The organism is Streptomyces sp. NPDC023157, from assembly GCF_055560575.1.
Genome location: NZ_JBVHIL010000003.1, coordinates 1 through 57,671, shown reverse-complemented (window position 1 = coordinate 57,671; position 57,671 = coordinate 1). Strand labels below are relative to the sequence as shown.

General features: G+C 72.9%; 44 protein-coding genes (1 of these 44 running past the window's edge). 13 read left to right on the top strand and 31 right to left on the bottom strand.

Annotated elements, in window-relative coordinates; genetic code table 11:
- From ACZ3ZE_RS11555 to ACZ3ZE_RS11545, 3 genes are all read right to left on the bottom strand, one after another.
- Positions 1 to 105, bottom strand: partial view of a carbohydrate ABC transporter permease gene (locus tag ACZ3ZE_RS11555; RefSeq protein WP_361167516.1) — the 5' end (the start) only. Its footprint begins 753 nt before the window's first position; 105 of the gene's 858 nt are visible here — the first part of the coding sequence; the start codon lies at positions 103 to 105; the stop codon falls past the left edge of the window.
- A gap of 3 nt (positions 106 to 108) precedes the next feature.
- Positions 109 to 1,113, bottom strand: a complete 1,005-nt coding sequence (locus ACZ3ZE_RS11550; RefSeq protein ID WP_361167519.1) for a carbohydrate ABC transporter permease — start codon at positions 1,111 to 1,113, stop codon at positions 109 to 111.
- Positions 1,114 to 1,193: 80 nt separating this feature from the next.
- Positions 1,194 to 2,537 (bottom strand): ABC transporter substrate-binding protein, encoded by a 1,344-nt coding sequence (locus ACZ3ZE_RS11545; protein WP_361167522.1) that lies wholly within the window; start codon positions 2,535 to 2,537, stop codon positions 1,194 to 1,196.
- Positions 2,538 to 2,919: 382 nt separating this feature from the next.
- Between ACZ3ZE_RS11545 and ACZ3ZE_RS11540 the strand changes: the two genes are divergently transcribed.
- Entirely contained in the window at positions 2,920 to 3,948 is a 1,029-nt protein-coding gene (locus tag ACZ3ZE_RS11540) for a LacI family DNA-binding transcriptional regulator (protein ID WP_361167525.1), read from the top strand.
- 141 nt (positions 3,949 to 4,089) lie between these two features.
- Positions 4,090 to 4,569, top strand: coding sequence for a hypothetical protein (locus ACZ3ZE_RS11535; protein WP_467258655.1), 480 nt, complete (start codon positions 4,090 to 4,092; stop codon positions 4,567 to 4,569).
- A 66-nt stretch (positions 4,570 to 4,635) separates the two neighbouring features.
- Here ACZ3ZE_RS11535 and ACZ3ZE_RS11530 read toward each other — a convergent pair whose 3' ends face one another.
- A complete protein-coding gene (locus tag ACZ3ZE_RS11530; RefSeq protein ID WP_442304972.1) occupies positions 4,636 to 6,396 on the bottom strand; it encodes a glycoside hydrolase family 6 protein in 1,761 nt (586 codons plus the stop codon).
- A 14-nt stretch (positions 6,397 to 6,410) separates the two neighbouring features.
- Positions 6,411 to 7,976, bottom strand: coding sequence for a cellulase family glycosylhydrolase (locus ACZ3ZE_RS11525; protein ID WP_467258652.1), 1,566 nt, complete (start codon positions 7,974 to 7,976; stop codon positions 6,411 to 6,413).
- A gap of 267 nt (positions 7,977 to 8,243) precedes the next feature.
- Here ACZ3ZE_RS11525 and ACZ3ZE_RS11520 point away from each other — a divergent pair, with 267 nt between their 5' ends.
- The gene (locus ACZ3ZE_RS11520; RefSeq protein WP_467258649.1) at positions 8,244 to 11,195 is read left to right on the top strand and encodes a glycoside hydrolase family 48 protein; all 2,952 of its coding nucleotides are present in this window, start codon (positions 8,244 to 8,246) and stop codon (positions 11,193 to 11,195) included.
- An 80-nt stretch (positions 11,196 to 11,275) separates the two neighbouring features.
- Here the strand turns inward: ACZ3ZE_RS11520 and ACZ3ZE_RS11515 are convergent, their stop codons facing one another.
- The 4 genes from ACZ3ZE_RS11515 to xylA all read right to left on the bottom strand — a co-directional run bounded on the left by ACZ3ZE_RS11515 (position 11,276) and on the right by xylA (position 15,173).
- Complete coding sequence (locus tag ACZ3ZE_RS11515) at positions 11,276 to 12,190, bottom strand: poly-gamma-glutamate hydrolase family protein (RefSeq protein WP_361625880.1); 915 nt, start codon at positions 12,188 to 12,190, stop codon at positions 11,276 to 11,278.
- Positions 12,191 to 12,266: 76 nt separating this feature from the next.
- Positions 12,267 to 13,331: a hypothetical protein gene (locus ACZ3ZE_RS11510; protein ID WP_467258646.1), complete on the bottom strand. Its 1,065-nt coding sequence runs from the start codon at positions 13,329 to 13,331 to the stop codon at positions 12,267 to 12,269.
- Positions 13,328 to 13,909: a hypothetical protein gene (locus tag ACZ3ZE_RS11505; protein ID WP_467258643.1), complete on the bottom strand. Its 582-nt coding sequence runs from the start codon at positions 13,907 to 13,909 to the stop codon at positions 13,328 to 13,330. The genes ACZ3ZE_RS11510 and ACZ3ZE_RS11505 overlap by 4 nt, the downstream gene beginning before the upstream one ends.
- A 94-nt stretch (positions 13,910 to 14,003) precedes the next feature.
- Complete coding sequence (gene xylA / locus ACZ3ZE_RS11500; protein ID WP_361167550.1) at positions 14,004 to 15,173, bottom strand: xylose isomerase; 1,170 nt, start codon at positions 15,171 to 15,173, stop codon at positions 14,004 to 14,006.
- A gap of 128 nt (positions 15,174 to 15,301) precedes the next feature.
- On the opposite strand from xylA, the gene xylB reads away from it, so the two are divergent.
- Positions 15,302 to 16,789, top strand: a complete 1,488-nt coding sequence (gene xylB, locus ACZ3ZE_RS11495) for a xylulokinase (protein ID WP_467258640.1) — start codon at positions 15,302 to 15,304, stop codon at positions 16,787 to 16,789.
- A 30-nt stretch (positions 16,790 to 16,819) separates the two neighbouring features.
- Here the strand turns inward: xylB and ACZ3ZE_RS11490 are convergent, their stop codons facing one another.
- From ACZ3ZE_RS11490 to ACZ3ZE_RS11460, 7 genes are all read right to left on the bottom strand, one after another.
- On the bottom strand, positions 16,820 to 17,908 hold the full coding sequence (locus ACZ3ZE_RS11490; RefSeq protein WP_361625889.1) for a sensor histidine kinase: 1,089 nt from the start codon (positions 17,906 to 17,908) through the stop codon (positions 16,820 to 16,822).
- On the bottom strand, positions 17,901 to 18,644 hold the full coding sequence (locus ACZ3ZE_RS11485) for a response regulator transcription factor (RefSeq protein ID WP_361625892.1): 744 nt from the start codon (positions 18,642 to 18,644) through the stop codon (positions 17,901 to 17,903). Before ACZ3ZE_RS11485 ends, ACZ3ZE_RS11490 begins: the two co-directional genes overlap by 8 nt.
- 82 nt (positions 18,645 to 18,726) lie before the next feature.
- Positions 18,727 to 19,455, bottom strand: a complete 729-nt coding sequence (locus tag ACZ3ZE_RS11480) for a VanZ family protein (protein ID WP_467258637.1) — start codon at positions 19,453 to 19,455, stop codon at positions 18,727 to 18,729.
- 157 nt (positions 19,456 to 19,612) lie between these two features.
- Entirely contained in the window at positions 19,613 to 21,265 is a 1,653-nt protein-coding gene (locus ACZ3ZE_RS11475; RefSeq protein ID WP_467258635.1) for an IclR family transcriptional regulator domain-containing protein, read from the bottom strand.
- A 127-nt stretch (positions 21,266 to 21,392) separates the two neighbouring features.
- Positions 21,393 to 25,964, bottom strand: a complete 4,572-nt coding sequence (locus tag ACZ3ZE_RS11470; RefSeq protein ID WP_467258632.1) for a caspase family protein — start codon at positions 25,962 to 25,964, stop codon at positions 21,393 to 21,395.
- 14 nt (positions 25,965 to 25,978) lie between these two features.
- On the bottom strand, positions 25,979 to 26,386 hold the full coding sequence (locus ACZ3ZE_RS11465) for a Pepco domain-containing protein (RefSeq protein WP_361167571.1): 408 nt from the start codon (positions 26,384 to 26,386) through the stop codon (positions 25,979 to 25,981).
- Positions 26,387 to 26,507: 121 nt separating this feature from the next.
- Positions 26,508 to 26,963 carry a MarR family winged helix-turn-helix transcriptional regulator gene (locus ACZ3ZE_RS11460; protein WP_361167744.1) on the bottom strand — a complete coding sequence of 152 codons (456 nt, stop codon included), beginning with the start codon at positions 26,961 to 26,963 and terminating at the stop codon, positions 26,508 to 26,510.
- A 149-nt stretch (positions 26,964 to 27,112) separates the two neighbouring features.
- Between ACZ3ZE_RS11460 and ACZ3ZE_RS11455 the strand changes: the two genes are divergently transcribed.
- Complete coding sequence (locus ACZ3ZE_RS11455) at positions 27,113 to 28,567, top strand: MFS transporter (protein ID WP_361167574.1); 1,455 nt, start codon at positions 27,113 to 27,115, stop codon at positions 28,565 to 28,567.
- 35 nt (positions 28,568 to 28,602) lie between these two features.
- The gene (locus tag ACZ3ZE_RS11450; RefSeq protein ID WP_361625904.1) at positions 28,603 to 29,403 is read left to right on the top strand and encodes an SDR family NAD(P)-dependent oxidoreductase; all 801 of its coding nucleotides are present in this window, start codon (positions 28,603 to 28,605) and stop codon (positions 29,401 to 29,403) included.
- 18 nt (positions 29,404 to 29,421) lie between these two features.
- Here ACZ3ZE_RS11450 and ACZ3ZE_RS11445 read toward each other — a convergent pair whose 3' ends face one another.
- Complete coding sequence (locus ACZ3ZE_RS11445; protein WP_467258629.1) at positions 29,422 to 30,252, bottom strand: LysR family substrate-binding domain-containing protein; 831 nt, start codon at positions 30,250 to 30,252, stop codon at positions 29,422 to 29,424.
- Positions 30,253 to 30,310: 58 nt separating this feature from the next.
- Between ACZ3ZE_RS11445 and ACZ3ZE_RS11440 the strand changes: the two genes are divergently transcribed.
- Positions 30,311 to 30,709, top strand: coding sequence for a DUF5997 family protein (locus tag ACZ3ZE_RS11440; RefSeq protein ID WP_361167583.1), 399 nt, complete (start codon positions 30,311 to 30,313; stop codon positions 30,707 to 30,709).
- A gap of 102 nt (positions 30,710 to 30,811) precedes the next feature.
- On the opposite strand, the gene ACZ3ZE_RS11435 is transcribed toward ACZ3ZE_RS11440, so the two are convergent.
- From ACZ3ZE_RS11435 to ACZ3ZE_RS11420, 4 genes are all read right to left on the bottom strand, one after another.
- Positions 30,812 to 31,888 carry a ferritin-like domain-containing protein gene (locus ACZ3ZE_RS11435; RefSeq protein ID WP_361167586.1) on the bottom strand — a complete coding sequence of 359 codons (1,077 nt, stop codon included), beginning with the start codon at positions 31,886 to 31,888 and terminating at the stop codon, positions 30,812 to 30,814.
- Between the two features lie 174 nt (positions 31,889 to 32,062).
- Entirely contained in the window at positions 32,063 to 34,783 is a 2,721-nt protein-coding gene (gene mgtA / locus ACZ3ZE_RS11430) for a magnesium-translocating P-type ATPase (RefSeq protein ID WP_467258626.1), read from the bottom strand.
- A gap of 661 nt (positions 34,784 to 35,444) precedes the next feature.
- Positions 35,445 to 37,322: an acyl-CoA dehydrogenase family protein gene (locus ACZ3ZE_RS11425; protein WP_467258623.1), complete on the bottom strand. Its 1,878-nt coding sequence runs from the start codon at positions 37,320 to 37,322 to the stop codon at positions 35,445 to 35,447.
- Positions 37,323 to 37,383: 61 nt separating this feature from the next.
- The gene (locus tag ACZ3ZE_RS11420) at positions 37,384 to 38,385 is read right to left on the bottom strand and encodes a LysR family transcriptional regulator (RefSeq protein ID WP_467258620.1); all 1,002 of its coding nucleotides are present in this window, start codon (positions 38,383 to 38,385) and stop codon (positions 37,384 to 37,386) included.
- A 72-nt stretch (positions 38,386 to 38,457) separates the two neighbouring features.
- Here ACZ3ZE_RS11420 and ACZ3ZE_RS11415 point away from each other — a divergent pair, with 72 nt between their 5' ends.
- Positions 38,458 to 39,411, top strand: a complete 954-nt coding sequence (locus tag ACZ3ZE_RS11415) for a dihydrodipicolinate synthase family protein (RefSeq protein WP_442304960.1) — start codon at positions 38,458 to 38,460, stop codon at positions 39,409 to 39,411.
- Positions 39,412 to 39,538: 127 nt separating this feature from the next.
- Here ACZ3ZE_RS11415 and ACZ3ZE_RS11410 read toward each other — a convergent pair whose 3' ends face one another.
- Entirely contained in the window at positions 39,539 to 39,904 is a 366-nt protein-coding gene (locus tag ACZ3ZE_RS11410; RefSeq protein ID WP_442304959.1) for a YrdB family protein, read from the bottom strand.
- 205 nt (positions 39,905 to 40,109) lie between these two features.
- Here ACZ3ZE_RS11410 and ACZ3ZE_RS11405 point away from each other — a divergent pair, with 205 nt between their 5' ends.
- Complete coding sequence (locus ACZ3ZE_RS11405) at positions 40,110 to 41,939, top strand: S8 family serine peptidase (RefSeq protein ID WP_467258617.1); 1,830 nt, start codon at positions 40,110 to 40,112, stop codon at positions 41,937 to 41,939.
- Between the two features lie 97 nt (positions 41,940 to 42,036).
- Here ACZ3ZE_RS11405 and ACZ3ZE_RS11400 read toward each other — a convergent pair whose 3' ends face one another.
- The 8 genes from ACZ3ZE_RS11400 to ACZ3ZE_RS11365 form a co-directional block, all read right to left on the bottom strand.
- Entirely contained in the window at positions 42,037 to 43,239 is a 1,203-nt protein-coding gene (locus ACZ3ZE_RS11400; protein WP_467259273.1) for a glycoside hydrolase family 64 protein, read from the bottom strand.
- A gap of 194 nt (positions 43,240 to 43,433) precedes the next feature.
- Entirely contained in the window at positions 43,434 to 45,503 is a 2,070-nt protein-coding gene (locus ACZ3ZE_RS11395) for a protein kinase domain-containing protein (protein WP_467258614.1), read from the bottom strand.
- A 50-nt stretch (positions 45,504 to 45,553) separates the two neighbouring features.
- Positions 45,554 to 45,880 carry a hypothetical protein gene (locus ACZ3ZE_RS11390; protein ID WP_361167613.1) on the bottom strand — a complete coding sequence of 109 codons (327 nt, stop codon included), beginning with the start codon at positions 45,878 to 45,880 and terminating at the stop codon, positions 45,554 to 45,556.
- A gap of 128 nt (positions 45,881 to 46,008) precedes the next feature.
- A complete protein-coding gene (locus ACZ3ZE_RS11385; RefSeq protein ID WP_361167616.1) occupies positions 46,009 to 46,260 on the bottom strand; it encodes a DUF6296 family protein in 252 nt (83 codons plus the stop codon).
- 43 nt (positions 46,261 to 46,303) lie between these two features.
- Positions 46,304 to 47,140: an N-formylglutamate amidohydrolase gene (locus tag ACZ3ZE_RS11380; RefSeq protein WP_467258611.1), complete on the bottom strand. Its 837-nt coding sequence runs from the start codon at positions 47,138 to 47,140 to the stop codon at positions 46,304 to 46,306.
- Positions 47,141 to 47,232: 92 nt separating this feature from the next.
- A complete protein-coding gene (locus tag ACZ3ZE_RS11375; RefSeq protein WP_467258608.1) occupies positions 47,233 to 48,192 on the bottom strand; it encodes an aldo/keto reductase in 960 nt (319 codons plus the stop codon).
- 90 nt (positions 48,193 to 48,282) lie between these two features.
- Positions 48,283 to 50,562: an MMPL family transporter gene (locus ACZ3ZE_RS11370; protein ID WP_361625937.1), complete on the bottom strand. Its 2,280-nt coding sequence runs from the start codon at positions 50,560 to 50,562 to the stop codon at positions 48,283 to 48,285.
- A 173-nt stretch (positions 50,563 to 50,735) separates the two neighbouring features.
- Entirely contained in the window at positions 50,736 to 51,182 is a 447-nt protein-coding gene (locus ACZ3ZE_RS11365) for an Lrp/AsnC family transcriptional regulator (RefSeq protein ID WP_361167628.1), read from the bottom strand.
- Positions 51,183 to 51,275: 93 nt separating this feature from the next.
- Between ACZ3ZE_RS11365 and ACZ3ZE_RS11360 the strand changes: the two genes are divergently transcribed.
- The 3 genes from ACZ3ZE_RS11360 to fusA all read left to right on the top strand — a co-directional run bounded on the left by ACZ3ZE_RS11360 (position 51,276) and on the right by fusA (position 54,880).
- A complete protein-coding gene (locus tag ACZ3ZE_RS11360) occupies positions 51,276 to 52,073 on the top strand; it encodes an LLM class flavin-dependent oxidoreductase (protein ID WP_363291711.1) in 798 nt (265 codons plus the stop codon).
- Positions 52,070 to 52,510: a nucleoside deaminase gene (locus tag ACZ3ZE_RS11355; protein ID WP_467258605.1), complete on the top strand. Its 441-nt coding sequence runs from the start codon at positions 52,070 to 52,072 to the stop codon at positions 52,508 to 52,510. Before ACZ3ZE_RS11360 ends, ACZ3ZE_RS11355 begins: the two co-directional genes overlap by 4 nt.
- Positions 52,511 to 52,840: 330 nt before the next feature.
- On the top strand, positions 52,841 to 54,880 hold the full coding sequence (gene fusA, locus ACZ3ZE_RS11350) for an elongation factor G (protein WP_467258602.1): 2,040 nt from the start codon (positions 52,841 to 52,843) through the stop codon (positions 54,878 to 54,880).
- Between the two features lie 73 nt (positions 54,881 to 54,953).
- Here fusA and argG read toward each other — a convergent pair whose 3' ends face one another.
- Positions 54,954 to 56,408, bottom strand: a complete 1,455-nt coding sequence (gene argG / locus ACZ3ZE_RS11345; RefSeq protein ID WP_361167639.1) for an argininosuccinate synthase — start codon at positions 56,406 to 56,408, stop codon at positions 54,954 to 54,956.
- Between the two features lie 218 nt (positions 56,409 to 56,626).
- On the opposite strand from argG, the gene yddG reads away from it, so the two are divergent.
- On the top strand, positions 56,627 to 57,580 hold the full coding sequence (gene yddG, locus ACZ3ZE_RS11340; protein ID WP_442304953.1) for an aromatic amino acid exporter YddG: 954 nt from the start codon (positions 56,627 to 56,629) through the stop codon (positions 57,578 to 57,580).
- The last annotated feature ends 91 nt before the right edge of the window (positions 57,581 to 57,671 follow it).

Sequence of the window (57,671 nt, the reverse complement as noted above, 5' to 3'; positions counted from 1 at the left end):
GAGGGGGAAGAGCGAGAACAGCGCGGCGACGCCGAGCAGGACGTAGGTCAGCGGACCCGCGTGGTGCTGCCGGCCGGCCGACTGCCGGAGGAGAGTACGGGCCATGGGTCAGCTCCCCGGGTTCTTGCGGTGCGAACGGGCGACGAGCGACTGGACGCCGCCGACGAGCAGTAGGAGCAGCAGCATCACCCAGGCGATGGCGGAGGCCTGCCCGAGGGCGCCGGTGACCCAGCCCTTCTCGTACATGAGCAGGCTGAGCGTCTGGAACTGGTTGCCGCTGCCGCCCGAGATGCCGACGCTGCCGCCGTAGAGCATCGGCTCGCCGAAGAGCTGGGTGGCGCCGATGGTGGAGACGATGACGGTGAAGAGGATGGTGGGGCGGATCGACGGGATCGTCACGCTGAGGAACTGGCGCCAGCGCGAGGCCCCGTCGAGGGCCGCCGCCTCGTACAGGTCCTGCGGGACGGCCTGCATGGCGGCCAGGTAGATCAGCGCGTTGTAGCCGGTCCAGCGCCAGATCACGATCGTCGAGATGGCGATCTGCGCGGGCCACTTCGACGCCTCCCAGTCGACCGGGTCGAAGCCCGCCCAGCCGAGTGCCGAGTTGATCAGCCCGTAGTCGGTGTTGAAGAGCTGGGCGAAGACCAGGGTGGCCGCCGCGATCGAGGTGGCGTACGGGGCGAGGACGGCGACCCGGAAGAAACCGCGTCCGCGCAGGCGGTAGTTGAGCAGGTGGGCGAGTCCGAGGGCCATGAGCAGCTGGGGGACGGTCGAGATCAGCCCGATGGTGAAGGTGTTGGCCAGCGCGTTCCAGAAGAACTCGCTGGTGGCCAGGTCGGTGTAGTTCTCCAGGCCCTTCCACCGGGGGTCGCCGCCGAGTTCGACCCGGTTGAGCGAGAGCCAGCCCGTGTAGAGCAGCGGGAAGAGGCCGAAGGCGGCGAAGGTCAGGAAGAAGGGGGCGAGGAAGAGGTACGGGGTCGCCTTCAGGTCCCAGCGGTAGAGCCGGGCACGGCGGGCGGAGCGGGAGCGGGCGGCGCCCGGGTCCGGGGCGGGGGAGGGCGGTGCGTCGGGCGACGGTGAGCCGCCGTTCCTCGCCCGTACGGAGGTGGCCACGAGGGCGTCCTTCCAGGTCGGAGCGGACGGGTGGGGCGGACGGGGACGGCCCGCGGAGGCAGGCCGTCGCGCGCCTCCCGCTACTGGTCGATCTTGTCCTCGGCCAGCTTCCTGACGTTCTCCCAGGCCTTCGCCGGGTCCGTGCCGCGCTGCTCGATGTCGAGGATGCCGTTGTCGGTGAGGAAGGTCTTCATCTGCCCGTCCCAGCGGCTGATCGGAGCCGGGCGGATCTTCGCCGCGGCGGCGGCGAAGATCTCACCGACCGGGGTGTCGCCGAAGTAGGGCAGCTTGGCGCCCACCACCGCGGCCGAGGACAGGGTGTCCTTGGTCGACGGGATGTTGCCGTTCACCGCGAAGACCTTGGCGTGCTGGGCCGGGGCGGTGAGCCAGGCGGCCAGCTCCGCGGCCTCCTTGGCGTGCTTGCCCGACTTGGGGACGGCGAGGAAGGAGCCGCCCCAGTTGCCGGCCACGGGCGGTGCGGCGATGTCCCACTTGCCCTGGTTGCCGGCGCCCGCCTGGTCCTTGATGATGCCGGTCATCCAGCTGGGGCAGGCGACCGTGGCGAACTTCGAGTTCTTGAAGGCGGCGTTCCAGGTGCCCTTCTCGTCGAACTGGCGCAGCTTGGCGGTGAGTCCGCCGCTCGCCGCCGCGACGGCGGTGTCCCAGGCCTTCTTCACCCCGGGGCTGTCCTCCCAGGCGAGCTGTCCGCTCGCGTTCGCGTACTGCTCCGGCTCACTGGAGATGACGGCGTTGAACAGGCCGCTCGCGGAGTCGTGGAAGGAGGTCCCGGCGGGGGCGTGCTTCTGGTACGTCCGGCCGGTCTCCAGGAACTTCGACCAGTCGCCGGCCCAGAGCCTGCCGACCTCGGTGCGCTCGGTGGGCAGCTTGGCCTTGGCGAAGAGCTCCTTGTTGTAGCAGATGGCCATGGGGCCGATGTCGGTGCCGAGGCCGATGACCTTGCCGTCGGCGGTGGTGGCCTGCTTGACCTTCCAGTCGAGGAAGGCGCCCAGGTCCGCGCCGCCGGTCTTGGACAGGTCCACCCACTTGTCCGCCATGGAGGAGCCGGTGGCCTCGGCTATGTAGCCGACCTCGACGGCCTGGATGTCGGCGAGGCCGCTGTTGCGGGACAGGCGCAGCTTCAGGGTGTCCCAGTACTTCTGGCCGTCGGCCACGTTCGACTCGACGATCTTGATGCCGGGGTGCGCCTTCTCGTACTCGGCGTACAGCTTGGCGCCCGTCTTGTCGTCGTAGCCGAACGAACCGAAGGTGCCGATCCGCAGCGTGATGGTCCCGTCGTCGGCGGCGTCCGCACCGTCGCCGCCGCAACCGGTGAGCAGGGCCGTGCCGGCCGTCAGGGCGGTGACGGCCGCGAGCACGGTACGGCGTGTGCGGCCGGGCGTCCGTCTGCTGCTGGAAGTGCGCATTCCACTCTCCTCGTCCAAAGGTGGTGCTCGTTGTGCGCCAGGGGGTCCGGACGGCTTTCGCGGCTCGGCTCGAGCGGTCGGGACCGGAACACGACGCCGGTGCGGGCCGGACAGGCAGGCTCCGCGCTCCTGGGGTGGGAGCGCTCCCACGTCGTCGTTGCCGGAAGGTTCCTGCCTGCCGGGTACCGGTGTCAAGACATGAACGCGGATTCGTCGCGAGGCGGGGCGCGACGGGGCCCGTGCCGGGAATCCGCTAATGTGGGAGCGCTCCCACCGTTCGGGTGCTGAACGGCGCCGGATTCTGACGGGAACGCCGATCGTGGCCTATCTTGACCAGATCGGCGCATGGGGCCGAGGCCCGCACGAGGGGAGTACGAAGGTCGTGAACGTACGGCAGAGTGGCAGGCCCACGCTGGAGGAGGTCGCCGCCAGGGCCGGGGTCGGCCGGGGCACCGTCTCCCGGGTGATCAACGGCTCGCCGCGGGTCAGCGAACAGGCCCGCCAGGCCGTCCACCGGGCCATCGAGGAACTCGGCTACGTGCCCAACCAGGCCGCCCGCGCCCTCGCCGGCAGCCGCACCGACGCCATCGCCCTCGTCATCCCCGAGACCGAGGCCCGGCTCTTCGCCGAGCCCTACTTCCTCGACATCATCCGCGGGGTCAGCGCCGAACTCGGCGAGGCCGACAAACAGTTGCTGCTCACCCTGGTCCGCACCGAGCGGGAGCGGCAGCGCTTCGAGCAGTACCTCGCCGCCCAGCGCGTGGACGGCGTCCTGCTCACCTCCGTGCACGCCGACGACCCGCTGCCCGACCTCGTCCGCGAACTCGGCCTCCCGGTCGTCCTGGGCGGCCGGCGCACCGCCGACGAGTCCGCCGCCTACGTCGACTCCGACAACACGGGCGCCGGCCGGGCCGCCGTCGCCCACCTCGCCGCGCGCGGACGCCGCCGGATCGCCACCATCACCGGCCCCCTCGACATGTACGCGGCCCGCGCCCGACTCGACGGCTACCGCGAGGGCATCGCCGCCGCCGGCCTCGAACCCGACGAACTCCTCGTCGCCACCGGCGACTTCACCGAGGAAGGCGGCCGCAGGGCGATGCGCGAACTCCTCGCCCGCAGCCCCGGCCTGGACGCCGTCTTCGCCGCCTCCGACGTCATGGCGGCCGGCGCGCGCGGCGTCCTGCGCGAGGCGGGCCGCCGGGTCCCCGAGGACGTCGCCCTGGTCGGCGTGGACGACTCGGCCGTCGCCCGCCTCATGGACCCGCCGCTGACCAGCGTGCGCCAGCCCATCGAGGAGATGGGCCGGACCATGGCCCGCATGGTCCTCGACCGGATCGCCGACCCGGCGCAGGCGGCGGCGCCGCAACGGCGCGTGCTGCCGACGAAGCTGGTGCTGCGCGACTCGTCCTGAGCGGACTCCGGTGGCCGTCGCCCGGGCACGGGTCCGCCCTCGCGCGGGCCCGGGGAGCGGCGCGTCACCGTGACGCCTCGGTGAGGTTGCGGTTCGGCCAAGAGCACGGTCCGGCGCGGGCCGCGGGGAGAGGCTCCGCACATGGGGACCAGACCAGATGCGACAGCGCGGACCGGGCGGGGCGCCGCGCTCGGCTGCCTGGGGCGCGGATGCCTGTCCGTCCTCTTCACCCTCCTCGTCCTCGTCGTCGGCTGCTGGATCTGGCTCGCCACCCAGCCGGGCCGCGACGAAGCCGCGGCCAGGGAGAACCTGAACGCGTCGGTGGAGCGGCATCGACGGGCGCTGGCCGCGACCGCGGCCGACGGGACCCTGGGCGACGCCGAGATCACCTCGGCGTTCCCCCCGGCGAAACCGGCCCGGGGCCTGGTCCGGATCACGCGTCAGGGCGGCACGACCAGCGTCCTCGCCGGCCTGCTCGGGATAGGCCCGGCGAGAACCTTCATCTTCGTGAACGAGACCTACGCCGTCGGCTGCTTCGCCTTCGACGTCACCGACCCCACCGGCCGGGCCGCCCGGGTGACGAGCCGGGAGCTCCCCGCCGAGAGCTGCGCCCGGGGATGAGAGAACGGAGGGCGGGCCGGGGCCAAGGAGGCCCCGGCCCGCCCGGCGGACCCGGTCAGCCGCGCGTCACAGCGCCGGGTACGCGTTCTTCAGGAGCTCCTGGAACTGGGCCGAGAACCACTGGCCGGCCAGCGGCGCGTCCGGCAGCGCCCCGGACATGCTGTTGCCGTTGCGGACGTTGCCCGTGTACGTCGGGTCGCACATCCGGTCGAAGCCCTTGCCCTCGTTGTTGGGGATCTCCTTGCTCGCCCCGTCGGACTCGCCCGGGGGCTTCATCCAGACGTACGCGTCGATGCCGGCCGCCGGAGCCGCCTGGGGGCGTTCGCCGAGGCCCGCGCCGGACTGGTTGCACCAGTTGCCGAGGTGGATGCGCCGGTCGTAGCGACCGCCGTTCACATACGTGTCGACGTTCGTGGTGGCGCCCGCCGCGGTGGGCCGGGCGGTGCCGCCCCAGCCGTTGCGGGAGGTGTCGATCAGCATGCCGAGCTTCGGGTCGAAGCCGAGCGAGACCAGCTTGTCCCGCATGGCCTGGGCGTACGACTGCTCGTCGGTGTAGCGGTTCCAGTCGACCCACTTCGACTGGCGCACCGAGACCCCGTTCACGGAGTCGTCGATCGTGAAGTGGTCCTCCTTCAGGGCGCTGTAGTTGGCGGTGTTCACGATGAAGCCGTGCACGTTGGCGACGGTCGAACCCTCGGCCGTCGCGGCGGTCTTGAACAGCTCGGCGGAGCCGTTGAAGTTGTCGTCCCAGCCGAGCCACCCGTGGTGCCCCGCGTCCACGTAGTTGTAGACGTTGGGGATCGAGCCCAGCTTGTTCAGGGCGTAGCCGACGCCCTTGATGTAGTTGCCGTTGGCCTTCATCACGTCGCAGTTCGGGGTCGCGGTCGGGCGGCCGGAGACGTTGGTGACGAGATTGGGCAGCGAGTCGATCTCGACCGCCGTCACGATCCGCAGACCCGCGTACTTGGCGTCGCCGAGGATCGCCGCGATCGGATCGATGAACTGGGTCTTGTACTTGTCGATCTCCGTCGGCCCGAGCTCGCCGTTGGAGGCGAGGGCCGAGCAGTCGCGGCCGGGCAGGTTGTAGATCACCAGCTGGACGACGAGCTCGCCGGAGCCCTTCTGCTTCAGCGCCTCGTCGAGGTGGGCGCGCAGGCCCATCGAGCTCGCGGAGCCGTTGACGGCGGCGATCCGGTCCAGCCAGACACCCGTGGGCTGGTTCGACACCTTGGTGCCGCCCGGTTCGGCCGCCGCCTTGGCGGACCACTCGGGGTTCACGTACACCTTGGCGCCGGCGTAGGGGTTGTCGGCCTTCGTCCCGGCGGGCGGGGTCGTCGGGGGTGTGGTCGGAGGGGTGGTGGGGGGTGTGGTCGGCGGGGTCGTCGGGGGTGTGGTGGGCGGCGTCGCGCCGTTGCAGACGACACCGTTCAGCGTGAAGACCGCCGGCAGGGTGTTGGTCCCGCTGTAGGAGCCGTTGAAGCCGAAGGAGGTCGACCCTCCCGTGGCCAGGGTGCCGTTGTAGGAGACGTTCTTCGCGGTGACGGCGGCGCCGGACTGGGTCAGCGCGGCGTTCCAGCCCTGGGTGACCTTCTGGTCGCCGCCGAAGGACCACTCCAGGGTCCAGGCGGAGACCGGGTCCCCGGTGTTGGTGACGGTCACGTTGGCGCCGAAGCCGGTGTTCCACTGGCTGGAGATCTGGTAGTCGACCCGGCAGCCCGGGGTGGCGGCCCCGGCGGTGGCGGTGCCGATCACGGTGGCGGTGGCACCGGTCGCCGTGATCAGGCCGAGGGCCGCGAGCAGGGCGGTACGGCTGGTTGAGCGGCTCATGGAGGGAAGGCCTTTCAGTTTCCGTTCAGGGTGCGCAGGTGGTCGCGCAGCCCGATGCCGAATGCGGTGGGGGTGCCGTCGTACGAGGTGATCAGGGCCGGCCCGGAGCCGCAGTCCCAGGTGTTCCAGGTCCAGCCGAGATACGACAGGGCGCGGTCGTCGAACCACTTCATGACGCGGTCGACGAACGCGTGCCCGCAGGTGTTCTCACCGATCTCGCCCGCCACCAGGGGGACCCGGGCGGCGACCGGGGCGAGGGTGTCGTTCCAGCACGTCTCGGTGGAGCAGGTGTTGAAGTTGTAGACGTGCCAGGCGGCGGCCAGGCGGCCCGCCGGGTCCTGAGGGGCGTACGCGAGCCACTGGCTCAGGTCGTTGGAGTACGCGAGGCCGGGCACCAGGAGCAGGTTGCGCGCTCCGGTCGCGCGGACCGCGTCCACCAGGTCCTGCATGCCGGCGACCTCGTAGCCGATGCCGGGGCAGCTGCCGCCGTCGCGCCAGCACGCCCAGGCCTGGGCGGCCGTGGCGGTCGCCCGGTCGGGGTAGGGCTCGTTGAACAGGTCGAAGACCACCCGCCGGTCGTTCTTGAAGGTGTCGGCCACCGAGGTCCAGAACGCCGGGGTGTACCGGGCGTCGGGCATCGGCTTCTGGCAGGTCGCGTGGACGTCGGCGCAGCCCGAGGAGTCGCCGGTGTACTGGCCGTGCGTCCAGTGCAGTTCGACGACCGGCGTCATGCCGTGGGCGAGCACCAGGTTCACGAGGTCCTTGACGGCGCCGATGTAGGCGCTGCCCCGGTACTCGGGCTTGACGTTGTCCAGTCCGAGCCAGCACTCCTCGTTGAGCGGGATGCGGACGGTGTTCGCCTTCCAGTCGGCGATGGCCCGGACGGCGGCGTCGTCGACGGGCCCGTCGAAGACGCCGTAGCCCTGCACGCACATGAACTCGCCGCCGGAGCGGTTCACGCCGAGCAGGCGGCGGGTGGCGCCGTTCTGGTCGACGAGCCGGTTGCCGCTGACGCTGAGCTCGGGCGCGCCGGGGGCGGGGGTGGGGGTGGGATCGGGAGTGGTGGGTGTGGGGGTCGGGGTGGGCGTTGTCGAGGTGGGTGTGGGTGTTGGAGTGGCTGTCTGTGTCGGTGTGGGTGTGGGTGTCGGGTTCGGTCCCGGCCCCTGGTCGCAGGCCGTGCCGTTGAGCGTGAAGGTGCCGGGCGTGGGGTTGCCGCCTGACCAGGAGGCGAGGAAGCCGGTGGTCGCGCTCGCGCCGGTCGCGAGCGAACCGTTCCAGCTCTCGTTCACGGCCGTGACGCTCGGGCCCGACTGGGACCACTGGGCGCCCCAGCCCTGACGCACCACCTGGCCGGCCGGGAAGTCGAAGGCGAGTTTCCAGGAGGTCAGCGCGGGACCGGCGTTGGTGACGGTCACCGCGCCCTGGAAGCCGCCGGCCCAGGAGCCGGCGACGGAGTAGCTGACGGTGCAGAGCGGTGCGGCCGCGGCTCCTTGGGCCGTACCGGCCACGGTGAGAGCAGTGCTCGCCATGGTGAGCACTGCTCCGGCGAGCAGTGCGGACAGACGCGGGGGGTGTCGCATGAGCGAGTCCTTCAGCGAGGGCGCGGCCTGGGCGGCGCGCCGACGGAATGGAATCGCTCCCACTGGTGGGGCCAGACCGTAGCGCCAACTGACGCCAAGGAAAAGAGGAGTTGGCGAAATTCCCCGGCCGGGTGCCTTCGACTCTTCGCGCGTCTTGACGCGGTCTTCTCGGCTCTGCACAGTGGGAGCGCTCCCACTGGTTCAGAGCTTGACCGTGCCCCACCCCGGCGCCGCCCCCACCTCCCGAGCCGCGAGGAGATCCTCCGCATGCCACCACGACCGCCGAGCCCACGCCCGAGCCGCCACCAGAGCCTCCCCCCGAGCCGCCGTCGAAGCCCCCACCGGCCGCTCCTCGCCCTGGCCGCCCTCCTCGCCCTCCCCGCCGGGATGCTGGCCGCCGGGCCGCCCGCCCAGGCGGCGGCCGTGCAGTGCGGCGTCGACTACCGGACCAACGACTGGGGTTCCGGCTTCACCGCCGAGCTCACCCTCACCAACCGCGGCACCGCGCCGCTCGACGGCTGGACCCTCGGCTTCACGTACGCGGGCGACCAGAAGCTGAGCAACGGCTGGAACGGCACCTGGACCCAGTCCGGCAAGGCCGTCACCGTCACCAACGCCGCCTGGAACGGCACCGTCGCCGCGGGCGCCGCCGTCACCACCGGCGCCCAGTTCTCTTACAGCGGCACCAACACGGCACCGGTCTCCTTCACCGTCAACGGCACCCCCTGCGCGGGCGCCCACCAGCCGCCCGTCACGGTCCTCACCAGCCCGGCGCCCGGCGCGGTCTACTCCGAGGGCGACGCCGTCCCGCTCGCCGCCACCGCGGCGGCCGCCGACGGGGCCACCATCACGAAGGTCGAGTTCTACAGCGACACGACCCTGGTCGGCACCGACACCACCGCCCCCTACACCCTCGGCGCCACCTCCCTGCCCGCCGGCGCCCACTCCCTCTACGCCAAGGCGTCCGACTCCCTCGGCGCGACCGGCGAGTCGGCGCCCGTCGGCATCACCGTCGCCGCGGGACCGGCCCTGGTCGCCACCCCCGCACAGCTCTCCGTACGCCAGGGCACGACCGGCACCTTCGGCCTCCGGCTCTCCACCCCGCCGGCCGCGAACGTCACGGTGACCGTGGCCCGCACCTCCGGCGTCACCGGCCTCACCGCGAGCCCGGCCGCCCTGACCTTCACCCCGGCGAACTGGAACACGGCCCAGCAGGTGACCGTCACCGCCGCGCCGACCGGCACCGGCACCGCCGTCTTCACCGCGACCGCCCCCGGCCACACCAGGACCGAGGTCACCGTCGCCCAGCTCGCCGCCGACTCCACGTACGACGCCCGATTCCTCGACCTCTACGGGAAGATCACCAACCCGGCCAACGGCTACTTCTCACCCGAGGGCATCCCGTACCACTCCGTCGAGACCCTGATCGTCGAAGCCCCCGACCAGGGCCACGAGACGACCTCGGAGGCGTACAGCTACCTCGTCTGGCTGCAGGCGATGTACGGGAAGATCACCGGCGACTGGTCCAAGTTCAACGGCGCGTGGGACACCCTGGAGAGGTACATGATCCCCACCCATGCCGACCAGGCCACCAACTCCTCCTACAACGCCGCCAAGCCGGCCACCTACGCTCCCGAGTGGGACCTGCCCTCGCAGTACCCGGCCGCGCTCGACACCACCGTCACGGCCGGGGCCGACCCGCTCGCCGCCGAGCTGAAGAGCGCGTACGGCACCGACGACATCTACGGCATGCACTGGATCCAGGACGTCGACAACGTCTACGGCTTCGGCAACGAACCCGGCACCTGCTCCACCGGTCCGGCCGCCACCGGACCCTCGTACATCAACACCTTCCAGCGCGGCCCCCAGGAGTCCGTCTGGGAGACCGTCCCGCACCCCACCTGCGACCGGTTCGCCTACGGCGGCAGGAACGGCTATCTCGACCTGTTCACCGGCGACAGCTCCTACGCCCGGCAGTGGAAGTTCACGAACGCCCCCGACGCCGACGCCCGCGCCGTCCAGGCCGCCTACTGGGCCGACGTCTGGGCCAAGGAGCAGGGCCGGGGCGCCCAGGTCGCGACGACCGTCGGCAAGGCCGCCAAGATGGGCGACTACCTGCGCTACGCCATGTTCGACAAGTACTTCAAGAAGGTCGGCGACTGCGTCGGACCGACCGCCTGCCCGGCCGGCACCGGCAAGAACAGCTCCCACTACCTCATGTCCTGGTACTACGCCTGGGGCGGCGGCGCCGACACCGGCGCCGGCTGGGCCTGGCGCATCGGCTCCAGCCACGCCCACGGCGGCTACCAGAACCCCCTCGCCGCCTACGCCCTCAGCGCGTACGCCCCGCTGAAGCCCAAGTCGGCGACCGGCGCGGCGGACTGGGCCACCAGCCTCGGCCGGCAACTGGAGTTCTACCGCTGGCTCCAGTCCAGCGAGGGCGCCATCGCGGGCGGCGCCACCAACAGCTGGCAGGGCCGCTACGCCACCCCGCCGGCCGGCACCCCCACCTTCCACGGCATGTACTACGACGAGAAGCCCGTCTACCACGACCCGCCGTCCAACCAGTGGTTCGGCTTCCAGGCCTGGTCGATGGAGCGGGTGGCCGAGTACTACCAGCAGACCGGCGACACCAAGGCCGGGACCGTGCTCGACAAGTGGGTCGCCTGGGCCCTCTCCCGGACCACGATCAACCCCGACGGCACCTACCGCGTCCCGTCCACCCTCCAGTGGTCCGGCGCGCCCGACACCTGGAACGCGGCGAACCCCGGCGGCAACGCGGGACTGCACGTCACCGTCGCCGACTACACCGACGACGTCGGCGTGACCGCCGCCTTCGCCAAGACCCTCACCTACTACGCGGCCAAGTCCGGCCACGCCGAGGCCAAACGGGTCGCCAAGGCCCTCCTCGACGGCATGTGGGCCCACCACCGGGACGCGCTCGGCCTCGGCGTCCCGGAGACCCGCACCGACTACAGCCGCTTCGACGACCCGGTGTACGTCCCCGGCGGCTGGACCGGCACCATGCCGAACGGCGACACCGTGAACTCCGCGTCGACCTTCGCCTCGCTCCGTTCCTTCTACGAGAAGGACCCGGCCTGGCCGAAGATCGAGGCCTACCTGGCGGGCGGCGCCGCACCCGTCTTCACCTACCACCGGTTCTGGGCCCAGGCGGACATCGCCCTGGCCATGGGCTCGTACGCGGAGCTGCTCGAATAACCGCCGCCCCGCGAAGGCGAGCGCGCTGCGCGTACGACGAGACCGGGCGGACCCGCGGGAGGGTCCGCCCGGTCCGGGGCTCAGGAGGCGAGGAAGCGGGCGTCGAGACCGAGCTCGTGGTTCCTGACGGCCTCCCGCACGCCCTTGACGAAGCCGTTCCAGAAGTAGTCGGCGTAGGGGCTGTCCGGGCTGGGGACCCCGGCGGTGTTCCGGCGGTTGTCCGCCCCCGAGAAGGTGCCGAACATGGCCTCCCGCAGCGCCGTCGAGATCTCCAGCTGGGCGCCGGCGCCGGAACGGGTGCGGTTGACGATGTTGGCCGGGTCGTCGCCGTTGATCGGGTCGTCGGCACCCGCGATGACGACGTTCACGTTCCAGTTGATGCTGGTGGTGGGGGAGGTGATCCCGTACTTCGCGAGGGAGGCCAGCAGATTGCGCTTGAGGCGCTCGTCCCGGCCGCCGATGATGATCTTCCGCTCGGCCGAGTCGAAGCCGTGGAGGGAGACGGCGTACAGGTTGTTCGCACACACGGCGAGTGCGGCCGGGTCGTCGCAGTTGGTCGAAGTGACGTGCTGCGGCGCCGAGTTCTTCAGCGTCTCGAACATCCAGAAGTCGCGCTGCGGCTCACCGGGCGCCGTCGAGGCCGCCGGATCGGTGTCGTACGCGAACGGCTTGTAACCTGCCACGGCCATGCACAGCTCACTGGTACCCGCCTCCAGCCCGCCGCCGTGCGGGGCGATGACGGCGGTGCTGCCGAGGGGGAGGCTGGAGGCCTTGGTGTTGTCCGTGACCACGGCCGGAGCGCCGATACGGAAACGGCGCATCCAGTCGATGCCCTCCAGGGCCGCGTTCTTGCTGTACAGCTCGGTGTTGGAGCCGTACGTGTCGGCCGCGGCGGCCGGCGTGGCACCGGTGCCGGCGATGGCGTTGAGCGTGGGCAGGGCCGCCGCCGCGGCGACGGCGGAGGCGAGGACGGAGCGTCGGCTGGTCTGATTCATGGGGCGATCCTGCACGACGCCTCCGCAGCCCCGACCACGGGGTCCCACCGGACATGACAAACCGCCTGCCGCTCGCTCAGCAGCCCGGCACCGGCGCCCCGCCACGGCCGGTCCCCGGCGGCGGCCCGAACTCCAGCCGCACGCTGTCGTTGCGCGGGAGGACGAGCGCGACCCCGTCCTCCGGCGTCCACCGGGTGGGCACCAGGACGTACTGGTTCCCGGACTGGAGGATGAGCACGAGCCCGTCGTAGCGGTAGCCGTACGCGGGCTCGGTGTCCGCGCCGGCCGCGCAGCGCGTCTCACGGACCCCGGGTCCCCCGAGGGCGAGGCTGTGCGCGCTGTACACCACCGTGGACGGGTAGTCGGCGAGCCCGGCCGCGAACCGCTTCGCCCGGACCGTACCGACGGAGGCGGCGTAGTCGTTGGTCGCCCACACGATGCCCAGCATGACGAGAGCGAAGACCACCGACCACTCGACGAGGGTGGCCCATTCGGGGCGGGGGGAGGGGGCCGGGGGCGGGTCGGGGGTGGTGTCGGGAGGCGTGGGCGTGGGCGAGGGGGATCCGGGTTCGGGTGCGGGCTCCCGTGATGGGGCCGGCGCCGGAACGGGTACGGGGGCCGGAACCCGTATCGGTACCGGCACGGGCACGGACACGGGCACCGGCTCCGTCGCCGTCCGGCGTACGAGGTGACGGGCGTACGCCAACAGTGTCACCCCGACGGACAGGCTCAGCGGGGCCAGGGTGAGCACATCGCTGAGGAACGTCACCCTGAACGTCGACCACAGGCCCCCCAGCGTCAGCAGGAGCCCGGCGACCGCGAGGGCCGCCGTCGCCCGGCGTCGCGCCACCGGCCCCAGGCGCGCGGCGAGTCCGCGCCGCACCAGGTCGTACCCCCAGAAGGCGCCCACGCCGAGGGTCGCGAGCACCGTCAGCGGCACCCACATGACGTCCAGGCTGCGCATCAGGTAGTCCGCCGTGCTGAAGCCGAGGACGGTGGAGTTCACCCTGAAGTACGCGAAGAACCAGTACGCGTGGTAGTAGCCGAAGTAGTAGAGCAGCGCGGTGACCAGGCTCGTCGGCGCGGCGACGGCGCCGACGAGCGTGCCGAGGCGGCTGAGGCCGCCCGCGCCTTCGTTCACGCGGGCGGGGCGCTGTCGGCGGACGTGGAGGCCCCGTCGGTGGCTTCGGCCGGGTCGGTCGGCCCGCCGGTGTCCGTCGAACCGTCCGTCGGCTCGTCCGTCGGTCCCTCCGTCGGCCCCTCCGTCTCCGGGCCGCACACGCCCACGACGGACACGGTCCCGCCCCGCTCGACCGAGGACTCGGCCGCGGGCTCCATGTGGTCGTAGCCGCAGGGCCCGTCGGTCAGCGTGCCGCCCTCCGTGCGGTAGACGCGCTCCAGGGTCACGCAGAGGGTGCCGTCCCCGCAGGCGTCCTCGAACATCTTCTTGATGTCGGCCCAGTTGGCGCGTCCGCTGGCGGTGCCGGCGTCGAACAGGAAGCCGTTCCTGCCCCACTCGGGGATCTTGAGCGGCCCCGGGACGCCGCCGTCGCCGCCCCCGCTCCCGCCGCTGCTCCCGCCTTTGCCGGGCGCCGGCTGCCCGCCGCCGTCGGCGCTGCCGCGGGGGCCGCCGGCTCCGTCTCCCGTGTCCCCGCAGGCGACCGCGGCCGGCAGACACAGGAGAAGGACAACGGCCAGACGGGCAGCGCTCGTTGACATCCACATGACGCACCACCGATCCCCCGACGACGGAGTGGTGCTCGGAGGATGGCACACGCGGTCACCGTGCGTACAGGGCTCGCGTACGGTCGGGTCAGCGCACCCCGAGCAGATGCTCGAGAGCCAGCTGGTCGAGCCGCTCGAAGGCCATCGAGCGCTCGGCGGCGGCGACCGCGTCGAAGGTCTCGTACGCGGTGGGGTCGGCGAGCAGGCCCGCGAGGCCGTCGGCGGCGGTGGGCACGGCCAGTTCGTCGAGCCGGGAGGCGTCGAGGGCGGCCCGGACCTCCGGGTCGGCGCGGAAGGCGGCGGCACGCTCCTTGAGGATCAGGTAGTTGCGCATGCAGTTCTTCGCGGACTCCCACACGCCGTCGAAGCCGTCGGTGCGCACGGGCTTGAAGTCGAAGTGGCGCGGACCCGGGTAGCCGGCCGTCTCCAGGAGGTCGACCAGCCAGAACGCCTGGCGCAGATCGCCCGCGCCGAAGCGCAGGTCCTGGTCGTACTTGATGCCGGACTGGCCGTTGAGGTCGATGTGGAACAGCTTGCCGGCCCACAGCGCCTGCGCGATGCCGTGCGGGAAGTTGAGCCCGGCCATCTGCTCGTGGCCCGTCTCCGGGTTGACGCCCACGAGTTCGGGCCGCTCCAGGCGCTCGATGAAGGCGAGGGCGTGGCCGATCGTCGGCAGCAGGATGTCCCCGCGCGGTTCGTTCGGCTTGGGCTCGACGGCGAAGCGGAGCTCGTAGCCCTGCTCGGTGACGTACTGCCCGAGCAGGTCGAAGGCCTCCTTCATCCGGTCGAGCGCCACGCGCACGTCCTTGGCGGCGCCCGACTCGGCACCCTCCCGGCCGCCCCAGGCCACGTACACCGAGGCGCCGAGTTCCACGGCGAGGTCGATGTTGCGGATCGTCTTGCGCAGGGCGAAGCGGCGCACGTCCCGGTCGTTGGCGGTGAAGGCGCCGTCCTTGAAGACGGGGTGCGTGAAGAGGTTGGTGGTGGCCATGGGCACCTTGAGGCCCGTGCGGTCGAGCGCGGCACGGAAGCGCTTCACGGCCGTCGCCCGCTCGGTTTCTTCCGCTCCGAACGGAATGAGGTCGTCGTCGTGGAAGGTGACGCCGTACGCGCCGAGGGCGGCGAGCCGTTCCACCGACTCGACGGGGTCCAGGGCGGGGCGGGTCGCGTCCCCGAACGGATCGCGGCCCTGCCAGCCGACGGTCCACAGGCCGAAGGTGAAGCGGTCGTCGGGCGTGGGAAGAAGATGCTGCGGCATGTCCGGCTCCTTCGAGAGGCTGGCCACCAGATTTGTTTTCTGAGATAACTAATACCGCCGGGGAGGGCCCGGGCGCCAGTGCCCGGCCCACGACGCCCCGACGCAGACAGCAGGAAGGAGAGGTGGCCATGCCGGAACGCCCGGTGGTGATCGGCGTCGACAGCTCCACCCAGTCCACCAAGGCCGCGGTCGTCGACGCGGGGAGCGGCGCCCTGCTCGCCGTCGGCCGCGCACCGCACACCGTCACCGGCACCGGAGGGGCCCGCGAGAGCGACCCCGAGGCCTGGTGGGCCGCCCTCGGCCAAGCCGTCACGGCGGCCCTGAAGCAGGCGGCCGTACCGCCCGCCGCCGTCACCGCCCTCGCCGTGGCGGGCCAACAGCACGGCCTCGTCACCCTCGACGCCGAGGGCCGCCCGCTGCGCCCCGCCCTCCTCTGGAACGACACCCGCTCCGCACCCCAGGCCACCGCCCTCACCGCCGCGCTCGGCGGCCCCGGCCCCTGGCTCACCCGCACCGGCTCCGTCCCCGTCGCCGCCGTGACGGCCACCAAGTGGCAGTGGCTGCGCGACCACGAACCCGCCACCGCCGCCCGTGCCGCCGCCGTCCGCCTCCCCCACGACTTCCTCACCGAACGCCTCTGCGGCGAGGCGGTCACCGACCCCGGCGACGCCTCGGGCACCGGGTGGTACGCCACGAACCCCGCCACCGGACCCGCCGCCTACGACCCCGCCGTCCTCGACCTCCTCGGCCTGGACCCCGCCCTGCTGCCGGCCGTCGCCCCGACCGGCGGCACCCGCGTCGGCACCCTGACCCGCGCCGCCGCCGAGGCCCTCGGCCTGCCGCGGAGCACCGCCGTCGCCGCCGGAACCGGCGACAACATGGCCGCCGCCGTCGGCCTCGGTCTCGGCGCGCGCGGCCTCCTCGACCACCCGGTCGTCAGCCTCGGCACCTCGGGCACGGTCTTCGCCGCCACCCGCACCCGCCCCGCGAGCCCGGGCATCTCCGGCTTCGCCGCGACCGACGGCACCTACCTGCCGCTCGGCTGCACCCTGAACTGCACGCTCGCGATCGACCGTATCGCCGGCCTCCTCGGTCTCGACCGGGAGGACGCCCGGCCCGGCGACGGCCTCGTCCTCCTCCCGTACCTCGACGGCGAACGCACCCCCGACCTGCCCCGCGCCACCGGACTCCTCACCGGCCTGACGCACGCCACCACCGCGCCCGCCCTGCTCGGCGCCGCCTACGAAGGCGCCGTGTTCACCGTGCTGCGCGCCCTCGACGACCTGCTCGCCGCCTGCGGCCTCGACCCCGCCGCACCGGCCGTACGAGACCGCCCCCTGCGCCTGATCGGCGGCGGCGCCCGAGGCCGGGCCTGGACCGAGACCGTGCGCCGGCTCTCCGGACGCGCCCTCGTCGTCCCCGCCGCCACCGAACTCGTCGCCCTCGGCGCCGCCGCCCTCGCCGCGGCCGCGGCGACCGGAACGGACCCGGTGGCACTCGCCGCCGCCTGGGGGACGGGCGCCGGACGGACCCTCGAACCCGTGGCGCGGGACGAGGAGACCTGGGCCCGGATCGAGACGGTCCTCGACGGGGCGGCACCGACGCTCCTCGCGTGACCCCGTGCCGGACCCTGTCCCCTCTGCTTCCTACGTCTCCCAGGGCATGGCGGGGAGTCGGACCGTCACCTCAAGGCCACCGGCCGGACGGGGCGCAAGGGTGAGGGTCCCGTCGTGGGCGCGTACGACGCTGTGGACGAGGGCGAGACCGAGGCCGACGCCCGCGTGCTCGTCGGTGCGGACCCGCTCCGTCCCGCGCTGGAAGGGTTCGACGAGGGTCGGCACCAGGTCGGGCGGGACCGGCGGGCCCGTGTTCTCGACCCGCACCAGGCTCGTGTCGCCGCACGTCCCGGTGTGGACCGTCACCGTGCCGCCGGCGGGCAGGTTGTGGACGAGGGCGTTCTGGACGAGGTTCGTCACCATCCGCAGCAGGAGCTCCGCCGAGCCGTCGGCCGGCGCCGCTCCGCCGGTGACGTCGAGGGTGATCCCGCGCCGCTCGGCGAGCGGGAGCAGGGTCTCGGCGGCCTCCTCGGCGACGAGGGAGAGGTCGACGCTCTCGCGGGTGAAGGCGGCGCGGTCGCTGCGGCTGAGGAGCAGCAGCGCCTCGGTGAGGTCGATCGCGCGCGTGTTGACGGTCCGGAGGCGCGCGAGGAGTTCGTCGCGGTCCCGCGTGGGGTCCTGCCGGGCGACGTCGAGGAGGGTCTGCGAGATGGCCAGCGGGGTGCGCAGCTCGTGGGAGGCGTTGGCCGCGAACCTCCGCTGCTCGGCGACGTGCGACTCCAGTCGTTCCAGCATCGTGTCGAACGCGTCGGACAGCTCCCGGAACTCGTCCTGGCGGCCGCCCATCCGGATCCGGTGCGACAGCGACCCGCCCCCGGCCAGCCGCGCCGCACCGGTGATCCGCCCGAGCGGAGCGAGCATCCGCCCGGCCAGGACCCACCCCCCGACCAGACCGAACACGAGGAGGAAGGCCATCGCCACGGCCGCGGCGGGGGCGAAGGTGTGCACGAGGAGGTAGCGGTTCGGCGAGATCCCGAGCAGCCCCTGAGAGGTGTCGGGGACGTACCGCAGCAGGAACCCCCACACCACGGCGAGCAGGAGAGCACCGGCGACGGCGAGGAACCCCGCGTAGCTGAGGGTGAGCTTGAGCCGGGCGCTGAGCCCGGGACGCCTACGCACGGGGACGGTGGGGGAGGGAAGCGCCGGCACCGGCGTCGGCGTCGGCGCGGTTGCTCGCACGCGCGCCCCCGCCCGTACCGGTGTCGATGCGGTAGCCGACGCCCGGCACCGTGGCGATGACCCAGGGTTCGCCGAGCCGTTTGCGCAACGCGGAGACGGTGATCCGTACGGCGTTGGTGAAGGGGTCGGTGTGCGCGTCCCAGGCGCGTTCCAGCAGCTCCTCGGCGCTCACGACGCCGCCCTCGGCCGAGACGAGGACTTCGAGCACGGCGAACTGCTTACGGGTGAGGGCGACGTACCGCCCGTCGCGGAAGACCTCGCGGCGGAACGGGTCGAGCCGCAGGCCCGCGAGCTCGCGGACCGGCGGCCGGGCGTACGCGCGCCTGCGGTCGAGCGCGCGCAGCCGCATGACGAGCTCCCGCAGCTCGAACGGCTTGGTGAGGTAGTCGTCGGCGCCGAGCGCGAACCCGGACGCCTTGTCGTCGATCCGGTCCGCCGCGGTCAGCATGAGGATCGGGATGCCGCTGCCGGAGGCCACGATGCGCCGGGCGACCTCGTCGCCGGAGGGGCCGGGGATGTCGCGGTCCAGGACCGCGAGGTCGTAGGAGTTGACGCCCAGCAGCTCCAGGGCGGAGTCGCCGTCGCCCGCGATGTCGGCGGCGATCGCCTCCAGCCGGAGCCCGTCACGTACGGCCTCGGCCAGATAGGGCTCGTCCTCCACGATCAGTACACGCATGCCCGAAGCGTAGGGAACGCGGGATATCGCCGACGTATGGCCTCCCGGAGCACCCGGGGCGGCGGTCGCCGAAAGACAGGCCCTAGCGGTGGCTCCCGTCGCGTGCCCGAACCGAAGGCAGTCGTGACGCGGTGCGCCACCAGCGGCGTGACGCCAGCCCGGCCAGCGCGGCACCGACGGCGTTGACCAGGACGTCGTCCACGGAGGACACCCGGTCCAGCCGCAGCACGTACTGGGCCGTCTCGACCAGGACCGAGCAGGCCGCCCCGAGCGCCAGGACGCGCGGCACGGACGCCAGTGCCGCCCACCGCATCGGGGCGAAGAACCCCAGCGCCGCGAAGACCAGCAGGTTGCCCACGATCCCCACCGGCCCCATCGTGACCAGGTCCCGCAGCGGCACCAGGCTCACCCGAGCCGGGACGACGCCCGCCCCGCCGCCCGGCATCATCGTCATCCACACGAACGGCACCGTGCCGACCACCATGCCCACGTCGGCCAGCGACAGCCGCCCGGCCGAGGCGATGCCCGCCGCGCGCCGCCGACGCGCCAGAATCCACGCCGCCAGTGCCGCCGGGGGCAGCGCGACCAGCGTCATGAGCACGGTGCCGTTGAAGGTGTCGTAGCAGCCGTGCCACCGCCCGGCCACGCACGCCGGGGCGGACATCATGAGCGGCCGCCGCATGCCGAACAGGAGGCCGGCCACGCCGAGGACCGCCACGCCGGAGAGCGCGATCCTGCGCGTACGGCGGGGCGGTGCGGACGGTGTCGGCGGTGTGTCCGGTGCGGCGGTCAGGGAAGCGTCGGCGATCATGTGCCCAGGATGGGCGGAGGACCGTTCCGGCGGCGTATGCGCATTTCCATACGCTCGCGATATACGGGCCCGTCCTGCTTCCAGGCCGGCGTCTACTGCGGTGTCCCGGCGGCGAACGCGGCCTGCGCCGCTGCCCAGCGCGCACCTGAGGAACAGCTCAGTACGCCGGAACCCGGGCGAACCGCTCCGTGACGTGCAGGTCCGCCTCGATGGCGCCGATCGTCCGCGCGAGCTCCGGCAACACCTCGGCCACGCACTCCTCACGCGACCTGCGGGCGCTGTGCAAGGCCACGTTGACCGCCGCGACGACCCCGCCCGCCCGGTCGCGCACCGGCAGGGCGATCGACCGCAGACCGACCTCCAGCTCCTCGTCGACCAGCGCGTACCCCTGCCGGCCCACCTCCTCCAGGAGGGCGCCGAGCTCCGCGCGGCCGGTCACCGTGTACGGGGTGAGGGCGGCCGGCTCGGTCCGCGCGAGCCGCTCCGCACGCTCCTCGGGGGCGAGCCCGGCGAGCAGGACGCGGCCCATGGAGGTGGCGTAGGCGGGGAAGCGCGTGCCGATGGTGATGTGGACGTTCATGATGCGGCTGGTCTCGACCCGGCCCGTGTACTGGACGTCGTCGCCCACGAGCACGGCCAGCGAGGTCGACTCGCGCACCCGCGCGGCCAGCTCGGCGAGGTGCGGCTGGGCGATCCGGGTGAGCGTGGTCCGCGACAGCGGCGGGAACCCGAGCGACAGCACCCTCGGCGTGAGCCGGAACGCCCGCCCGTCCACCGCCACGCACCCCAGGTGCTCCAGCGTGATCAGCGCCCGCCGCGCGGTGGCCCGGGCGAGACCGGTCGCCTCGGCGACCGCCGTCAGAGGCAGCGCCTCCCGACCCTCGCCGAACGCCGTCAGCACCGTCAGCCCGCGCGCCAGCGACTCGACGAACTCCCGCCCCAGCTCCTGCTTGGACGCCCCGGTCCAGGACGCGAGCCCCGTCGCCTCCGCCGGAGCCGCCGGGGGCGCCTCCCGCAGCACCCGCTCCATGGCGGCGGCGGCGTCCCGCAGCCTTGGCAGCAGCACCTCCGGCAGCGAGGCGGCGTCATGCCGGCTGGTGTGGCCGGCCGCGCTCAGCACGCACACGATCCGCCCCGCCGGCTCGCGCACCGGCACCGAGAGCGCCACGAGCCCCGGTTCGATCAACTGGTCGTCCACCGCCCAGCCGCGCTCCCGCGCCTCGTCGACACGCCGCTCGAAGTCGCCGGGCGCTCCGGCCCGCCGGGGCACGGCGGGAAACCCGAACTCCCGAGGATCGACGGTCCGCCGCTCCCGCCACCCCGCCCACATGCCTTCGTTCCACTCGGAGGCGAACAAAGTCCCGGGCGCGGTGCGTTCGGCGGGCAGCAGATCGCCGATGCGGAAGCTCACGGACATCGCCCGCCGCCGGGTCGCCTGGTACACGAACCGGATGCCGTCCCCGTCCGCCACCGCCAGCGACACCGACTCGTCCAGCGCGTCGGCGAGCGCGTCGGCCAGACCGCCGAGCAGGTCCGGCAGGCGTACGGAGGCGAGATAGGCGTTGCCGAGTTCGAGCAGACGCGGCGCGAGGACGACGTCCCGCCCCTCGACCCGGACGTATCCCATGCGGGACAGCGTCGCAGTGATCCGGTCGACCGTGGACCGCGCGAGCCCGGCGGCCCGCTCCAGCTCACCCACCGGCATCCGCCCGCCGGCGTCGGTGAGGCGGCGCAGCACGTCGACCCCGCGCAGCAGCGGGGTGACGGCCTCGGGCGGCGCGGCTGGGGCCGGGTCGTGCGTCGGTGGCATGCGGTCTCCGTCGTGGATCTCCGGCCCACCGTAGTGAACACGACGACACCCGGCCACGGCGGGCCGCCGACACCGGCCCCCGTCGGACCCGGACCCACTCCCACCACGCCGCCGCGCCGACGGAGAACTACACGGGGCCGCCGCTCGACCTGTGGGGCCGGGGGGCCGGGACCGGGTCGAAGGCGACGCCGGGCGGGAGCGTGTAGCCGAGTTCGACGAGGCGGGCGGCTACTTCGGGGGGTGTGAGGCCGGTGGTCGCGGCGGCGTGGACGATGTGGGCGAGGGTGGTGGGTTGGTCGGGGGTGAGCCAGATACGCCTGGTGACGTGGGGCACCGACAGCAGGCGGGCATCGGCGGGGTGAGCCTCCACGGGGAGCGGTGTCGCGGACGGCAGGTGGTACCCCAGGGCCGCGAGGCGATCTCGGACGTCGTGAGGGGGCCGACCCGCCATGGTCGCGGCGGTAAGGACGTGCCCCAGCGCCACGGGTTGACCGGTGTTCAGCCAGGGTTCCTTTCGATCCAGATCGCGACTCAGCAGCAGTGTGTCGTCGGGGTGTGCCAGAGACGGCAAGGCCAGATCCTCGGGTACGGGGACGCCTAGTTCACGCCATCGCGCGATGACCTCCTCCGCCATCAATCCGGAACGTGTTGCCGCCAGGATGGCCTGAGAAACGGAGACTCGCTCCGCGTCCACCCATGGTCGCGAGCTGTCGCCATGTTCGCTCAGGATCAGTAGATCCTGGGAGCGCCGCTCCTGAACCGTGCTGCTCGGCGCCGTGCACTGGAATCCGAGACCTGTCAGTCGCTCGGCGATCGCCTGTGGCCGGCGTCCAAGGCGCTCGGCTGCGAGAAGGACATGTCCCCACGGTACGGGCGCCTCGACGGCGAGCCAGGGAGGGGAACCGTCCAGATCGCTGCTCATCAGCCGGAGATCGACCTCGTCGACCGTGTCGATGTCGATGGAGAGGAGCGGCATAGTACCGCCCAGAGCCTCTAACCGCGTGACGAGTTCACTCGGCCGTCGGCCGGTGCTCTGGGCGGCTTGGATCACTCCGGCCAAAGGCATGGTGGCGGTGGAGCCACACCGCCTGACGACTGCGATGTCCTCCTGTTCGAGCGAGTCCGGTACGCGGAACCAGTGGGGCAGCCGCATCCCGAACGCTCCAAGCCGCGCAGCTGCTTCCTCGGGCCTGCATCTCAGCCTGCGGGCGATGCTGAGAACGGCGGAGGGAGGAACCGCTTGCCCCGCCTTGAACGGTTCGTCCAACCCCTCGTCCAGTGCTTCCAGTACATCGATGTCCTCGGGCGAGGCGCTATCAGGAAGGGTGATGGCTGGGTGAAGGCGGAAGCCGAGTTCCTGTAGGCGCTGAGCAGCCGCAGCGGGCGTGATGCCGTGATCTCTGGCTGCCGTGAGCGTGCTCTGCAGGATTTGTAGGCTGTTGTAGAGCCTGGGCGAACTGATGTTGAGCGGAGTATCGGCTTGGGGCGCCCACCGAGAGGGAACCAGGAGCGTGTAGTCGAGGGGCTGGGCGACCAGAACCTCGTCGGGGGCCGTCACCGAGACGCCGGGATACGCGCCCGCCTTCGCCCACGCCAGAACGCGCCATTCAGTGAGCCGGGAATGGTCCTCAAGGCGTCTCGGGGTGGGCCAGGAGTTTGTCGCTTGGGCCTCGAAGAGGAGTGTGTCCGGTGCGAAGCAGCCGATGGCGGCCACCGCGCCGACATGATGGTGCACGCCCCACGGCTGATAGTCGGCGTCGATGGCCTGCGCCAGCACGGCGTCGGCCAGTTCCGCCGATGTGTGATGCATCAGGCGCGTCAGCCATTCCGGCGAGAGGACGGCTCCTTCCGCGCCGAGGAGAGCGGGGATCTGCCGCGTGAGCACCCCGTGCACGTGTCCCACGTCGAACGAAAGACACCGCTTCCGGTCCACCGTCAGCGACGGCGCCTTCGCGCCCGCCAGATTGACCACCGCGCCGAAGTACGGCTCCCCGCACCACAACCCGTCCGCCAGCACCGCCCCCATCGACCCGCACCACCACACCGCACGGTCGGACGTCTCCACCACGGCCGCGTCGTGATCGCGCACCGCCGTCCCGCCGAACGGATCGGTCGTTCCCAGGGGCGCCGCCTCCGAGAGCTCCCCCGGGAGCCACACCAACGGGTCCCCATCCGCCCCCTCCCGCACGTCCTCCGCCCGCACCCGGAAGTCCGACACCCACAGCAACCGCCGCAGCAGCTCCTTCGCGGAAGGCGCGTTCGCCGGGTCGCGGAGGTACAGGCGGACCGTCGTGCCGGCGCCGTGGCCTCGGCCCAGGTCCTGGATGCGGAAGAGCGCGCCGGGGCCCGCGATGTCGACGCGGAGGCGTTGGCCGGGGTGGCCCTCGCGGTCGAGGCGGCAAGTGGTGACCCGGATGTCGTCGGCGATCATGAAGTAGCTGAGGACGCCGATGCCGAAGCGGCTGTTGGGGTGCATGTCGATGCCCTGGGAGCGCCACTTGGCGAGCTCCTCGACGTACTCGGGCAGGTCGGCGAAGCGCATGCCCGCGTGGGAGAAGACCTCGCGGAGTTCGCGCTCGCCCATGCCCACGCCGTCGTCGGTGCACTCGATGTACGCGCGTCCGCCCTCGACGCCCTGCACGAAGGTGATCGAGCCGGTCCACGGGGTCGCGTAGCCGGGGGAGGTCGCCCGGAGGTAGGCCGTGCGCGCGTCCCGGTAGCGGCAGGCGTCCAGGGCGTTCTGGTAGAGCTCGCGGATGGCGAGGGCGGGGTCGCCGTACAGTTCCTCGCCCATGAGGAGTTCCTGTACGCGGTCGTCGGCGAGCCGGAAGCGCAGGTCGGTGGACTCGTACACGCGTTTGCCCTCGGGGGTGAGGGCGGCGAGGACCTGGTCGGCGGTGGCGTGTGCCGGGAGGCCGTAGAGCGCGTCGAGCTGGGGTTCGGTGGAGGCCAGGACGTCGATCGTGCCCAGGACGCCGTCCAGGGAGGCGGCCTGCTGCTGGAGGGCGAGTCCGACCGCGGGGTGCTCGCAGGTGGCCCGCAGGACGCGGGTGCGGCCGTGGGGGTCCCAGCCCGCCTTGTCGAGGGTGTGGTGCATCCCGGCCAGGTCCACGGCGTAGCTGATGCCGACGTGGTCGACGACGACGTCGCCCAGCATGAGGGGGTCGATGGCCGACCGGTGGGCGACCGTGAGCAGGGCGAAGACGAGCTGTTCGCGTACGCGTTGCTCGACGTCGGACGAGCCGGCGATGGGGCGCACGGGACGCTTGGCCGCGATGTCCGGTACGGCGCGGAGTCCTCGTATCAGGGCCATGAGCCGGGCGGGTTCGAAGACCTCCGACACTAGGCGCTCGATGGGTGCCGTGGGTGCGCAGGGGGTCCGGAGCGGGGCGGTCAGCTCGGTGAGGGCGTCGCCCTGGAGGGTCGGCGGGCGCCGGTCGAGCCAGCGGTGGAAGAGCCACCAGGCGATCCCCGCGGCGTCGGCCGGGTCGTCGGCCGCGGCCCGGGCCGCCCGGCGGGTCAGCCGCGAGTGGTTGGCGATGTGGTCCTCGTACGCGGCTCTGGCGGGGGAGGGGTCGGGGGCACGGTCCAGGTGCAGCGGCAGGACGTCGAGGGCGTCGGCGGCCGAGCGGCTGCCGTAGGCGGCGTACAGGAAGGGGATCGCCACGAGGAGGGCGGCCTCGGCGGGGGAGAGGAGGAGCCGTTTCGGGTCGACGACCTTGGACAGGAGCCAGGCCACGCGTTCCGTCATGCGTTCGGCGAAGCCGGGCACCGACCAGGGGTCGTCCTTCAGCCGGTCCCGGTCCGCCGCCGAGGTGGCGTACAGGTGGTGGGCGAGGCGGGCGGTGGCTTCCTGGAGGACGTCCGCGCCGGGGCCGCCCTCGACCTGCTGCCAGGCGGGGTGCTCCCTGGCCAGGGCGGCCCAGGGCGATTCGCCGGGCGCGAGCGGCGCGGCACGGTCGGGGCGGGGGAAGAGGACGAACGCGTCGATGTCCGTCTCGGTCTGCACGCGGACCCGCTGGCGGTGCCGGTCGTGTTCGGCGGTGAGCTGGTCGAGCGCGGGCTGGAGCCGTTCCTGGAGTTCGCCGAGGGTGCTGGGGCCGGTCCGGTCGACGATCAGGGTGCTCAGGGCGCGCGAGAAGAGGCTGAACGTGCTCTGGCCCGCGGTCGCGTAGCTCGCGGTCTCGCCCTTGGAGCAGGCGTAGACATGGCAGTAGTGGCGGTCGCCGACCCGCCGGACGCGCACGTCGGACCAGTTCCGGGTGTTGCCGACGCCCTTCTCCCGCAGGTCGATGCCCTCGCGGCAGGCGTCGACGAACACCACGATGTCGCCCGCCTCGCTGCGTTCGGCGTACGAACCGAAGTCGATAGGTACGCACTTGGCGGGGAAGTCGTGCATGCGGGTCAGCGCCCCGCGGGGGATCAGGTAGTCCTTGTCGGCGTGGTGGATGCCGTGGCCGCTGACGAAGACCAGCAGGGTCTGGTCGGGCTTCGCCTCCTGGAAGAAGATCTCGACCGCCGACTCGATGTCGTCGCGCCCGGTCTGGTCGGCGTCGTGCACCTCGACCGCGTATCCGACGCGCTCCAGCGCGCCGGACAGCTCGGTGAGGTCGTCCTCGATGAAGGGCAGATCGGGGATGAGGGCGTCCTTGTAGGACGGCACACCGATCAGCAGGGCCCGGTACGACGGCTCGCTCATGACGCGTCGGCCGGTCAGCCGCCGAAGGTGAGCGTGATCGCGCCCTTGGCGGCGACCTGGGCGGAGGTCCCCACGAACGCGATCCCGCCGCTCGCCGTGACCTCGAAGGAGACCTGCGCCTGACGCAACGGCATGCCGTTGTCGGGGACGCTGATCGTGCCCAGGACGTCCTGGAGGCCGTTGACCGCGCGCTGGAGGTTGTCCCGGAGCACGGACACGGGGATGTCCCGGACGCCCGTGCGCTCGCCGTCCCCGTCGCCGCCCTCGTTCCCGCCGCCGCGCCGGCCGAAGATGCCCTTGTCGCCGAAGCCGGCCGGGTCGGGGGCGGTGTCCCGGTCGTCGATCGACACGAGGAAGGGGAGGGTGAGGGTGTCCAGGGCGGTGTCGGTGGCATCCGTGCTGGACTGGGCGTTCTCGAACATCGTTCCCCCGGTGGCGGTATGTGCGGAGGCGACATCTTAGGGGCGACTCCGCGGCGCTGTACGGGAGTTGGGTGCTTCCGGCCAGGAGTGGCCGAATCCCGTCAGGGGCGGGGTCAGGGCGTCAGGGGCGGGGCCAGGGCCTGCCGTCGAGGCGTTCGATGTCGCGGTTGAAGCGCTCGAGGGCGGCGGCGAAGTCGGCGACCTCCTCCGGGGTCCAGTGCTCCAGGACCCGGGCCAGGCCCTGGAGGTTGAAGGCGCGGTCGGCGTCGAGGCGGCGCTCGCCCTCCTCGGTGATGCGGAACTTGCGGGCGATGCCGCCGTCCGGGTCGGGGATGCGTTCGACGACGCCGGCGCGGAGCATCGCGGCCGTCTGCCGGTTGAGCGTGGAGGCGTCCAGACCGAACGCCTCGGTCAGCTGGCTGATCGACATGGGGCCGACCATGCGGATCCGGCTGAGCAGCACGTAGGCGCTGCGGTCCAGCTGGCTGCCGGACGCCCGCGAGCGGGGGGCGTACAGGTGGGAGTGGCGTCCGAGGAGCATGGTCTCGAACTCGATCAGGTGCGTGGGCTTGTCCATGGGGTCCGTCGGCTCCGTAGGGTCCGTCGCGTTCATGAGGGCAGCATATGCAGCTTGCATCGGTTGTGCATCATGCACATCGTGTGTACTTTGCACACCGAGGGGTCGGGTGTCCGCCTGCCCCGACGCGTGCCGATCGAGGAGAGCCCATGTCGACCCCCACCCCAGCCGCCCGCCCCGGAGGGACCGGCGGCATCGTCGGTGTGCTCGCCCTCGCCGGCATCGTCGCCGCACTCATGCAGACCCTCGTCGTCCCCCTCATCGGTGATCTGCCCGAGCTGCTCGGCACCAGCGCGTCCAACGCCTCCTGGGTGATCACCGCCACCCTGCTCGCCTCGGCCGTCGCCACCCCCGTCGCCGGACGCCTCGGCGACATGTACGGCAAGCGGCGCCTGCTCCTCGCCTCCACCGTCCCGCTCGTCGCGGGCTCGGTCGTCTGCGCGCTGGCCGGCTCGGTCGCCCCGATGGTCGTCGGGCGCGGGCTTCAGGGCCTGGGGATGGGTGTCGTGCCGCTCGGCATCAGCCTGCTGCGCGACATCCTGCCGATGGAGAAGCTGGGCTCCTCGATCGCCCTGATGAGCGCCTCCATGGGCGTCGGCGGTGCCCTCGGACTGCCGTTCTCCGCCGCCGTCGCCGAGCACGCCAGCTGGCGCGTGCTGTTCTGGGTCGCCGCCGGCCTCAGCCTGCTCGTCGGCGTCCTCGTCTGGCTGGTCGCCCCGACCGGCCGGATCGCCCCCGTCGCCGGCCGCTTCGACGTCCTCGGCGCCCTCGGGCTCGGCGGCGGCCTGATCGCCCTGCTCCTCGCCGTGTCGAAGGGCTCCGTCTGGGGCTGGGGCAGCGCCACCACGCTCGGCCTGTTCGCCGCCGCGGCCGTCGTCCTGGGTGCCTGGGTGTGGTGGGAGCTGCGGACCCGCGACCCGCTCGTCGACCTGCGTGTCACCGCCCGGCCGCAGGTCCTCATGACCAACGCCGCCTCGATCCTGGTCGGCTTCTCCATGTACGCGCAGTCGCTCGTCATCCCGCAGCTCCTGCAGTTGCCCGAGGCGACCGGTTACGGTCTCGGCCAGTCGATGATGGCCATGGGCCTGTGGATGGCCCCGGCGGGCCTGATGATGATGGCGCTGTCGCCCCTCGGCGCGAAGCTGTCCGCCGCCCGCGGCCCCAAGGTCACCCTCGCCGTCGGCAGCCTCGTCATCGCCGTCGGCTACCTCTCCTCGCTGCTCCTCATGGGCAGCACCTGGGGCCTGCTCGTCGTCACCCTCGTCTGCAACACGGGTGTCGGCCTCGCCTACGGGGCGATGCCCGCCCTCATCATGGGAGCCGTGCCCCAGGCGGAGACGGCGTCCGCCAACAGCTTCAACACCCTCATGCGCTCCATCGGCAGCTCCGTGTCGGCCGCCGTCATCGGCGTCGTCCTCGCCCAGCTCACCATCGACCTCGGCGGCCACGCCCTGCCCTCCGAGACCGGCTTCCGCGTGGCGCTGCTGATCGGCGGAGGCGTGGCGCTCGCCGCCGCGGCCGTCGCCGCCCTCATCCCCGTACGCCCGCTCACCGCGGCCGCCGCTCAGCCGCAGCCCGCCCCGGCGGCTGGCACCGCGGCCTGACCGGCCCGGCCTCCACGAACGGAGAGAACACCCACATGACCCTGCCCCCGGCCCAGCCCGCCCAGGACTTCACCGGCCGCACCGTCGTCGTCACCGGGGCCGGCTCCGGCATCGGCCGCGCCACCGCCCTCGCCTTCGCCGGACGCGGCGCCCGCGTCGTCGTCGCCGACCTGAACGCCGAGTCCGCCGCCGAGGTCACCGCCCGGATCGAGGAGACCGGCGGAACCGCCGTCGCGGTCGTCGGCGACCTGAGCGAGCAGGCGGTCGTCGACCGCGTGGTCGCCACCGCGCTCGGGTCCCCCGGCCCCGACGGCACCAGCGGCACCATTGACGTGCTCGTCAACAACGCCGGGATCATGGACAGCATGTCCGCGGTCGCCGACGTGACCGACGCCGAGTGGGAGCGGCTGCTGCGGATCAACCTCACCGCGCCGTTCCTGCTGACCAGGGCCGTCCTGCCGCACATGCTCGACGCGGGCCGCGGCGCCGTCGTCTTCACCGCCTCCGAGGCGGCGCTGCGCGGTTCCGCCGCGGGCGCCGCCTACACCGCCGCCAAGCACGGCATCGTCGGCCTCACCAAGTCGCTCGCCGTGACCTACCGCCACCGGGGGATCCGCAGCAACGCCGTCGCCCCCGGCGGCACGATCACCAACATCCGCCTCGACATCGACCCGGAGGCCGCCGGACCGCAGGCCCTCGGCGCCTACATGGGCAACGTCGGACAGCCCGCCGAGGCCGAGACCCAGGCGGCGGCGATCGTCTTCCTCGCCTCCGACGCGGCGAGCAACATCAACGGTGTGGTGCTGCCCGTGGACGGCGGCTGGTCCGCCGTCTGACGGCGGTGACCGGGGCGGTCAGGACCGCCGGCGCGGCTTCCCGGAGCGTCCGCTCTTGGGAGCCGCGCCCCCGGCCGCCTTGCGCCGGCCGCCCGCGGCCTGGGGCTTCTGCCCCTGCTTCTGGCCGCCCTGCCGCTGGCCCTGCTTCTGCCCCTGCTTGGGCTTCGTCGGGGCGGCCTTCTGGGGCTTCTCGTCGGACCGGCGGCCGCGCGAGCTGTTCACGGTCCGGCCGCGCACGATCCCGATGAAGTCCTCCACCAGATCGGTGGTGGCCTCCTCCGGCCACGCCAGCGCGACCTGCGACTGCGGGGTTCCGTTCAGCGTCCGGTACGTGAGGTCCTTGCGGTGGTGCAGCCGCGCCAGCGACTGCGGCACGGCCAGCAGGCCGATCCCCGCCGCCACCAGCTCGATCGCGTCCGCCGTGGTCGCCGGCCGCTCGAACGCGGGACGGCCGGGCGGCCGCTCCCAGTCGAGCGTGTCGTCCTGCGGGTGCAGCAGGATCTCGTCGGCGACGTCCTCGACGTCCACCTCGTCCGCCGCGGCCAGCAGGTGGTCCTTGGGGACCACCACGACCGTCGTCTCGATGTAGAGGGGGATCGCGCTCAGGTCCGTACGGTCGACGGGCAGCCGCACGAAACCCGCGTCGGCCTTCCGCTCACGCAGCAGCCCGGCCACCTCGGCCGCCTCCACCTGCAGGAGCTCCAGCGGGACGTCGGGCAGGCGCTCCTTCCAGATCCCCACCCACTTGGACGGCGTCACACCCGGCACGTACGCCAGCCGGAAGGACGGGGCCGCGGGGGCGGTGGGAGCGGGGCGAGCGGGGGTGTGGGATACGTCCGAGCCTGTCACCTGGCCAGATTACCGGCCGTGGTCGGCGACGGCGCACCCGCCCGATATTCTTGTCACCATGACGCAGCACCAGACCGCCCAGACGATGAAGCCCGCCACCGCGGCGAAGAAGCTGGGTGTGTACCTCGACGCCACCCCTGCCGACTTCCGCGAGGGCGTCGTATCCCGCGCCGAGCTCACCGCCCTCCAGACCGACCCGCCGGAGTGGCTCATCGAGCTGCGCCGCACCGGTCCGCACCCGCGCCCCGTCGTGGCCGCCAAGCTGGGCATCTCCATCTCCGGCCTCGCCCGCGGCGGAGTCACGGACGCCCTGACCACCGAGCAGATCGAGGCCCTCAAGGACGAGAACCCGGAGTGGCTGCAGAAGGAGCGCGCCACCCAGTCCGAGGTCCGCAAGGAGACCGTCCGCATCAAGGAGATGCGCGCCGAGAAGGCCGCCAGGTCGCAGGAGGACTGACCCCCCCTCCCGGCGCTCCGGTCGGCCGATGCCCTGGCGTGCAGGAAGCGGCTACGGGAAGCGGCTACGGGAAGCGGCTACGGGGCGGAATACGGGACGGGCCTACGCCTCCGGTGTCTCCACGTACCGGAACTCCGGGCCGTAGGTCCGCCCGCTGCCGTCGGGCAGCGGGTGCTCCATGAGCCACTGGGCCGGTTCCTTGAGGCCGAACATCGCGGCGACGGCCTTGCCGAGGAGCTGGCGGGCGGTGGTGCCGTCCTCGGCCTTCCAGGCCTTCTCCAGGAAGCTCAGGAGGTGGCTGTACGCGAGGTTGCCGGCGGTGAGGCGCTGCTGGGCGTCGCTGTCGGGGACGATCGCGCCCGAGGCCGCCCAGCCGCCGGGCGGGACGGTCGCCATGCGGCGGGTGGTGGGGAGGGGGACCGGGTCGCCGGTGAAGTCCCAGCGGGGCGGGTCCTCGGAGACCTTGACCAGCTTGCGGCCGTGGTAGATCTCCCGGAAGACGTAGTAGTGGGCGAGCTCGCCGGCGGCTTCGGGGTGCGGGTTCACCGGTGACGCGGTGGTGCCCTCGCCCTGCTCCTTGATCACGCCGATGGCCTTCTCGACGGCGTTCATGGAGGTGATCGCCACGATGTCGTTGCCCGCGCCGTGGGCGGTCATCTGGCGGACGAGCTGCCGCTGTCCCGTGATCAGGTCCGCGTGCTCGCGGAACGCGTCGAGGATCGCCGTGTAGAACGCGCCGATGGACGTGCCCGGGGAGGCCGCCCTCGCCAGGGGTTCGTCGGGCTCCTCGATCTGGGAGAACAGCTTGGCGGTCTCCCTCGACAGACCGCTGAGCGACACGATGAGCCCGGGCCGCACACCGCCGGGCAGCGGCTCGGGATAGGCCGGGGCCGTGCTCGTGTGCGCGAGCTGAGGGGTGCCGCCGATGGTGGTGAGCAGGTTCCCGGCGAGACCCAGGTGGGACATCTCGTCGAAGACGACCCGCTCCAGCGCGCCGGCGACCTCGTCGCTCTCGTCCTGTATGGACCACATGGCGCACAAGTACGGCGGCAGCGTGGCCAGTTCGAGCAGCACGGCCTGCTGGAGCGATTCCTGCAGCCAGTCGGGCCCACGGCTCTCGGCGGGCTCCCGCATCAACTCGACGATCCTGTTGCTTCGGTATCCCGGAAGCGTGGTCATGAGACTCTTCCCCTCTGCACGTGCGCACGCCCGAGAGCGCCGAAGTGGTGCGAGTGATCCGAGAGGTACTTCCCACGGTACGCCGACGCCCCCGGGGCGGCTCGCTCAGCGACTCGCGTCCGGGGTACGGCACCGGGGGCCCGGGCGACATGCCCGGGCCCCCGGCCGGTCGCGCTACAGCCACGTGCCGAAGCGCCGGATGTACCGCGTCTTCACCAGCTGGGTGAGGGCGCAGTAGGCGAGCAGTACGCCGATCAGCCACGGGAAGTACGCGGCCGGCAGGGCGACGAGGCCGATGGCGTCCGCGAGGGGCGAGAACGGCAGCCAGAGGCCGGTCAGCACCGCGAGGACCGTCATCACCATGACCGGCCAGGAGGCGCGGGACTGCACGAACGGGATCTTGCGGGTGCGGATCATGTGGACGACCAGGGTCTGCGACAGCAGCCCCTCGACGAACCAGCCGGACTGGAAGAGCGCCTGCTCGGCCGGGGTGTTCGCCGCGAACACGTGCCACATGACGAGGAACATGGCGATGTCGAAGACGGAGCTGATCGGACCGATGGTCAGCATGAACCGGCCGATGCCCCTGGCGTCCCAGTTCCTCGGCTTGCGCAGGTACTCCTCGTCCATGCGGTCCCACGGGGTCGCGAGCTGGGCGATGTCGTACACCAGGTTCTGGACGAGCAGCATCACGGCGAGCATCGGCTGGAACGGGATGAACGCGCTGGCGACGAGCACCGAGAAGACGTTGCCGAAGTTCGACGACGCGGTCATCTTGATGTACTTGATGGTGTTGCCGAAGGTCGTACGGCCCTGGATCACGCCCTGTTCGAGGACGGTGAGGTCCTTCTCCAGGAGGATGATGTCGGCGGACTCCTTGGCGATGTCGACGGCGGTGTCGACCGAGATGCCGACGTCGGCGTCGCGCAGCGCGGCGGCGTCGTTGATGCCGTCGCCGAGGAAGCCGACCGTGTGCCCGTCCGCCTGCAGCGCGCGCACGATCCGGGCCTTCTGTACGGGGTTGACCTTGGCGAACACGGTGGTACGGGCGCTCAGTTCACGCAGCCCGGCGTCGTCGAGGGCGTCCAGCTCCACGCCCGTGACGACCCGGCCCACGTCCAGGCCGACGTCCGCGCAGACCCGCGCGGCCACCAGCTCGTTGTCCCCGGTGATCACCTTCACCGCGATGCCCTTGTCGGCGAGCCCCCGCAGCGCGTCGGCCGCGTCGGCCTTCGGCGGGTCGAGGAAGGCGAGGAAGCCGACCAGGGTGAGGTCCGACTCGTCGGCCACGGTGTAGCTGTCGCGCGGCGACGGCAGCGTACGGGTGGCCACGGCGAGGACCCGCAGGCCCTGCCGGTTGTGGTCCCGCGCGACGCGGGTGACGCGCGCCCGCAGCTCCTCGGTGAGGTCGACGGTCTCGCCGCGGTCCCGCACGCGGCTGCACAGGGCGAGGACCTCCTCCACGGCGCCCTTGGTGATCAGGACGTGCTCGGGCTCTCCGGCCGCTCCGACGAGGCCGTTGCGGTTGAGGACGACGGACATGCGCCGGCGCGCGAAGTCGAAGGGGATCTCGTCGACCATCGAGAACCGTGCGTCGACGACAACCTCCTCGGCCTCGTCGACGCGGTCGACGACCGCCTGGTCCATCAGGTTCCTCAGGCCCGTCTGGAAGTGCGCGTTGAGGTAGCCGTACTCCAGGACCTCCCGGTCCTCGTTCCCGTGCACGTCGAGGGAGCGGTCGAGGACGATCCGGTCCTCGGTGAGGGTGCCGGTCTTGTCCGTGCACAGCACGTCCATCGCACCCAGGTTCTGGATCGCGTCGAGCCGCTTGACGACGACCTTCCGCTTCGCCATGGCGACCGCGCCGCGCGCCAGGTTGGCGGAGACGACCATCGGCAGCATCTCGGGCGTCAGACCGACGGCCACCGCGACCGCGAACAGGAAGGCCTCGTCCCAGTCGCCCTTGGTCAGACCGTTGATCGCGAAGACGACCGGCACCATCACCAGCATGAACCGGATCAGCAGGAAGCTGACCCTGCGCACCCCGGTGTCGAAGTTGGTCTGCGGCCGCTCCCCGACGAGCGAGCCGGCCATCGAGCCGAAGTACGTGTCGGAGCCGGTCGCGACGACGACCCCGGTGGCGGTCCCGGAGGTCACCGACGTGCCCATCAGACAGAGGTTGCGGGCCTCGACGGGGTCGCCCGCCGCCGGCCGCCCGTCGTCCACGCCCCGGATGTCGTCCTTGGCGACCGGCAAAGACTCGCCCGAAAGGGCGGCCTGGGAGACCATCAGGTCCTTGGCGGCGATCAGCCGCAGATCGGCCGGGACCAGGTCTCCGGCGGCCAGCCTCACCAGGTCCCCGGGGACGACCTGGTCCATGCCGACCTCGACGGGCGTCGGCCGGCCGCCTCGGCCGGGCCTCCGCAGCACGGCGGTGGTCGTCGTCACGAGCCGCTTCAGGGCGTCGGCGGCACGCCCGGAGCGGTACTCCTGCCAGAACCGCAGCGCGCCGCTGATCAGCACCATCGCCGACAGGATGACGACACCGGGGTCCGCCGGGTCCTGCCAGAACATGACCGCCGCCAGGAAGACCAGGACGGCGATGAAGGGGTTCGCGTACGCCTTCGCGAGCTGGACGTACCAGCGCGGCGCGCGCTCCTGGGCCACCGTGTTCGGGCCGTGGCGCTCCAGGCGGGCGGCGGCCTCGGCGTGGGTGAGGCCGTTCCGGGTGGCGGAGAGGTCCCGCAGGACGAGGTCGCCGGGGCGGGCGCCGACCTCGATGAGCCGCTCGCCGGCGCGGCGGGTCCGGGCCTCCAGCTCGGCGGCCTTGCGCTCGCGACGGGTACGGGTGCCCCGGCCCGGCGGAGCCAGCTTCTCAGGGGTGAGCATGGTCATGACGAATCCTCCCTCCGTGTCTCCGGGCACGTCGAAGCGGCACCGGGAGGCACGGAGCGGTCGTGGACGCACGGGCGGCACGAGGCCCCCGGGCGACGGAAGGGAAAGGGGTGGGTACGCACGCGGACGTCTGACGGGCTCGGGTACGGGCACGGGTACGCACGGGTCCCGGATACGGACGCGGGGTCGGGCTTGTGCGTCCGCGCAGGTGTCGACAAGGGTGTCGATATGCGTGTCGATACGCGCGTCGGTACTCGGGCCGGCGCGTGCGCCGACTCGGATGTCGGCGCACGCGTCAGACGTGCACGTCAGAAGAGTTCACGTACGGGAGGCGCGGCAGCGGGGCGGCGCCGGAGAGATGCCGGAACGGGCCGGGAGCGGCGGGCGTCCGGGCGGCGTCGAGACGTCGCCGGGGTCAGCCGACCGGCAGGATGCGGCAAGGACTTCCTTCGGGACTCATCCCGAACACCTCCTCGCCTCGCGCCGACAGAACCGTCGCCCACCGCACGGGACGTGCGGTCCGGGGGCCCTGGGGCTCGACCTCGCGGCGACACCTTGACCGTACCCCATGCCGCGCCGTGCGCGATCAGGACGAAAGTCCCGTCAGGCCCGGGCCGTAAGTCGGGAGTGACCGTCCGGCCGGCGTCTTTCGGGCAGGCGCTCAGCGCTGCGTGAGCAGGGGGAGCGAGGACAGATACTCCTCCGGCACCAGGAACGCCTCCGTCAACTCCTGGAGATACGGGGCGAGTCGAGCGGTCAGCTCGCGCACCACGCACGGGAGCGCGGTGACCTGGGCGGCCGTGAGGGCGCCCTCGGCGAGCAGCAGTCCCGCGCGCGGCTCGATCCGCTCCAGCAGGAACAGCGCGCACAGCTCCCGCAGCACCGCGCGGGTGGCGGCGTGCGGCACACTCGCGCACGCGGCGGTGAACGCCTCCGCCGCGCGTCCCACGGCGTGCGCCTCGACCATCCGCAACGCGGACGAGGACGCGGCGTTCCACCGCCCGAGCGGGTCGCCGCCGGGCGCCGAACGCAGCTCGTCCCGCGCGGCCGCGTGCCACCGGCGCTCGTCGGCGGCGAGCAGGCGGCGCAGGAAGACCGGATCGGTCAGCGGTTCACGTCCCGTCGCGCGCCCGGCGGCCGGGGCGAGCTCCTGCCCGAACAGCATCTCGGAACCGGCCTTGCACCAGACCGCCAGGTTGTCGCCCTCCGCGGTGATCGCCCCGTCGATGTTCGCCGGGTACTCGGCGAGACCGTTCACCGGGAACATCGCGCGGGCACCGCAGCGCTCCCGGGCCTCCAGGGTGATCCCGCGCGCCTGCCAGGTGATCCAGCCCTTGGCCACGGCCACCAGACGCTCGGCCTCGGCCCGCTCCTCCGCCTCGTGCGCCAGCCACCGCCGCACGACCGCACGGTGCAGGAAGGTCATGGCGTACGCGGTGGCGACGCCCCGCAGCAGGGGCGCCTGGTGGGTCCGGTGCGCGGCCAGGACGACCCGTTCGCCGAGGACCGGGCCGGAGATCGTACGGGTGTGGGCGTAGCGCACGGCCACGGTCAGCGCGGCTCGCGCGCCGCCCAGCGTCGCCGCGCTCATGCACAGCTTGCCGACCGTGACCCGCCCGATCGTGTGCAGGATCCGCCGACGCGGGCTGCGGACCGCGCCGGTCACCCGGCCGTCGGGGTCCATCCGACCGTGGGCGCCCTGGAGCAGGGCGGTGCGGGGGAGCCGTACCCGGTCGAAGGAGGTGACGCAGTGGTCCACCGGGCTGCCGACCCGCTCGGGCAGCGCGCTGACGCGGACACCGGGCAGGAGGCCGTCCACGTCGCGGAGCGGCACGAGGAAGAGGAAGACCCCGTGGTCCTCGGCGTCGACGAGGAGCCGGGCCGCGACGACGGCGGTCTTCGGGCCGCCCGCCGGCCCGGTGTTCGGCATGAACTTCGCCGCGCCCTCGTGCGGGGTGTGCAGCACGAACTCCGCGCGGTCGCGGTCGTATCGGGCGACGGTCTCCAGCCCGGCGACGTCGTTGCCGTGCGCCCGTTCCGTGCAGAGGAAGGTGCCGACGCGGTCGAGCGAGAGGAAGGGGCGCAGATCGCGCGGCGGCGAGACCGTGTCGTCGAGGAGGCTGCCGAGAAAGAGGTTGTAGTGGATCCCCGCGACGGTGGCCGTCGCACCGTCGACGACGGCCGTCCACTCGTGCAGCGCGGCGAGCCCCCGCGGGTCGCCGGCCAGCCGCTCGGGCGCGGGGAGTTCGGCGTTGACCGCACGGAGGCGCTGGTAGGAGAGCCGCCGGCGGTCCTCGGGGGAGGCGTCCGTGCGCGGCGCGAAGAGGTCGGTGGAGATCAGCTTCCGCCAGTACCCGTGCGTCGTGTCCCCGTCGTCCCAGGAGTCCCAGGTGTCCCAGGAGTCCCCGGTGTTCGAGGTGTCCGTGCGCTCCTCCTCGGGGCCGTCCCGGAACAGCGGTCGCGAGAGTTCGCGGACGTCGGGTGGGGCGAGCGGGCCGGTGCGCGCGAGGTCGGCGGGGGTATGGGTGATGATCGACATAATCCGTTCAACGACACCGCGCACCCAGGGAAACCACCTGGTGCACAACGGCGCATGACGTTTATCCGAATTGCGCCGGGGCGGGTGTCGCCGGTGATCCGTTCAGCACGGCCGGTACGGAGTCGCGCAGGGCGCGGATGAGCGCGGCGACCGCCGGGTGGGGCCCCGCGCCGCCCCGGAAGGCGATCCTGGTGCGCCGGCGCACCGGCAACGGGGTGAGGCGCACGCCCGGCGGGGGTGCGAGCGCGCCGAGCTGCGGGACCACGGCCACGCCCTGACCTGCGGCCACGAAGGCCAGCACGGTGGCGAACTCGTCCACCTGGTGCCGTACGCGGGGCGCGAACCCGGCCGCCCGGCAGACCCGTTCGGTCACCGCGCGGCAGAGCGTGTCGGGGGCCGACACGATCCAGGGGGCGTCGTGCCAGGGCGCGAGGACGGCGAGCCCGTCGCCCCGGCCGTCGGGTGCGGCGGCTTCGACGGGTGCGGCGGTCGCGCCCCGCGGCGCGGGCCCCTCGGCCGAGCCGCGCGAGGGTGCGTGCGTGGCGAGGAACATCGCCTCCTCGCACAACGGCTCCTCCGCGAGCCCCGGTTCGAGGGCCGCAGGCACCAGGTCGTAGCCGTGGACCAGGGCCACGTCGAGATCCCCCGCGCGCAGGGCGTGCGCCACGGCGGCCGGGTCCACCTCCGAGACCATCGGTTCGAGCGCCGGATGCCGGGCGGCGAGCAGGACGAGCGCACCGGGCACGATCGTGCGGGTCGCGGTCGGGAAGGCGCCGATGCGGAGCGGCCCCGCCGGACCGTTGCGCGCCTCGGCGAGTTCGGCGCAGGCCAGTTCGAGGCGTTCGAGCACGGCTTCGGCGTGGCGGACCAGCTTCTCCCCGGCGGGTGTCAGACGCACGCGTCGCCCGGTCCGTTCGAGCAGCGGCACTCCGGCCTCCCGCTCCAGCGTGGCGAGCTGCTGCGACACGGCCGACGGGGTGAAGGACAGGGCTTCGGCGACGGCGGCGATGGTCCCGCGCAGGGCCAGTTCGCGCAGCAGACGCAGACGTCGTACATCGAGCATCAGCTCAGCTTACGGTTCGGATCGGAAAAGCGAACTGGACCTGAGGGGTCCGGCGCGCCCACCCTCGGAGGCATGGCACACGCACAGGACTTCACCCCGCACGGCATCCACGTCCCCCTCGTCACCCCCTTCGCGCGCGACGGCCGCCCCGACCTCGACGCCCTGGCGGGCCTGGCCCGCTCCGTCCTCGACGACGGCGCCGCCGGCCTCGTCGCCCTCGGAACGACCGGGGAGGCGGCCGCCCTCGACGCCGACGAGCGCCGGGCCGTCGTCGACACCTGCGCCGGGGTCTGCCGCGAGCGCGGCGCCCAGCTCGTCGTCGGCGCGGGCGGCGGCGGGACGGACGCCGTCGGCCGGGAGCTCGCCGCGATCCGGCGGTGGCCGGAGGCGCGCGCGGCGCTGGTCACGGTGCCCGCCTTCGTCCGGCCCTCGCCGGAGGGGGTGCTGGCCCACTTCGCGCGGCTCGCCGCCGACAGCCCCGTACCGCTGGTCGCGTACCACATCCCGTACCGCACCGGACGGCCGCTCGACGCCGCCACGCTGCGCGCGCTGGGGAGCGTTCCGGGCGTCGTCGGGGTCAAGTACGCCACCGGCTCCGTCGACGCCGCCGCCGTCACTCTCCTCGGCGACCTGCCGCCGGACTTCGCCGTCCTGGCGGGCGACGACGTCGTCGCCTCGCCGATGCTCGCCCTCGGCGCGAGCGGCGGCATCCTCGCCTCGGCCCATCTGGCCACCGGCCGGTTCGTGGAACTCGCCGAGGCCTGGCGCGCGGGCGACACCGTGCGCGCCCGCGCGCTCGGCCACCGCCTGGCCGGACTGTCCTCACTCCTGTTCGCCGAGCCGAACCCCACCGTGATCAAGGGAGTCCTGCACGCCCAGGGCCGCATCCCGACCCCGGACGTGCGTCTCCCGCTGCTTCCGGCGGGCGAGGCATCCGTGGCGGCGGCCCTGCGGGAGCTGGAGGAGCCGGCGGCATCCGGGGCCGAACGCCGCCTCGTCGAGGCGGGGGCCGCGGGCGGCAGGTAGCGACGGCGCTCGGCCGGACCGTGCCTGCTCGTCCGTCGCTCAGCCCGCCCGTACGGTGCCGACGTGGCTCTCTTCTCGCGCTCCTGGTCCGCCTTGCGCCCGGCGGTCGCCGATGTGGGCCCCCACGTCACCTGCCGCTGCCTCGGCTCCTCCTCCCCGCCGTGGCCAGGGCGGTGTTGACGGTCACCACGATCGCGAAGGCGAGGGTCCAGCCCGGCCCGGCCAGGGTGGAGAGCGCGGCCGTCGCGGCGCCGAAGACCAGGGTCTTCACGGCGAGGACGCCCGCGAGGGGGAGGGGGATCCGGGCCTTCGGGGCGGCGAACAGGCCCCACACGGTGGCCGCGGCGGCGGGGGCGGCGACGGCCAGGAGGAGGCGGGGGACCGTGGTCTCCGGGGTCTGCCAGCCCCAACAGGCCAGGAGGGCCAGGGCCGCGAGTTCCAGGAGGAACGCCAGCGCCTCGTTCAGGACGTGCAGGGGTGCGGGCAGCTTCATGGTGGTCCATTCTGCGCCAAGTGCTGCCAACTGCGGCCGAATGTTGTCGGACTGCTGTCACGTCAGATCAACAACGTGTAACGAAAGGAGACTTGTCAGACAGAATCCTTCCCTCCGGTACCTGTGGCCTGGGATCTTGCGTCCACCCCACACATCACAGGACCCGGCCGGCGCCACCAGTGCCGCCGGGCCATCGGAGGACGCATTGTTTTCCCACATATCCAGCCGGCTGAGACTCACGATCGCGGCCGCTGCCGTCGTCAGCGCCGCCGTCGCCCTCGCCGCCCCCGCCCAGGCCGCACCGACCGGGCCCTCGGCCCCCGCCGCGCCGACGAGCCCCCGCGAGGTGACCGGCGCGCAGGCCACCACCGGCGCGCAGGCCACCACCGGCACCTGGGCCGCCGGCACCCGTGCCTACCTGGTGATCACGGCGCCCGGCGCCACCGCCTCCGCGCAGACGGCCGTGACCGCCAACGGCGGCACCGTCTTCGCCGCCTATGACGCCATCGGCGTCATCGTGGCCCACTCCACCAGCGCCTCCTTCGCCGCCACCATGCGCGGCGTCTCCGGTGTGCAGCAGGTCGGCGCGACGCGTACCTCCGACGTCCCCGCCGACGCCTACTCCCCGGCGCTGCCCGCGAACCCGACGCAGTCCGCGACCACGCTGACCGAGTCCAACCGCTGGGACATGACCCAGATCAAGGCCGACCAGGCCTGGGCCGTCAGCACCGGATCCGCCTCGGTGAAGGTCGGTGTGCTGGACACCGGCGTCGACGACCAGCACCAGGACATCGCGCCCAACTTCAACGCCGCGGACTCCGCCTCCTGCGCCTACGGCAAGGCGGACACCCGCGCCGGTGCCTGGCGTGACGTCGGCACCCACGGCACCCACGTCGCCGGCACGATCGCGGCCGCCAAGAACGGCAAGGGCGTCATCGGCGTCGCGCCGGGCGTGAGGATCTCCTCGGTCCGCATCGCGGAGCCCACCAGCAGTCTGTTCTTCGCGGAGAACACCATCTGCGGCTTCGTCTGGGCCGGTGACCACGGCTTCAAGGTCACCAACAACAGCTACTACACGGACCCGTGGCAGTTCAACTGCCCCGACAACGTGGACCAGGCCGCCATCATCGAGGGCGTCCGCCGCGCCCAGGCGTACGCCGAGGGCAAGGGTTCGCTCCAGGTCGCCGCCGCCGGCAACTCCAACTACGACCTGGCGAACAAGACGACCGACTCGGAGAGCCCCAACGACTCCACCCCGGTCACCCGCACGATCACGAACGCCTGCATCGACATCCCGACCGAGCTCCCGGGCGTCGTGACCGTCGCCGCGCAGGCCAGCGGCGGCGCCAAGGCCTCGTACTCCAACTTCGGCAACGGCGTCATCGACGTCGCCGCCCCGGGCGGGGACGGCGCCACCCAGGTGTACTCGACCCTGCCGGGCGGCAAGTACGGCAACATGAGCGGCACCTCGATGGCGTCCCCGCACGTCACCGGCGTCGCGGCGCTCATCGCGAGCGCCAACCCGACGTACACCCCGGCGGACATCCGCGCCGCGCTCGCCACCCAGGCGAACGACAAGGCCTGCCCCTCGGACACCCGCTGCCAGGGCACCACGGCCAAGAACGGCTTCTTCGGCGAAGGCGCGGTCGACGCCCTCAAGGCCGTCGGCGGCTCCACCACGCCGCCCACCGGCCCGTACTTCGAGAACCTGAACGACGTCACCATCGTCGACAACGCCACCGTCGAGAGCTCGATCGCCGTCACCGGTGTCACCGGCAACGCGCCCGCGACCCTCAAGGTCGGCGTCGACATCAAGCACACCTACCGCGGTGACCTCGTGCTCACGCTCGTCGCTCCCGACGGCACGGTGTACCCGCTGGAGGACTTCGCCAACAGCGACAGCGCCGACGACGTCCTCAAGACGTACACCGTCAACGCCTCCTCCGAGGTGGCCAACGGCACCTGGAAGCTGCGCGTCCAGGACATCGCCAGCCAGGACACCGGCCGCGTCGACGCCTGGAACCTCACCTTCTAGGCAGCGGGCGCCCCGGCGCCACCCGGACGTACCAGCGCCCCGCCCTCGCCGTGAACTCCACGGCGGAGGCGGGGCGTTCGGCGTTCGGCGGCCGGGTTCAGTCGAGCGGGTCCAGCGTGAGGAACGCCTGACGCGGATCGGCGTCGTGGACGAGCGACTCCTGCGCGCCGACGTCGTCGAAGGCGAACCCGTACGCCTTGCCGTCCGCCATCTGGGCGTGGACCTTCCGGGAGTAGTGGTTGGTCACCGCGTCCTGGTAGAAGCCCGCCGCCGAGGTGTCCGGCTGGTGCGGGTTGGTGAGCAGGGTCGACCGGTTGTAACCCGCGCACAGCGTACGGGAGATGGGGCCGCGCACCTGGTCGTTGGGGGCGTCCAGGAGCTTGTGGCAGCCGAACACGCTGTCGGAGTCGGGCTTGCGGAAGGACGTCACGATCGCGCCCGAGCCGTCGGTGAAGTTCATCGTGTCCCCGGACACCCGGCCGTAGTAGACGACGGACGGGCGGTCCGCGAAGGGCGTCACGGTCAGGGTGGAGCTCGCGTACCGGGCCCAGACGCGGTCGATGTAGCCGGCCATGACGTCCCCCGGCAGGGCGCCCGCCTCGATGCCGTGGCCCGGTGCGAGCGCGCGCAGGAGGGTGCCGTCGGACCGCGTCCGGATCAGCCCCGCCCAGCCGGGCTGCCCGCGCAGCGCGTCGAAGAAGCCGCGGTAGCCACCCGGCCTGAGGTGCCCCGTGGTCGCCACGCCGCCGTCGGGACGCTTGACGCCGACGGCGTACGGGGCCGAGAACATGTCCACCTGGGTGCTGTTGATCCACAGCCCGGCGTCGTTGAGCGTGTACTCGGACCAGTTGAAGAGGATGTCCCGGTTGGGGTCGCTCGGGTTCTGGACGGCCGGCTGCACGAGCCCGCCCGTGGCCACCTGGAAGACCAGTTTCCGGCCGTAGCTGAAGTACACGCGCCCCGAGAACTTGGGCATCCGGATCGTGAGCGACTGCCCCGCGGCCGGGCCCGGGATGGAGGCGTCGGGCGCGGGTGTGGGGACGGGGCCGCCGGCCGGCCACGGATGGAAGGTCCCGCCCGCGTCGGCCCAGCCCTGCCGGCCGGTGGAGAGCTCGGTGCCGAGGTTGTAGAGGTAGACCGGCTCGGCGCGGCGGGAGTCGTTCTTGACGGTGAGCGGGATGGTGGCGGGGACGGCGGCCTGGACCGCTGCGGGGGCCACGGCGGCCTGGACGGCGGGGGAGGGGGCGAGGAGGGCCGCGACGGCGGCGAGGGGGGTGAGGGAGAGCAGGGTGCGGGGGATCCGGCGTCGGTGTCCGTGGCGGCGTCGCTGGGTGGGGGAGGGCACGGGTGGCTCCTTGGAGAACGTGGGGGGAGTGGGGGGAATCCGTTCTGAGAGCGCTCTCAGAATGTGAGCGTGCCGTCGCCCTGTCAAGCCTTCGGGGTCGGTGGATGGCTCCCGACTCAACTCGGATGAGGGGGAGTTGGGGTGGGGTGTCAACGCCAGGCGGGGTGGCCCTCCGGCGCGCTGCCGGTCGTCAGCCTGCGCTCGCCCGTGCCGTCCGCGCGCACGGCCCAGACGGCCGGCTTCTCGTACGGGCCACGGACGAAGGCCAGCCAGTGCCCGTTCGCCGACCACGCCGGATCCATCTCGTGGGCGTCGGTCACCACCAGCGGCCGGTCCCCCGACCCGTCCGTGCCGACCAGGCGGATGTCCCCCTTGGTGCTGCCGTCGTACGTCCCCGCCGTGTACGCGAACGTACGCCCGTCCGGCGACCACACCGCGTCCAGCGCCGGGTGCGGCAGACGCGTCACCTGGCGCGGGGCGCTGCCGGGGGCGGACGGGTCCACCACATGGATCTGCCAGTCGTCCGGCGCGACCTCCAGGGAGACGGCGATCCGGGTGCCGTCCGGCGACCAGGCCGGGTCCTCCACCCGCCGCGTACCGCTGGTGAGTTGACGGGACGAGCCGTCGGCGACGTCCACCGCGAACAGCTGCTGCACGCCGTCCTTCTTGCGCAGGACGGCGAGCCGGGTCCCGTCCGGGGACCAGGAGACACGGCCGCCCGCGATCCCGGCGATCCGCCGCTCACCGGAGCCGTCCGCGTTCGCCGTCCACACCGCCGTCCCCTCGGACGACACCCGGGTGAACGCGAACGACCTCCGGTCCGGAGCCCACTGCGGCAGGACGTCACAGGTCCCGTCGGGCAGCAGTCTGCGCGGGCGGTCCGTCGTCGCCGCGCGCACCGCGATCACCCCGTGGCAGGACCGGGGCCAGCCGGGCGCGGTGTCCTCACGTACGAGCAGCGGCGCCGTCGGGAACGCGGCGGGGGACCGGCTCTGGGAGGACGCGCCGGCCTTCGGCTCGTCCCCGGTGCCGGGCGCGCCCTCCCACGGGCGCCAGATCAGCAGACCCGCGGTGGCGGCGACGGCGCACACGAGGAGGGCGGCGCCGACGGCCGAACGCCGGGTCGGGCGCTTCGGGTCGGGCCGCTCGACGGAGGGGGCGGAGGGGACGGTCGGGAGTGATTCCGACCGCGGCTCGGTCAGCGGCAGCGGCAGCGGCGGCGGTAGCGGAGACGTCGGGACAGGCGTCACGGCCTGCGCGGGCCGGGGCTCCGACTGCGGCTCGGGCTGGGACTCCGGCTCGGGCTCCCGCTCTCGCTCCGGCTCCCGCTTGGGCCCCCGCCCGCCGTCCGGGGCCTTCCCGCCGCCCAGCAGCCGCGTCGCCTCGTCCGGCAGCCAGCCGCCGTCCGCGTGGTGCCGGACGGTGAGTGACCGGAGGAAGGCGGTGGGGGTGGGTCTCTGGCGCGGGTCCTTGGAGAGGCAGGCCGCGAGGGAGTCCCGCAGTGACGGCGGGACGGTGCTCAGGTCGGGCTCCTCGTGCACGACCCGGTACAGCCACCCGGCCGACGGGCCGTCGCCGAACGGCGAGCCGCCGGCCGCCTGGGCGAGCACCACCCCGAGCGCGAACATGTCCACGGCCGGGGTGATGCCGCCGCCCGTGAGCTGCTCGGGCGCGAGGTAGCCGGGCGTGCCGACCTGGACACCCGTCTGGGTCAGGGCGGCCGTGCCGTCCAGGGCCCGGGCGATGCCGAAGTCGATGACGCGGGGGCCGTCCTCGGCGACGATGATGTTGGCCGGCTTGAGGTCGCGGTGGACCACCCCGGCCCGGTGGATCGCCTCCAGGGCCTCCGCGAGCCCCGCGGCCAGCACGGTGAGGCTGTCCTCGGGCAGCGCCCCCACCCGGTCCAGGACCGCGCGCAGGGTCGGCCCGGGGACGTAGGCGGTCACCAGCCAGGCGGGGTCGGCGTGGGGGTCGGCGTCGACGACGGGGGCGGTGTGGAAGCCGCCGACCTGCCGGGCCGCCCGCACCTCGCGGGCGAAGCGGCGCAGGAACTCCGGGTCGGTGCTCAGCTCGGGCCGTACGACCTTGACCGCGACCGCCCGCCCGGACCGGGACCGGCCGAGGTAGACGACGCCCATGCCGCCCTGTCCGAGCCGCCCGACCAGTCGGTATCTGCCCTCGCCGACCGACTCCGGGTCGTTCGACTCCAGCGGCTTCACGGTGCCCCCTCGCGCGATGTACCGGGACAGGATCGCGCCTGGTGGGGCGATCAGTCCAGGGTGTGCTCCTCCCAGGTCTCGTCGTCGGGGTCGAACTCGGTGTGCGCGGACTCCCAGGTCGCCGAGGCGAGCTCGACACCCGGGACGGCGCCGAGGAGGGCGACCGGGTCGATGAAGTGGGCGAGGGAGCCGGACGGGTCCACGTCTATGGCCTCGATGGCCTGGGCGCGCTCGTCCTCCTCCAGGTACTCGTCGTCCCGGACCTGGGTGAGGGCGGCGGCCTTGAGCGCGTCCTCGTCGGTGATCTCGGCGACGAGCTCGATGGTGACGCGCACGTAGCGCGGAGCGGACTCGGTGGGGTCGGTGCTGCTGGTCATCCGGGCAGCTTAGGCGACACCGGACGCCCGCGCGTCCTCCGGGAGCCCGTCCCCGTATCCGCCGGAGGCCCTGGGAGCGCTGGGAGCGCTGTCCGAGCCGGTACGGAAGGCGTTCCGGCTCACGGGGCTCAGCCCTGGACCTCGTCGGGCAGGGGCCGGGCCACGACGCTCTGTGGGGCATCCTGGTGCCCGCCGGTGGCCAGGACGCGCACCTCGTCGCGGTCGCTGATCTCGGCGCGGATGATGCCGGTCGGATCGGCGTAGACGGGATGCCCGCCGGGCCCCTTGGCGGCGGTCCGCTCGACGACCACGAGGTCGTCGGCGGGGCCTTCGCCGCCGGAGAACACCAGCTCGTACCTGCGTATGCTCACCCGCCTCATTTTACGCTTCGTACGGTTCCCGGCCTCTGGACGCCTGGGAGGCCTAGGACGCCCGGGACACCCGGAGGTCCTGGTCGCTCACGGCGTCGACCAGCTCGGCCAGGGCGGCGCCCAGGGCCCGTACGCCCGGGCCCGCCGGGCCGCCCGGTTCGGTCATGTACTGGTCGCGGCGGATCTCCACCATCAGGGCGCTGACGCGCGGATCGCGGCCGTAGTGGGCCAGCGGTACGTAGGTGCCCGCGAAGGGACTGTCCGTGCCGACCTCGCCGAAGCCCGCGAATGCCTTCCGGGCCGCCGCGAGCAGCCCGGGCGGCGTGTGGAAGGCGTCCGTGCCGAGACAGACCGGAGGGCGGGGGCCCGCGCCGTGCAGTTCGTACGGGAGGGGCTCCGTCGGGTACGAGTGGACGTCGACGATCACGGCGCGCCCGGCCGCCGCCAGGCGCTCGGCGACCGCGTCGGTCATCGCCCGCGCGTAGGGGTCGAAGTAGCGGCCGACGAGCGGCGCCGGGTCGAAGCCGGCCGGGCGGAGCTCGGCGCGGTGCGTGGTGCGGGTGTACACCGCGCCCATCCCGACGGACAGCATCTCCTCGCGCTCGTCGGGGAACCGCTCGGGGTCGACGACCAGTCGCGAGAGCCGGTTGACGAACCGCCAGGGAGCCGCGCCGGCGTTCGCCCCGGCCTCGGCGGCGATGTCCTCGGTGTACGCGTCGGTGATGTGGTCCAGTTCGCGCGCCAGCTCCTCGTCGCCCAGCACGATGCCCGCCCGCACCTCCGCCGGGACCGTACGGGAGGAGTGCGGCACGTGGAGCAGGATGGGCGATTCCGGCGCGCCCGGGAGGAGCCGGAAGGAGGGGGCGGGCTGCGGCGAACGGTCGGTCATCTGGCCTTTCCTCGGCGTGAGTTCGGGGAGGATTCGGGATGCGTTCGGGGTGAGTGGCGTGGGCGGCGTGGTCGGCGCGGGGGAGCGCGGGGCTACGGCAGCGCCGAGCCGCGCGCCGTGATCCACAGCATGTACCACTCCTCGTGGCTCAGGCGCGGCTCGCCCAGCGCCGCGTCCCGGCAGGCGCGGACGCGGGCCGGGTTGGTGGTGCCGACGACCGGGACCACGCGGGCCGGGTGCCGCTGGAGCCACCACAGGACGACCGTCTCCGGGGTCGTGCCCTTGGCCTCGGCCAGCTCGGCGACGAGGGCGGCGGTGGCGTGCTCCTCGGGGGTCTCCTGCCGGCCGGTGTACCGGCCCTGGGCCAGCGGGCCCCAGGCCTGGAGGGCGATCCCGTGGGCGAGGCAGTGCTCGACCGTGCCCGCGGGGAACCCGTTCGCCGCCGACGCCGGGGTGTTCACGAGTACGCCGTCCTCCAGCCAGTCCCGGCGCAGCAGGCTCATCTCCAGCTGGTCGGCGGTGAGCGGCAGGCTCAGGTGCTCCTGGAGCCGGGCGATCTGGGGCGCGTTCATGTTGGAGACGCCGAACCGGCGGACCAGGCCCTGCCGGTGGAGCGACTCCAGGGCCTCCGCGACCTCGGCGGGGTCGGCGAGCGGGTCGGGCCGGTGCAGGAGGAGCACGTCGAGGACGTCGGTACGGAGGCGGGTGAGGCTCTCCTCGACTCTCCGCACGATGGTGTCGCCGCGCAGGTCGTACATCCCCGGCCGTCCGCCCTCGGCGAGCCGGATGCCGCACTTCGACTGGAGGGTGATCCGCTCGCGCAGGCCCGGCGTGCGGGCCAGCACCTCGCCGAAGACGGCCTCCGCCTTGCCGTGCCGGTAGATGTCGGCGTGGTCGAAGGCGGTGATGCCGCTGTCCAGGGCGGCCTGCACGGTGGCCTCCGCCGCGTCGAGGTCGGCGGCGGTGTAGGGGCTCGGGTCCCAGCTCCCGCCGAGGCCCATGCAGCCGAGGACGAGGCGGTCGGGGCGGGGGGAGGTCTGATGCGCGGTCACCGGGCCAGCCTGCCACAGGCCGTTCGCCATCCCCCAAGCCGTTCACGCCCCCCCATCCCCCCGTCCCCCCCACCCGTCCGGCCGGGCCGCTCAGCTGGGCCGGACGGGCGTCTCGGCGTCGCGCTTCAGCGCGGCCTCGCCCTCGGTGTCCAGGTGCGGGAGCACGCGGTCGAGCCAGCGCGGAGTCCACCAGGCGCGGGCGCCCAGCAGGGTCATCACCGCGGGGACCAGGAGCAGGCGCACGATCGTGGCGTCGATGAGGACGCTCGCCGCGAGGCCGAGGCCCAGCATCTTGACGACGATGTTGTCGGAGACGATGAAGGCCGCGAACACGCTGACCATGATCAGCGCGGCGCAGGTGATCACCCGGGCGGTGATCTCCAGCGCGTGCGCGACGCTCGCCTTGGAGTCGCCGGTGCGCAGCCACGCCTCGCGCACGCGGGACAGCAGGAAGATCTCGTAGTCCATGCTGAGGCCGAAGACGATCGCGAACATCATCATCGGTACGTAGCTCTCGACGGGCACCTTGCCGGAGACGCCGAGCGCCGGACCGCCCCAGCCCCACTGGAAGACGGCGACGACCACCCCGTACGAGGCGGCGATCGACAGCACGTTGAGCACGGCCGCCTTGACCGCGACGAGGAGTCCGCGGAACACGGTCAGGATGACGAGGAAGGCGAGTCCGACCACGACGGCGATGATCAGCGGCAGGCGGCTGGAGACGATGTCCAGGAAGTCGACCTGCGCGGCGGTGGTGCCGGTGACGTAGGTCTGGGCGTCGGTGCCGGCGACGGCCTGCGGGAGGACGTCGTCGACGAGGTGGTCGGTGAGCTGGGTGGTGCGCTCGTCCTGCGGGGCGGCGACCGAGTAGGCCGTGCCGACGAGCACGTCACCGTCGGAGGTGGTCTTCAGCGGCGTGATGGACGCCGCGTCGGGGACGTTGGTGAGCGCCTGCTGGAGTTTCGTGGCGAGCGCGGCACGGTCCGCCTGGGGCACGGACGTCTGGTCCACGACGAGGGTCAGCGGCCCGTTGGCCCCCGGTCCGAAGGCGGTGGAGATCAGGTCGTAGGCGCGCCGGTCGGTGAAGGACTTGGGGTCGGCGCCGTCGCCGATGTGCCCGAGCTGGATGAAGAACAGCGGGATCGCCAGGATGACGAGGGTCACGACTCCGCAGGTCAGGAAGGACCAGGGGCGCCGTTCGACCCGCTGGGCGTAGCGGTGCCAGGTGCCGTGCGCGGTGGCGCCCGGCTCGGCGTCGGTCTCGGCGACGGGCTTGCGGACGTGGTAGCGGTCGATGCGGCGGCCGACGAGGCCGAGCATGGCCGGGACCAGGGTCAGTGCGGCGAGGACGGCGGTGACCACGGTGAAGGCCGCCGCGAGCCCGAGTTTGCCGATGAAGGTGACGCCGGAGACCCACAGGCCGGACAGGGCGATGATGACGGTGCAGCCGGAGACCAGGACGGCCCGGCCGCTGGTGGTCGTGGCGAGGCCGGCGGAGTCGGCGGGATCGTGCCCGTCCATGAGGTTCTGCCGGTGCCGGGTGATGAGGAAGAGGGCGTAGTCGATGCCGACGCCCAGGCCGATCATGGTGGCGAGGGTCGGTGAGACGGTGCCGAAGGTGAACGCCGCCGCCGTCAGGCCGAGCAGCGCGAGCCCGCAGATCGCTCCGATCAGGGCGGTGACCAGCGGGAGGACGGCCGCGATGACGCTGCCGAAGCCGATCAGGAGGACGACGATGGCCACCGCGAAGCCGATGGCCTCGCTGGTGCGGTCGTCGGGGGCGGGCCTGGCCAGTTCGCCGAGCGTGCCGCCGTACTCCACGGTGACGCCCGCGTCGCGGAGCGGCTTCACGGCCGTGTCGACGCCGTTGAGGTAGTCGGTGCCGAGGGTGGACGGCGGGACGCTGAACCGCACGGTGATGTACGCGGTCTTGCCGTCGGTGGACAGCGGCCCGGTGTCGGGCACCGAGGACGGGGTCGTCGGCGGGGGCGTGCCGGGCGGTGGCAGCGGGTTCTGGGCGCTGAGCACGTCGGGCAGCTTCTGCAGCGAGGCGACCGCCGAGTTCATGGCGGACGCTTCGTCGGTGAGCGGCTGCGAGGGGTCGTTGAGCACGATCTGGGCGCCGTATCCGCCCGCGGTGGGGTCGTGCGCCTCCAGGACGGCGAGGCCGTCGGCCGACTGCACACCAGGCAGGGTGAAGTTGTCGGAGTACTGCCCGCCGACGGCCCGGTTGACGAACTGCAGACCCACGAGGGCCGCCAGCCACAGCACGATGACGACGACGAAGCGTCGGGCGCACCAGTGCCCGAGCCGGTACAGGGCACTCTTACGCGGTGCGAGCCCGCTCGTGGCGGGGTCCTTTGCGCTCATGACGTGGGCCACGTTCCGGTAGGGGAGTCCCCGAGCGGAGGCTGCGGCTTCAGCACGTCCTGCCGTACGGCCTCCCAGGCTCCTGCCTCCTCAGCCAATTGTTCGCCCTCGCCGAAGGGTCGGCATCTCGGGCCCCGGAGGCGTGCCGGCTCGGGCCCGGGAGGCCCGCCGGCTCACGGCCGGTCGGGCCCCCGGAACGGCAGCGTCTGGCTGTAGACGACGCTGGTGGTCGTGGAACCGAAGCCGGCCAGCTCGTCCATGAGCGCCTCCAGGTGCGCCATCGAGGTGGCGGCCACCTTGAGGGTGTAGCAGTCGTCGCCGGTGGTCCGCAGGCACTCCAGGATCTCCCGCCGCTCGGCGAGCAGGCTGCGCAGCGGCTGGTGGCGGTTGCCGGGGTACTTCAGGCGGACGACGGCGAGCACCGGATAGCCGACCTTCGACAGGTCGACCGTCGCGTGGTAGCCGGTGATGACCCCCAGGGCCTCCAGCTGGCGCACCCGCTCCGTGGTGGCCGAGGGGCTGAGGCTCACCCGGCGCCCCAACTCGCTGAGCGAGAGCCGGGCTTCCTGCTGCAACTGGGCGATGATCGCCCAGTCGACGTCGTCGAGATTCGCGGTCATGGCGTGACCCTACCGGGAAATCCACGGGAGAAGGCCCCCAGCGCGGGGAGAATGATCTTCAGTTGTCCATGATCGCCGGGATAGCCTCCGGACATGCAACTAGGCGTCAACGTGCCGAACTTCGGCCCCGGGACCGATCCCGGAATGCTGCGCGACTGGGCCCGGGTCGTCGAGGGTCTCGGCTTCGACCTGCTCATGCTCTCCGACCACGTGGCCGTCACCCCGGACGTGGCCGAGCGCTACCCCGAGCCGTTCTACGAGCCGTTCACCACGCTGTCCTGGCTGGCCGGCGTCACCACCCGGGTACGGCTCGGCACCACGGTGCTGATCCTGCCCTACCGGCATCCCCTCCTGGTGGCCCGCATGGCCGCCAACCTGAACGCGCTCAGCGACGGGCGCCTCGTGCTCGGCGTGGGCGTCGGCTGGGCCCGGCAGGAGTTCGAGGCGCTCGGCGTCCCGTTCGCCCGGCGCGGCCGCGTCACCGACGAACACCTCGCCGCCCTGCGCGAGGCCGGCATCGGCCCCGTACCCCTGTGGGTCGGCGGCAACAGCGAGGCGGGCATCCGTCGCGCCGTCCGGTTCGGCGACGCCTGGCACCCGCTGCGGGGCACCCTGCCCTGGATGCGTGCGGTGGTGCGGAACAACGCGCTGCCGGGCTTCGCGCCCCGCATCGCGCTGCGGCTGACCGACGCACCCGTCGACGACCCCGAGCGGCTCGCCGGGGTCGGCACCCTCGACCAGGTCCTCGGCGACCTCGAACAGCTCCGCCTCCTCGGTGCCGAGGCCGTCGTGCTCGACCCTTACCACGGAGACCCCGAGGCCACCCGCCGCCCGCACACCGCATGGCGGGACCTCACCACCCTTGCCGCACACCGGAGGACAGCACCGTGATCAGCCCCGCCGACGAGAAGCTGCTGCGCCACGCCGTCGACCTCGCCGCCCGCGCCGTCACCCTGGGCGACGCGCCCTACGGCTCCCTGCTCGCCGGACCCGACGGCACCGTCCTCGCCGAGGCCCACAACACGGTGCGGCGCGACGACGACATCACCGCCCACCCCGAACTCAAACTGGCCCGCTGGGCGGCGAGCGAACTCGCCCCGGAGACGGCCGCCCGCACCACCCTGTACACCAGCTGCCAGCCCTGCGGCATGTGCGCGGGAGCCCTCGTGCGCTCCGGCATCGGCCGGGTCGTCTTCGCGCTCGCCACGGAGCAACTGATCGAGCTCAACCCGGAGTCGGGCGCCCGGCCGACCGTCCCGCAGGACGGCCCGGCCCTGTTCGACGAGGCCCGCCGCCCCATCGAGGCCTACTACGGGGCGAAGGGCTGACCTCCGAACCACCCACCGGAAAACCGTTGTTCCCCCGGGCCCGCTTCTCCCTAGACTCCCCGAAGCGGGCCGACAGGTCCGACACGTCACCACCGCAGAGCCACGAAGGGAGCCGACCATGCGTGCCGACAGCACCGCCACCGCCGCCGTCGTCTCCCGTGCCCGGTACGACGTGATCCTGGCCTCTTCGTCCGTCCGGTGCCGGCTGCGCGGCCGGCACCGCTGACCCGCGACGACGACGGATCCACGCACCTCTTCCTTTCGTTCCGTGTGCCCACGTCACGGGAATCGCGCTGCCGGCAACCGCTTCGCACGCGAAAGACCACCACCATGCGTACCACCCGTATCGCCCGTACCGCTGTCCGCAACCTCGGCATCCTGGCCCACGTCGACGCCGGCAAGACGACCCTCACCGAGCGGTTCCTCTACCTCACCGGCGCCGTCCACAAGCGCGGCGAGGTCCACGACGGCACCACCGTCACCGACTTCGACCCGCAGGAACGCGACCGCGGCATCACCATCTCCGCCGCGGCCGTCAGCTGCGACTGGGCAGGCCACCGGCTGAACCTCATCGACACCCCCGGGCACGTCGACTTCTCCGACGAGGTCGAACGCGCCCTGCGCGTCCTCGACGGCGCCGTCGCCGTCTTCGACGGCGTCGCGGGCGTCGAGCCGCAGAGCGAGTCGGTGTGGCGCCAGGCAGACCGGCACGGGGTCCCGCGCATCGCGTTCGTCAACAAACTGGACCGCGCGGGCGCCGACCTCGACACCGCCGTGCACTCCCTGCGCACCCGGCTCGGCACCGTACCGCTACCCGTCCAGCTCCCCATCGGCCGCGAAGCCACCTTCACCGGCGTCGTCGACCTGGTCCGCATGCGGGCGTACGCGTGGCCCGACGGAGCCGACACGTACACCGAGGGCCCCGTGCCCGCGGACCTGCGCGACGAGGCCGTACGCCGTCGCCGGCACCTGACGGAGACGGTCGCCGAACTGCACGCCGCCGCCCTGGAGGAGTACTGCGAGCACGGCACGCTCACGGACGCCACCCTGGCCGCCGCGCTGCGGGACCTCACCCTCTCCGGCGAGGCCGTCGTCGTGCTCTGCGGCTCCGCCTACCGCAACCGCGGGATCGAACCGCTCCTCGACGCCGTCGTCGCCTACCTGCCCGCACCGACGGACCTGCCGCCGGTCCGCGGCGACCACCCCGCCGACCCGGAGGCGCCGTTCACCGCGCTCGCCTTCAAGGTGAGCGCCACACCCACCGGCCGCCTCACCTACCTCCGCGTCTACGCGGGAACGATCCGAAAGGGGGACACCGTGCTCGACACCGCCGCGCGCCGCACCGAACGTATCGCCCGGATCCTGCGGGTCCAGGCCGACCGGACGACGGAGGCCGACCACGCCGAGGCCGGTGACATCGTCGCCGTGGTGGGACCCAAGACGGCCCGCACCGGCGCCACGCTCTGCGCCCCCGACGCGCCGATGCTGCTCGAACCGCCCGTCTCCGCCGACCCGGTCGTCTCCGTGGCCGTCGAGGCCCGGCGCGCCCTCGACACCGAACGGCTCGCCACCGCGCTGGCCCGCCTCGCCGAGGAGGACCCGTCGCTGGTCGTGCGCACCGACCCGGAATCGGGCCAGACCGTCCTGTCCGGCCTCGGCGAACTGCACCTGGAGGTGGCGGTCGAGCGGCTGCGCCGCGCCCAGGGCCTGGAGGTCACGGTCGGGCGGCCCCGCGTCGCGTACCGGGAGACCGTCACCCGGGGCGTCACGGGTCTCGCGTACCGGCACGTCAAACAGGACGGCGGCGCGGGCCAGTTCGCCCAGGTCGTCATCGACGTCGAGCCACTGGAGGCAGGGGAGGAGGCGGACCGGCAGGGGGCCGGGACGGCGGAGTTCGTCTTCCGCTCGGCCGTCACGGGCGGGCGCGTCCCGCAGGAGTTCGTCCGCGCGGTGGAGGCCGGCTGCCGCGACGCCCTTGCCGAGGGCCCGCTCGGCGGACACCCCGTCACCGGCGTCCGCGTCACGCTCACCGACGGGGCGACCCATGTGAAGGACTCCTCCGAGCTCGCCTTCCGGGCCGCCGGCCGCTTCGCCCTGCGCGAGGCGCTCCGCACGAGCGCGATGACGCTCCTCGAACCGGTCGCGGAGGTCACCGTGACCGTGCCCGACTCGGCCGTCGGCACGGTCCTGGGCGACCTGTCCGCCCGGCGCGGCCGGGTCACCGACTCGACCACCCGGGGCGGTACGGCGGTCCTGACGGCGACGGTCCCGCTGGCCGAGCTCTTCGGCTATGCGTCCCGGCTCCGCGGCCGCACCCAGGGCCGCGGCACCTTCACGACCCGCCCGGCGGGCTACGCCCCGGCCGGCTGACCGACGCCGGGAGCCCGGCCCGACGCCCTGGGGCGTCGGACCGGGCTCCGAGGTGGTGCGGGGCGGTACGGGGTCAGTCCGTGCCGGACTCCATCGCGGCGCGGTCGAGCAGCTCGTCCTCGGCCGAGACCTCGCCGCGCGAGGCGATGGCCTCGGCGCCGCCTTCGGGCATCTCCGGCATGGTGCCGATCAGGCCGGTCGCGGCGGCCTGGGCGGCGCCGATCGCGGGGCTGCCGCCGCCGATCAGGCCGAGGCCGACGTACTGCTCCAGCTTGGCGCGCGAGTCGGCGATGTCGAGGTTGCGCATGGTGAGCTGGCCGATGCGGTCCGTGGGGCCGAAGGCCGAGTCCTCGGTGCGCTCCATGGACAGCTTGTCCGGGTGGTAGCTGAAGGCGGGGCCGGTGGTGTCGAGGATCGAGTAGTCCTCGCCGCGCCGCAGCCGCAGGGTCACCTCGCCGGTGACGGCCGCGCCGACCCAGCGCTGGAGGGACTCGCGGACCATCAGCGCCTGCGGGTCCAGCCAGCGGCCCTCGTACATGAGCCGGCCGAGGCGGCGGCCCTCGTTGTGGTACTGGGCGAGGGTGTCCTCGTTGTGGATGGCGTTGACGAGGCGCTCGTACGCGGCGTGCAGCAGCGCCATGCCGGGGGCCTCGTAGATGCCGCGGCTCTTGGCCTCGATGATCCGGTTCTCGATCTGGTCCGACATGCCCAGGCCGTGGCGGCCGCCGATGGCGTTGGCCTCCATGACCAGGTCGACGGCGGAGGAGAACTCCTTGCCGTTGATGGTGACCGGGCGGCCCTGGTCGAAGCCGATGGTCACGTCCTCGGCGGGGATCTCGACCGACGGGTCCCAGAACCGGACGCCCATGATCGGCTCGACGGTCTCGACGCCGGTGTCCAGGTGCTCCAGGGTCTTGGCCTCGTGGGTGGCGCCCCAGATGTTGGCGTCGGTGGAGTACGCCTTCTCGGTGCTGTCCCGGTAGGGGAGGCCGTGGGCGAGGAGCCACTCCGACATCTCCTTGCGGCCGCCGAGCTCGGTCACGAAGTCCGCGTCGAGCCAGGGCTTGTAGATCCGCAGGTGCGGGTTGGCCAGCAGGCCGTAGCGGTAGAACCGCTCGATGTCGTTGCCCTTGAAGGTCGAGCCGTCGCCCCAGATCTGGACGTCGTCCTCCAGCATCGCCCGGACCAGCAGCGTGCCGGTGACGGCACGGCCGAGCGGGGTGGTGTTGAAGTAGGCACGGCCGCCGGAGCGGACGTGGAACGCGCCGCAGGCGAGCGCGGCCAGGCCCTCCTCGACGAGCGCGGCCCGGCAGTCGACCAGACGCGCGATCTCGGCACCGTAGGCCTGGGCGCGGCCGGGCACCGACGCGATGTCGGGCTCGTCGTACTGGCCGATGTCGGCCGTGTAGGTGCAGGGCACGGCGCCCTTGTCGCGCATCCACGCGACCGCGACCGAGGTGTCGAGACCGCCGGAGAAGGCGATGCCGACGCGCTCGCCGACCGGGAGGGAGGTGAGGACCTTAGACATGGCAATATTATGCATCAAGACGCATGGTCATGCAAAGCCGGTCTGGAATCCCGCCCTCCGGCCCGTCGCGCCCCGGGCGCCCGCCCCGGCCCCGGCCCGTCGCCCCGCCCGCCCGCTCCCACTGTCCGGAAAGCAGGGGTGCGGCTGGTGCGCCGCCTCGTGCCTCCCCGATAGTCGTCGACGGGCAGCAGCGCCCGACCCGACGGACTGGGGAGCACGTGGACGCACAGGACGCGCGACAGCAGGTCATCACCTCCGTGGACGGGCGCGGCGGCGCGGACCCGGCCGCCGGCCCTGCGCGCCGCCTCAGAGCGACCGCGGTCGGCGGCGTGGCCGTGCTGCTGTGGGCGTCGCTCGCCCTCTTCACCACGCTCACCGGGCGGATCCCGCCGTTCCAGCTCACCGCCATGGCCTTCGCCGTCGGCGGGCTCATCGGGCTGCCGCGGGCCCTGCGCGGCGGGGCCGCCCTCGCGCGCGGGCTGCCGGCGGGCGCCTGGGTGCTGGGGATCGGCGGCCTGTTCGGCTACCACTTCTTCTACTTCCTGGCCCTGCGCAACGCCCCGCCCGTCGACGCCGGCCTCATCGCCTACCTGTGGCCGCTGCTGATCGTCGTGCTCTCCGCGCTGCTGCCGGGCGAGCGGCTGCGCTGGTGGCACACGGGCGGCGCGGTGCTCGGCCTCGGCGGCACCTTCCTGCTCGTGACCGGCGGGCAGGGCGTGCACTTCCGCGGCGAGTACCTGCTCGGCTACGTCGCCGCCGCCGTCTGCGCCGTGGTCTGGTCGGTGTACTCGGTCGCCAACCGGCGCTACCCGCAGGTCCCGACCGACGCGGTGGCCTTCTTCTGCCTGGCCACCGCCGCGCTCGCCGCCGTCGCCCACCTGCTCTTCGAGACCACCGTCCGGCCCGAGGGCTGGCAGTGGCTCGCCGTGCTCGCCCTGGGCGTCGGACCGGTCGGCGGGGCCTTCTACGTCTGGGACCACGGCACCAAGCACGGCGACATCCGGCTCCTGGGCACCGTGTCCTACTTCGCCCCGCTGCTGTCCACCGGTCTGCTGGTCGCGACGGGACGGGCCGGAGCGAGCTGGCCCGTCGCCGTCGCCTGCGTGCTGATCACCGGCGGCGCCATGCTGGCCTCGGCCGAGGCCCTGCGCGCCGCGCGCCGCCGGCCCTAGGTGTATTGATCACGAGCGTTGTTGACACTGGTCTGGTCTTGAACATGGCGAAGACCTCCGGTGTGGTGGGAGCTGTCTAGGAACTCACCGC

What these genes read in the sequence shown, in the direction of transcription:
- ACZ3ZE_RS11365 (WP_361167628.1), bottom strand. Translation starts at nt 51,182, where the DNA reads ATGACCGCGAATCTCGACGACGTCGACTGGGCGATCATCGCCCAGTTG.
- ACZ3ZE_RS11425 (WP_467258623.1), bottom strand. Translation starts at nt 37,322, where the DNA reads ATGTCGATCATCACCCATACCCCCGCCGACCTCGCGCGCACCGGCCCG.
- xylB (WP_467258640.1), top strand. Translation starts at nt 15,302, where the DNA reads ATGCCGGAACGCCCGGTGGTGATCGGCGTCGACAGCTCCACCCAGTCC.
- ACZ3ZE_RS11505 (WP_467258643.1), bottom strand. Translation starts at nt 13,909, where the DNA reads ATGTCAACGAGCGCTGCCCGTCTGGCCGTTGTCCTTCTCCTGTGTCTG.
- ACZ3ZE_RS11440 (WP_361167583.1), top strand. Translation starts at nt 30,311, where the DNA reads ATGACGCAGCACCAGACCGCCCAGACGATGAAGCCCGCCACCGCGGCG.
- ACZ3ZE_RS11530 (WP_442304972.1), bottom strand. Translation starts at nt 6,396, where the DNA reads ATGAGCCGCTCAACCAGCCGTACCGCCCTGCTCGCGGCCCTCGGCCTG.
- ACZ3ZE_RS11360 (WP_363291711.1), top strand. Translation starts at nt 51,276, where the DNA reads ATGCAACTAGGCGTCAACGTGCCGAACTTCGGCCCCGGGACCGATCCC.
- ACZ3ZE_RS11525 (WP_467258652.1), bottom strand. Translation starts at nt 7,976, where the DNA reads ATGCGACACCCCCCGCGTCTGTCCGCACTGCTCGCCGGAGCAGTGCTC.
- fusA (WP_467258602.1), top strand. Translation starts at nt 52,841, where the DNA reads ATGCGTACCACCCGTATCGCCCGTACCGCTGTCCGCAACCTCGGCATC.
- ACZ3ZE_RS11485 (WP_361625892.1), bottom strand. Translation starts at nt 18,644, where the DNA reads ATGCGTGTACTGATCGTGGAGGACGAGCCCTATCTGGCCGAGGCCGTA.
- ACZ3ZE_RS11410 (WP_442304959.1), bottom strand. Translation starts at nt 39,904, where the DNA reads ATGAAGCTGCCCGCACCCCTGCACGTCCTGAACGAGGCGCTGGCGTTC.
- ACZ3ZE_RS11450 (WP_361625904.1), top strand. Translation starts at nt 28,603, where the DNA reads ATGACCCTGCCCCCGGCCCAGCCCGCCCAGGACTTCACCGGCCGCACC.
- ACZ3ZE_RS11465 (WP_361167571.1), bottom strand. Translation starts at nt 26,386, where the DNA reads ATGTTCGAGAACGCCCAGTCCAGCACGGATGCCACCGACACCGCCCTG.
- argG (WP_361167639.1), bottom strand. Translation starts at nt 56,408, where the DNA reads ATGTCTAAGGTCCTCACCTCCCTCCCGGTCGGCGAGCGCGTCGGCATC.
- ACZ3ZE_RS11520 (WP_467258649.1), top strand. Translation starts at nt 8,244, where the DNA reads ATGCCACCACGACCGCCGAGCCCACGCCCGAGCCGCCACCAGAGCCTC.
- ACZ3ZE_RS11470 (WP_467258632.1), bottom strand. Translation starts at nt 25,964, where the DNA reads ATGAGCGAGCCGTCGTACCGGGCCCTGCTGATCGGTGTGCCGTCCTAC.
- ACZ3ZE_RS11380 (WP_467258611.1), bottom strand. Translation starts at nt 47,140, where the DNA reads ATGACCGACCGTTCGCCGCAGCCCGCCCCCTCCTTCCGGCTCCTCCCG.
- ACZ3ZE_RS11455 (WP_361167574.1), top strand. Translation starts at nt 27,113, where the DNA reads ATGTCGACCCCCACCCCAGCCGCCCGCCCCGGAGGGACCGGCGGCATC.
- ACZ3ZE_RS11390 (WP_361167613.1), bottom strand. Translation starts at nt 45,880, where the DNA reads ATGACCAGCAGCACCGACCCCACCGAGTCCGCTCCGCGCTACGTGCGC.
- ACZ3ZE_RS11475 (WP_467258635.1), bottom strand. Translation starts at nt 21,265, where the DNA reads ATGCCACCGACGCACGACCCGGCCCCAGCCGCGCCGCCCGAGGCCGTC.
- ACZ3ZE_RS11420 (WP_467258620.1), bottom strand. Translation starts at nt 38,385, where the DNA reads ATGCTCGATGTACGACGTCTGCGTCTGCTGCGCGAACTGGCCCTGCGC.
- ACZ3ZE_RS11460 (WP_361167744.1), bottom strand. Translation starts at nt 26,963, where the DNA reads ATGGACAAGCCCACGCACCTGATCGAGTTCGAGACCATGCTCCTCGGA.
- mgtA (WP_467258626.1), bottom strand. Translation starts at nt 34,783, where the DNA reads ATGACCATGCTCACCCCTGAGAAGCTGGCTCCGCCGGGCCGGGGCACC.
- ACZ3ZE_RS11480 (WP_467258637.1), bottom strand. Translation starts at nt 19,455, where the DNA reads ATGATCGCCGACGCTTCCCTGACCGCCGCACCGGACACACCGCCGACA.
- ACZ3ZE_RS11515 (WP_361625880.1), bottom strand. Translation starts at nt 12,190, where the DNA reads ATGAATCAGACCAGCCGACGCTCCGTCCTCGCCTCCGCCGTCGCCGCG.
- ACZ3ZE_RS11370 (WP_361625937.1), bottom strand. Translation starts at nt 50,562, where the DNA reads ATGAGCGCAAAGGACCCCGCCACGAGCGGGCTCGCACCGCGTAAGAGT.
- ACZ3ZE_RS11415 (WP_442304960.1), top strand. Translation starts at nt 38,458, where the DNA reads ATGGCACACGCACAGGACTTCACCCCGCACGGCATCCACGTCCCCCTC.
- xylA (WP_361167550.1), bottom strand. Translation starts at nt 15,173, where the DNA reads ATGCCGCAGCATCTTCTTCCCACGCCCGACGACCGCTTCACCTTCGGC.
- ACZ3ZE_RS11385 (WP_361167616.1), bottom strand. Translation starts at nt 46,260, where the DNA reads ATGAGGCGGGTGAGCATACGCAGGTACGAGCTGGTGTTCTCCGGCGGC.
- ACZ3ZE_RS11545 (WP_361167522.1), bottom strand. Translation starts at nt 2,537, where the DNA reads ATGCGCACTTCCAGCAGCAGACGGACGCCCGGCCGCACACGCCGTACC.
- ACZ3ZE_RS11435 (WP_361167586.1), bottom strand. Translation starts at nt 31,888, where the DNA reads ATGACCACGCTTCCGGGATACCGAAGCAACAGGATCGTCGAGTTGATG.
- ACZ3ZE_RS11535 (WP_467258655.1), top strand. Translation starts at nt 4,090, where the DNA reads ATGGGGACCAGACCAGATGCGACAGCGCGGACCGGGCGGGGCGCCGCG.